The 55,008-nt window shown below is 69.7% G+C and carries 55 protein-coding genes (1 of these 55 only partly in view); 19 read left to right on the top strand and 36 right to left on the bottom strand.

Annotation, left to right across the window (positions count from 1 at the left end; genetic code table 11):
• Positions 1-470: 470 nt before the first annotated feature.
• The 3 genes from rpsI to CK240_RS07695 all read right to left on the bottom strand — a co-directional run bounded on the left by rpsI (position 471) and on the right by CK240_RS07695 (position 2,018).
• Positions 471-992 (bottom strand): 30S ribosomal protein S9, encoded by a 522-nt coding sequence (gene rpsI, locus CK240_RS07685; protein WP_095639767.1) that lies wholly within the window; start codon positions 990-992, stop codon positions 471-473.
• Positions 993-994: 2 nt separating this feature from the next.
• Positions 995-1,459, bottom strand: coding sequence for a 50S ribosomal protein L13 (rplM, locus tag CK240_RS07690; RefSeq protein ID WP_095639768.1), 465 nt, complete (start codon positions 1,457-1,459; stop codon positions 995-997).
• Between the two features lie 142 nt (positions 1,460-1,601).
• Positions 1,602-2,018 carry a PaaI family thioesterase gene (locus CK240_RS07695; protein ID WP_095639987.1) on the bottom strand — a complete coding sequence of 139 codons (417 nt, stop codon included), beginning with the start codon at positions 2,016-2,018 and terminating at the stop codon, positions 1,602-1,604.
• 60 nt (positions 2,019-2,078) lie between these two features.
• On the opposite strand from CK240_RS07695, the gene CK240_RS07700 reads away from it, so the two are divergent.
• Positions 2,079-2,918, top strand: a complete 840-nt coding sequence (locus CK240_RS07700; protein ID WP_095639769.1) for an enoyl-CoA hydratase — start codon at positions 2,079-2,081, stop codon at positions 2,916-2,918.
• On the opposite strand, the gene CK240_RS07705 is transcribed toward CK240_RS07700, so the two are convergent.
• The 5 genes from CK240_RS07705 to purQ form a co-directional block, all read right to left on the bottom strand.
• Positions 2,873-3,610 carry a cytochrome c biogenesis CcdA family protein gene (locus tag CK240_RS07705; protein ID WP_095639770.1) on the bottom strand — a complete coding sequence of 246 codons (738 nt, stop codon included), beginning with the start codon at positions 3,608-3,610 and terminating at the stop codon, positions 2,873-2,875. The two genes, CK240_RS07700 and CK240_RS07705, sit on opposite strands and share 46 nt — an antisense overlap.
• A 74-nt stretch (positions 3,611-3,684) precedes the next feature.
• The gene (locus tag CK240_RS07710; RefSeq protein WP_095639771.1) at positions 3,685-6,663 is read right to left on the bottom strand and encodes an Rne/Rng family ribonuclease; all 2,979 of its coding nucleotides are present in this window, start codon (positions 6,661-6,663) and stop codon (positions 3,685-3,687) included.
• A 500-nt stretch (positions 6,664-7,163) separates the two neighbouring features.
• Positions 7,164-8,492: a sigma-54-dependent transcriptional regulator gene (locus tag CK240_RS07715; RefSeq protein ID WP_095639772.1), complete on the bottom strand. Its 1,329-nt coding sequence runs from the start codon at positions 8,490-8,492 to the stop codon at positions 7,164-7,166.
• Positions 8,493-8,508: 16 nt separating this feature from the next.
• Positions 8,509-10,314 (bottom strand): sensor histidine kinase, encoded by a 1,806-nt coding sequence (locus tag CK240_RS07720; protein ID WP_095639773.1) that lies wholly within the window; start codon positions 10,312-10,314, stop codon positions 8,509-8,511.
• 59 nt (positions 10,315-10,373) lie between these two features.
• Positions 10,374-11,042: a phosphoribosylformylglycinamidine synthase subunit PurQ gene (gene purQ, locus CK240_RS07725; protein WP_095639774.1), complete on the bottom strand. Its 669-nt coding sequence runs from the start codon at positions 11,040-11,042 to the stop codon at positions 10,374-10,376.
• Positions 11,043-11,173: 131 nt separating this feature from the next.
• Between purQ and CK240_RS07730 the strand changes: the two genes are divergently transcribed.
• On the top strand, positions 11,174-11,962 hold the full coding sequence (locus tag CK240_RS07730) for an MBL fold metallo-hydrolase (protein ID WP_095639775.1): 789 nt from the start codon (positions 11,174-11,176) through the stop codon (positions 11,960-11,962).
• Between the two features lie 57 nt (positions 11,963-12,019).
• Here the strand turns inward: CK240_RS07730 and CK240_RS07735 are convergent, their stop codons facing one another.
• Positions 12,020-13,234: an NADP-dependent isocitrate dehydrogenase gene (locus tag CK240_RS07735; protein ID WP_095639776.1), complete on the bottom strand. Its 1,215-nt coding sequence runs from the start codon at positions 13,232-13,234 to the stop codon at positions 12,020-12,022.
• A gap of 249 nt (positions 13,235-13,483) precedes the next feature.
• On the opposite strand from CK240_RS07735, the gene CK240_RS07740 reads away from it, so the two are divergent.
• Positions 13,484-14,620 (top strand): Hint domain-containing protein, encoded by a 1,137-nt coding sequence (locus CK240_RS07740; RefSeq protein ID WP_240517335.1) that lies wholly within the window; start codon positions 13,484-13,486, stop codon positions 14,618-14,620.
• Between the two features lie 71 nt (positions 14,621-14,691).
• Here the strand turns inward: CK240_RS07740 and CK240_RS07745 are convergent, their stop codons facing one another.
• Together CK240_RS07745 and CK240_RS07750 are read right to left on the bottom strand one after the other, a co-directional pair.
• The gene (locus CK240_RS07745; RefSeq protein WP_095639778.1) at positions 14,692-15,411 is read right to left on the bottom strand and encodes a VIT1/CCC1 transporter family protein; all 720 of its coding nucleotides are present in this window, start codon (positions 15,409-15,411) and stop codon (positions 14,692-14,694) included.
• Positions 15,408-16,067 carry an alpha/beta hydrolase gene (locus CK240_RS07750; RefSeq protein WP_095639779.1) on the bottom strand — a complete coding sequence of 220 codons (660 nt, stop codon included), beginning with the start codon at positions 16,065-16,067 and terminating at the stop codon, positions 15,408-15,410. Before CK240_RS07750 ends, CK240_RS07745 begins: the two co-directional genes overlap by 4 nt.
• Before the next feature lie 208 nt (positions 16,068-16,275).
• On the opposite strand from CK240_RS07750, the gene iscR reads away from it, so the two are divergent.
• Both iscR and dalA read left to right on the top strand, forming a co-directional pair.
• Positions 16,276-16,752, top strand: coding sequence for a Fe-S cluster assembly transcriptional regulator IscR (iscR, locus tag CK240_RS07755; RefSeq protein ID WP_095639780.1), 477 nt, complete (start codon positions 16,276-16,278; stop codon positions 16,750-16,752).
• Positions 16,753-16,864: 112 nt separating this feature from the next.
• Positions 16,865-17,377: a divisome-associated lipoprotein DalA gene (gene dalA / locus CK240_RS07760; RefSeq protein ID WP_095639781.1), complete on the top strand. Its 513-nt coding sequence runs from the start codon at positions 16,865-16,867 to the stop codon at positions 17,375-17,377.
• Positions 17,378-17,481: 104 nt separating this feature from the next.
• On the opposite strand, the gene CK240_RS07765 is transcribed toward dalA, so the two are convergent.
• The 6 genes from CK240_RS07765 to CK240_RS07790 form a co-directional block, all read right to left on the bottom strand.
• Positions 17,482-18,264, bottom strand: coding sequence for an SDR family oxidoreductase (locus CK240_RS07765; protein WP_095639782.1), 783 nt, complete (start codon positions 18,262-18,264; stop codon positions 17,482-17,484).
• Positions 18,265-18,331: 67 nt separating this feature from the next.
• Positions 18,332-18,664, bottom strand: coding sequence for a hypothetical protein (locus tag CK240_RS07770; protein ID WP_095639783.1), 333 nt, complete (start codon positions 18,662-18,664; stop codon positions 18,332-18,334).
• Positions 18,661-19,344, bottom strand: coding sequence for a hypothetical protein (locus tag CK240_RS07775; RefSeq protein WP_205957784.1), 684 nt, complete (start codon positions 19,342-19,344; stop codon positions 18,661-18,663). The genes CK240_RS07770 and CK240_RS07775 overlap by 4 nt, the downstream gene beginning before the upstream one ends.
• 64 nt (positions 19,345-19,408) lie before the next feature.
• The gene (locus tag CK240_RS07780; RefSeq protein WP_095639784.1) at positions 19,409-20,743 is read right to left on the bottom strand and encodes an ATP-binding response regulator; all 1,335 of its coding nucleotides are present in this window, start codon (positions 20,741-20,743) and stop codon (positions 19,409-19,411) included.
• A complete protein-coding gene (locus tag CK240_RS07785) occupies positions 20,733-21,875 on the bottom strand; it encodes an FIST N-terminal domain-containing protein (protein ID WP_095639785.1) in 1,143 nt (380 codons plus the stop codon). The genes CK240_RS07780 and CK240_RS07785 overlap by 11 nt, the downstream gene beginning before the upstream one ends.
• Before the next feature lie 3 nt (positions 21,876-21,878).
• On the bottom strand, positions 21,879-22,613 hold the full coding sequence (locus CK240_RS07790) for a response regulator transcription factor (RefSeq protein WP_095639786.1): 735 nt from the start codon (positions 22,611-22,613) through the stop codon (positions 21,879-21,881).
• Positions 22,614-22,775: 162 nt separating this feature from the next.
• Here CK240_RS07790 and CK240_RS07795 point away from each other — a divergent pair, with 162 nt between their 5' ends.
• Genes CK240_RS07795 through CK240_RS07805 form a run of 3 tightly spaced genes read left to right on the top strand, consistent with a single transcriptional unit; the run spans position 22,776 to position 25,111 of the window.
• Positions 22,776-23,750: an ABC transporter substrate-binding protein gene (locus tag CK240_RS07795; protein WP_095639787.1), complete on the top strand. Its 975-nt coding sequence runs from the start codon at positions 22,776-22,778 to the stop codon at positions 23,748-23,750.
• On the top strand, positions 23,743-24,537 hold the full coding sequence (locus CK240_RS07800; RefSeq protein WP_205957785.1) for an ABC transporter permease: 795 nt from the start codon (positions 23,743-23,745) through the stop codon (positions 24,535-24,537). Before CK240_RS07795 ends, CK240_RS07800 begins: the two co-directional genes overlap by 8 nt.
• Entirely contained in the window at positions 24,527-25,111 is a 585-nt protein-coding gene (locus tag CK240_RS07805; RefSeq protein ID WP_095639788.1) for an ABC transporter ATP-binding protein, read from the top strand. Before CK240_RS07800 ends, CK240_RS07805 begins: the two co-directional genes overlap by 11 nt.
• A 2-nt stretch (positions 25,112-25,113) precedes the next feature.
• Here the strand turns inward: CK240_RS07805 and CK240_RS07810 are convergent, their stop codons facing one another.
• Positions 25,114-25,362 (bottom strand): hypothetical protein, encoded by a 249-nt coding sequence (locus tag CK240_RS07810; RefSeq protein WP_095639789.1) that lies wholly within the window; start codon positions 25,360-25,362, stop codon positions 25,114-25,116.
• Between the two features lie 101 nt (positions 25,363-25,463).
• Here CK240_RS07810 and CK240_RS07815 point away from each other — a divergent pair, with 101 nt between their 5' ends.
• On the top strand, positions 25,464-26,360 hold the full coding sequence (locus CK240_RS07815; RefSeq protein WP_095639790.1) for a LysR substrate-binding domain-containing protein: 897 nt from the start codon (positions 25,464-25,466) through the stop codon (positions 26,358-26,360).
• Here the strand turns inward: CK240_RS07815 and CK240_RS07820 are convergent.
• The gene (locus tag CK240_RS07820; protein ID WP_095639791.1) at positions 26,357-27,139 is read right to left on the bottom strand and encodes a 3-hydroxybutyrate dehydrogenase; all 783 of its coding nucleotides are present in this window, start codon (positions 27,137-27,139) and stop codon (positions 26,357-26,359) included. The two genes, CK240_RS07815 and CK240_RS07820, sit on opposite strands and share 4 nt — an antisense overlap.
• A 372-nt stretch (positions 27,140-27,511) precedes the next feature.
• Between CK240_RS07820 and CK240_RS07825 the strand changes: the two genes are divergently transcribed.
• Complete coding sequence (locus CK240_RS07825; RefSeq protein ID WP_240517336.1) at positions 27,512-29,371, top strand: extracellular solute-binding protein; 1,860 nt, start codon at positions 27,512-27,514, stop codon at positions 29,369-29,371.
• On the opposite strand, the gene CK240_RS07830 is transcribed toward CK240_RS07825, so the two are convergent.
• The 11 genes from CK240_RS07830 to bioB all read right to left on the bottom strand — a co-directional run bounded on the left by CK240_RS07830 (position 29,338) and on the right by bioB (position 38,145).
• Positions 29,338-29,688 (bottom strand): hypothetical protein, encoded by a 351-nt coding sequence (locus CK240_RS07830; RefSeq protein WP_095639793.1) that lies wholly within the window; start codon positions 29,686-29,688, stop codon positions 29,338-29,340. The genes CK240_RS07825 and CK240_RS07830 overlap by 34 nt on opposite strands.
• Before the next feature lie 80 nt (positions 29,689-29,768).
• The gene (locus tag CK240_RS07835; RefSeq protein ID WP_095639794.1) at positions 29,769-30,104 is read right to left on the bottom strand and encodes a DUF2794 domain-containing protein; all 336 of its coding nucleotides are present in this window, start codon (positions 30,102-30,104) and stop codon (positions 29,769-29,771) included.
• A 75-nt stretch (positions 30,105-30,179) separates the two neighbouring features.
• Positions 30,180-31,697, bottom strand: coding sequence for a tripartite tricarboxylate transporter permease (locus CK240_RS07840; protein ID WP_095639795.1), 1,518 nt, complete (start codon positions 31,695-31,697; stop codon positions 30,180-30,182).
• On the bottom strand, positions 31,694-32,230 hold the full coding sequence (locus CK240_RS07845; protein WP_095639796.1) for a tripartite tricarboxylate transporter TctB family protein: 537 nt from the start codon (positions 32,228-32,230) through the stop codon (positions 31,694-31,696). Before CK240_RS07845 ends, CK240_RS07840 begins: the two co-directional genes overlap by 4 nt.
• Before the next feature lies 1 nt (position 32,231).
• Positions 32,232-33,176 carry a tripartite tricarboxylate transporter substrate binding protein gene (locus CK240_RS07850; protein ID WP_095639797.1) on the bottom strand — a complete coding sequence of 315 codons (945 nt, stop codon included), beginning with the start codon at positions 33,174-33,176 and terminating at the stop codon, positions 32,232-32,234.
• 157 nt (positions 33,177-33,333) lie between these two features.
• Entirely contained in the window at positions 33,334-33,606 is a 273-nt protein-coding gene (locus CK240_RS07855) for an I78 family peptidase inhibitor (protein WP_095639798.1), read from the bottom strand.
• Between the two features lie 17 nt (positions 33,607-33,623).
• Positions 33,624-33,962, bottom strand: a complete 339-nt coding sequence (locus CK240_RS07860) for a hypothetical protein (protein ID WP_135058809.1) — start codon at positions 33,960-33,962, stop codon at positions 33,624-33,626.
• A 142-nt stretch (positions 33,963-34,104) separates the two neighbouring features.
• Complete coding sequence (locus CK240_RS07865; protein WP_095639799.1) at positions 34,105-35,346, bottom strand: adenosylmethionine--8-amino-7-oxononanoate transaminase; 1,242 nt, start codon at positions 35,344-35,346, stop codon at positions 34,105-34,107.
• The gene (bioD, locus tag CK240_RS07870; protein ID WP_095639800.1) at positions 35,343-35,972 is read right to left on the bottom strand and encodes a dethiobiotin synthase; all 630 of its coding nucleotides are present in this window, start codon (positions 35,970-35,972) and stop codon (positions 35,343-35,345) included. Before bioD ends, CK240_RS07865 begins: the two co-directional genes overlap by 4 nt.
• A complete protein-coding gene (locus CK240_RS07875; protein ID WP_240517337.1) occupies positions 35,957-37,105 on the bottom strand; it encodes an 8-amino-7-oxononanoate synthase in 1,149 nt (382 codons plus the stop codon). Before CK240_RS07875 ends, bioD begins: the two co-directional genes overlap by 16 nt.
• Positions 37,102-38,145, bottom strand: a complete 1,044-nt coding sequence (gene bioB / locus CK240_RS07880) for a biotin synthase BioB (protein WP_095639802.1) — start codon at positions 38,143-38,145, stop codon at positions 37,102-37,104. The genes CK240_RS07875 and bioB overlap by 4 nt, the downstream gene beginning before the upstream one ends.
• Before the next feature lie 150 nt (positions 38,146-38,295).
• On the opposite strand from bioB, the gene CK240_RS07885 reads away from it, so the two are divergent.
• The 6 genes from CK240_RS07885 (at position 38,296) to CK240_RS07910 (ending at position 46,502) form a co-directional block, all read left to right on the top strand.
• Positions 38,296-39,285 (top strand): BMP family lipoprotein, encoded by a 990-nt coding sequence (locus CK240_RS07885; protein WP_095639803.1) that lies wholly within the window; start codon positions 38,296-38,298, stop codon positions 39,283-39,285.
• A gap of 6 nt (positions 39,286-39,291) precedes the next feature.
• Positions 39,292-40,902 carry an ABC transporter ATP-binding protein gene (locus CK240_RS07890; RefSeq protein WP_095639804.1) on the top strand — a complete coding sequence of 537 codons (1,611 nt, stop codon included), beginning with the start codon at positions 39,292-39,294 and terminating at the stop codon, positions 40,900-40,902.
• Entirely contained in the window at positions 40,902-41,981 is a 1,080-nt protein-coding gene (locus tag CK240_RS07895) for an ABC transporter permease (protein WP_095639805.1), read from the top strand. Before CK240_RS07890 ends, CK240_RS07895 begins: the two co-directional genes overlap by 1 nt.
• The gene (locus CK240_RS07900; RefSeq protein WP_095639806.1) at positions 41,981-42,946 is read left to right on the top strand and encodes an ABC transporter permease; all 966 of its coding nucleotides are present in this window, start codon (positions 41,981-41,983) and stop codon (positions 42,944-42,946) included. The genes CK240_RS07895 and CK240_RS07900 overlap by 1 nt, the downstream gene beginning before the upstream one ends.
• 120 nt (positions 42,947-43,066) lie before the next feature.
• On the top strand, positions 43,067-45,505 hold the full coding sequence (gene gyrB / locus CK240_RS07905) for a DNA topoisomerase (ATP-hydrolyzing) subunit B (protein ID WP_095639807.1): 2,439 nt from the start codon (positions 43,067-43,069) through the stop codon (positions 45,503-45,505).
• Positions 45,506-45,806: 301 nt separating this feature from the next.
• Positions 45,807-46,502 carry an outer membrane protein gene (locus tag CK240_RS07910; protein WP_095639989.1) on the top strand — a complete coding sequence of 232 codons (696 nt, stop codon included), beginning with the start codon at positions 45,807-45,809 and terminating at the stop codon, positions 46,500-46,502.
• A 171-nt stretch (positions 46,503-46,673) separates the two neighbouring features.
• Here the strand turns inward: CK240_RS07910 and pdeM are convergent, their stop codons facing one another.
• From pdeM to mobA, 6 genes are all read right to left on the bottom strand, one after another.
• On the bottom strand, positions 46,674-47,306 hold the full coding sequence (gene pdeM, locus CK240_RS07915) for a ligase-associated DNA damage response endonuclease PdeM (protein WP_095639808.1): 633 nt from the start codon (positions 47,304-47,306) through the stop codon (positions 46,674-46,676).
• Positions 47,303-49,789 (bottom strand): ligase-associated DNA damage response DEXH box helicase, encoded by a 2,487-nt coding sequence (locus CK240_RS07920; RefSeq protein ID WP_095639809.1) that lies wholly within the window; start codon positions 49,787-49,789, stop codon positions 47,303-47,305. The genes pdeM and CK240_RS07920 overlap by 4 nt, the downstream gene beginning before the upstream one ends.
• A 39-nt stretch (positions 49,790-49,828) precedes the next feature.
• Positions 49,829-51,448, bottom strand: coding sequence for a cisplatin damage response ATP-dependent DNA ligase (locus tag CK240_RS07925; protein ID WP_095639810.1), 1,620 nt, complete (start codon positions 51,446-51,448; stop codon positions 49,829-49,831).
• 133 nt (positions 51,449-51,581) lie between these two features.
• Positions 51,582-52,577, bottom strand: a complete 996-nt coding sequence (locus CK240_RS07930; RefSeq protein ID WP_095639811.1) for a ligase-associated DNA damage response exonuclease — start codon at positions 52,575-52,577, stop codon at positions 51,582-51,584.
• Between the two features lie 23 nt (positions 52,578-52,600).
• Positions 52,601-53,506, bottom strand: coding sequence for a DMT family transporter (locus CK240_RS07935; RefSeq protein WP_095639812.1), 906 nt, complete (start codon positions 53,504-53,506; stop codon positions 52,601-52,603).
• Entirely contained in the window at positions 53,497-54,084 is a 588-nt protein-coding gene (gene mobA / locus CK240_RS07940; protein ID WP_095639813.1) for a molybdenum cofactor guanylyltransferase MobA, read from the bottom strand. Before mobA ends, CK240_RS07935 begins: the two co-directional genes overlap by 10 nt.
• A gap of 98 nt (positions 54,085-54,182) precedes the next feature.
• Here mobA and CK240_RS07945 point away from each other — a divergent pair, with 98 nt between their 5' ends.
• The 3 genes from CK240_RS07945 to CK240_RS07955 all read left to right on the top strand — a co-directional run.
• Positions 54,183-54,683: a DUF2478 domain-containing protein gene (locus tag CK240_RS07945; protein ID WP_095639814.1), complete on the top strand. Its 501-nt coding sequence runs from the start codon at positions 54,183-54,185 to the stop codon at positions 54,681-54,683.
• The gene (locus CK240_RS07950; protein WP_095639815.1) at positions 54,680-54,910 is read left to right on the top strand and encodes a sulfurtransferase TusA family protein; all 231 of its coding nucleotides are present in this window, start codon (positions 54,680-54,682) and stop codon (positions 54,908-54,910) included. Before CK240_RS07945 ends, CK240_RS07950 begins: the two co-directional genes overlap by 4 nt.
• A 64-nt stretch (positions 54,911-54,974) precedes the next feature.
• Positions 54,975-55,008, top strand: partial view of an AEC family transporter gene (locus tag CK240_RS07955; RefSeq protein WP_095639816.1) — the 5' end (the start) only. Its footprint extends 893 nt past the window's final position; only the first 34 of its 927 coding nucleotides appear in the window; the start codon lies at positions 54,975-54,977; its stop codon lies beyond the right edge, outside the window.

The following is a 55,008-nucleotide window of genomic DNA, read 5'->3' on the forward strand; positions in this document are numbered from 1 at the left end:
GTCGTCCGTCCCGAATTTCCAGTCGCCCCGTCGCCGAGGCAGGAACCCTATCTAGCGATCCCGCAGCCCACCGTCAAGAACCTTCTCGACAATCTTCCGCGGCGCCACCCAGGACCCCCCGGTTCCGCCTCCCGGCTTCCCCGTCCCTCCCAGCGTCCCCGCCGTTCGGTGAAGCGGTATCTAGGGGGAACAATCAGACAGGGCAAGCATAAAAAATCACCCAAACCACAAGTTCAATGCAAGTGGTTGAAAGACTATGATTTCTTGGTTCCGCCAAGGCGGACCGAAGGCTCGCGGCAAGGATTGCGCCCGCTCCCGAGCCCGAATCTCTCACCGTTACGCAACGCGTGGATGACGGAATCGGTTGCCCGCGTGATTCAGCTCATCCGCGACCCGGCGGGACGGACGCAGCGCAAAAGAAAAAGGGCGCGGCTGATGCCGCGCCCCTGGACTTGCTCGATTCGAAACGATCAGCGCTTCGAGAACTGGAACGACCGGCGGGCCTTCGCCTTGCCGTACTTCTTCCGCTCGACCACGCGCGGGTCGCGGGTCAGGAAGCCGGCGGCCTTCAGCGCGGCGCGCAGGCTGGGCTCGTGCAGTTGCAGCGCCTTCGAGATGCCGTGCTTCACGGCACCGGCCTGGCCGGAGAGACCACCACCGGCAACGGTCGCATAAACGTCGTACTGGTTGGCGACGCCTGCGATGTCGAAGGGCTGGCGCAGGATCATCTGCAGCACGGGACGGGCGAAGTACTCTGCCATGTCCTTGCCGTTGACGGTGACCTTGCCCGAGCCGGGCTTCACCCAGACGCGGGCGACCGCGTCCTTGCGCTTGCCGGTGGCATAAGCGCGGCCCTGCGCGTCGCGCTGGGGCTCACGCGCGACGGCGGCCTGCAGGCTGCGCGCTTCTTCCGAGGTCGAGCCCTGGACGGCACCGGCGCTGGCCGTGACCGCGTCCCTCAGCTGGTCCAGCGATTTGATGTCTTGGGCCATGATCAGGCGCTCCGGGTGTTCTTGGGGTTCATCGCTTTGACGTCCAGCACTTCGGGCTGCTGGGCCTCGTGCGGGTGCTGGTCGCCGGCATAGACGCGCAGGTTGGTCATCTGCTGCTTGCCCAGCTTGTTGCGGCTGATCATGCGCTCGACGGCCTTGATCACCACGCGCTCGGGATGCGCGCCTTCCAGCACCTGGCGGGCGGTGCGGTGCTTGATCCCGCCCGGGTGGCCGGTGTGCCAGTAGTATTTCTTGTCGTCGCGCTTGTCGCCGGTCATCTGCACCTTGTCGGCGTTGATGATGATCACGTTGTCGCCCATGTCCATGTGCGGCGTGTAGGTCGGCTTGTGCTTGCCGCGCAGGCGGCTGGCGACGATCGTGGCGAGGCGGCCCAGAACGACGCCCTCGGCGTCGATCAGGATCCACTTCTTCTCGATCTCCGCCGGTTTCGCGGTGTAGGTCTTCATCGGTCGTCCCTTTCGGGGGGTGTGAATTCGGATAGGGGTCTATGCACCAAAGCGTCCCCGAAGGTCAACGCGCGAGCGCCCTGTAAAATCCACTCTTTTCAACATGCTGTAACATTGGTAATATGATACCCGGCGTTAGCGTCTAGTTCCCGCGCGATTTCGGCGGAATCGAATAGGTCAGCGCGGCCCGCGCGACAGGCTCGGCCGCCCCCTCGCTGCGGATCAGCACGTCGCCGACCGCCAGCACGCTGCCCAGCTTCAGCAGACGGCACTCGGCCAGCAGGTCGCGCCCCGCCGCGGGCTTGCGCATGAAGTCGATGTTGGCGCCCGTGGTGACCGTCAGCGCCACCGGCCCGATCCGCGACAGCACGGCCGCATACATCGCCAGGTCCGCCAGTTCGAACATCGTCGGCCCCGAGACCGTCCCGCCAGGCCGCAGGTGCCGGTCCTGGACCGCCAGCTTCATCTCCACCCCCTGCCCGTCCACGCGCATCACGCTGTATCCGCTGACCTGCGGAAACTCGCGATCCAGGAAGGCCTCGATCTCCTGCGGCTGCATCATGCTTTCCACCCTTTCCTTCGCCGCCTAGACTTTGGCGCGAGCGAGAGGGGAGAGACAATGGCGAACACCGGCGAACTGATCCGGCGAGAGGACCACGGCGCGGTCGCGCGCCTGGTGATGACCAGCGGGGCCAATTTCAACGCGCTGTCGAACGAGATGCTGGCCGCGCTGGCCGGGGAACTGGAACGGATCGCCGCCGACGATACGGTGCGCGCCGTGATCCTCGCGGCCGAGGGCAAGGCCTTCTCGGCGGGCCACGACCTCAGGCAGATGCAGGCGGCGCGCGCGGATGCGGATGGCGGCGAGGCGGCCTATCAGGCGCTGTTCGGGGACTGCGCCCGCGTCATGCAGGCCATCGGCGCCCTGCCCCAGCCGGTCATCGCCGAGGTGCAGGGGATCGCCACAGCAGCCGGCTGCCAGCTTGTCGCCAGCTGCGACATGGCGGTGGCGGCCGAAGGCGTCCGGTTCGGCGTCAACGGCATCAACATCGGGCTTTTCTGCGCGACGCCGATGGTGGCGCTGACCCGCGCGATCCCGCCCCGCGCCGCCTTCGAGATGCTGGTGACGGGCGAGTTCATCGACGCCCACCGCGCCCGCGAACTGGGGCTGGTGAACCGCGTCGTCCCGCCCGAACGGCTGGCCGGGGAAACCATGGCGCTGGCGCAGCTTGTCGCGACCAAGCTGCCGGCGGCCGTGCGCCTGGGCAAGCGGGCCTTTCGCGATCAGCTTGGCCTCGGCCTCGCAGACGCCTACCAGCAGACCGGCGCCGTCATGTGCGAGAACCTGATGCTGCCCGATACGGACGAGGGGCTGAACGCCTTCCTCCAAAAGCGCCAGCCCGCCTGGGCGGTTCAGCCGATGGCGGCCAGCGCCGGGAAGGTTTCCAGCAGCCAGTAGCTGATCACCCCCAGCCAGCCGGTCAGCAGCAGCACGCCCACCGCGATCAGCAGCACGCCCGAGGCGCGCTCGATCAGCCCCATGTGCCGCTTCAGGCGGTTCATCAGCCCGATGGACCGCTCGATGAAGATCGCGGACAGCAGGAAGGGAATGCCAAGCCCCAGCGCATAGATCCCCAGCAGGGTCGTGCCGCGGCCGGGCTCGGTCGCGGCCAGCGTCAGGATCATGGAAAGCTGGGGCCCGATGCAGGGGGTCCACCCGAAGGCGAAGGCGAGGCCCAGCAGATAGGCCCCCAGCGCGGTGCCGCCCTTGTCCCCGGCCTCGATCCGCGCCTCGCGGTCCAGCAGGGGAATGCGGAAGACATGCAGGAAATGCAGCCCCAGCAGGATGACGAAGATGCCCGAAACCGTCACCAGCATCGGCTGATACTGCAGAAAGGCCCGCCCGAAGGCCGAGGCCGCATAGCCCATCAGCAGAAAGACGGTGGACAGCCCGAGGACGAAGAACAGCGCCGGCAGCACCGCGCTGCGCTGGCGTTCGCGCAGCGCCGAGACCTTCACCCCGGTCATGTAGGCCAGGTAGGGCGGCACGATCGGCAGGACACAGGGGGACAGGAAGGACAGGAGTCCCGCGACCACCGCAACAAGGGCGGCCGGCAGGATGGCCGCATCGGCGAGTTCGATCCCAAACATGGGCCGCACCTTGGCGAAAAGAACGAGGCCGGGGAAGCCCCGGCCTCACGTCAGAACGTCACGGCTGCGTCAGGTCAGCCCTTGGACCACCAGCCCCGGCGCCGGGGGCGCGCGGACTGCGGCTCGGCGGCAGGCTCGGGCGCCTCGAGGACGGCGACATCGGCCTGCGGCTCGGCGACTGTCCCTTCGGCAGCGGCAGGACTGCTTTCGGACGATGCAGCCGCGGTCTCCTCGTCGCCAGCCACCCGGTCGCCCGCCGTAGCCGCGGCACCCTCGGCCTCATCGGCCGCATCGACCGTTGCGCCTTCATCCGACACGGGCGCCTCGAACGACGGCTCGGCCTCTGCCGCGTTCCCGCTGTCGCCAGCGCCCGCATCGTCCGCCTGCGCGCCATCGGACAGGTCCGGGGTCACCTCCGGCGCCGCCGAAACGTCATCGACCCCGGCAGGCATCATGGCGCCTTCATCACTGTCCCGGAAATGGGCGTGATCCGCCGCAGCCTCGGGCATGTCCGTTGCAGCGGCGTCGGGCGCGTCGTCCTGCGGACCCTCGGCCGCGTCGTCCAGCCCGTCCGCGTTCGCCGGGATGCCGCCGGTTTCCACCGGCGCGCCCTCGCCCGCCGGGACGTCGCGGCTTTCGTCAATGACACCCTGCGCCTGCTCGGCCTCGGCCCGGGCCGCCTCGCGGTCCTCGCCGCGGCGGCGCGAGCGCGAACGCGAGCGGCGGGCGCGGCCCGAGGGCTTGTCCTCCTCGGCGGCTTCACCCTCGGCTTCGGCCTCTGCCTGCACGGGCTCGGCCTCGGACTCCGGCTCGATGGCGTCGTCCGAAAGGGAATGCTCGCTCCCGCTCGCCTCATCGCCATTGCGCCCGCTCCGACGCCGGCGCCGGCGGCGGCGGCGCGAGCCGCTGCCGTTCTCGTCGTCGGTGCCGGCGGTGGCAGGCGCCGCCTCCTCGACCTCGATCTCGACCTCGATCTCTTCCTCGGCCAGATCCTCGCTCTCGTCGATCTCGGCCATCAGGCGCGCATCCACCGACAGCGCGGCCGTGGCGGGCTCGGGCACGACGCGGGTCGCGGTCTTGAACTTCTCCAGCGCGTAGTCGGGCGAGATCAGCGCCGGATCGGCCTCGACCCGCACCGACAGGCCATAGCGCGCCTCGATGGTGCCGATATGCTCGCGCTTCTGGTTCATCAGATAGTTCGCGACGGCGACCGGCGCCCTGACCAGAACCTCGCGGGACCGCTTGCGGGTGCCCTCTTCCTCGATCGCGCGCAGGATCGTCAGCGCCATCGAATCGTCCGACCGGATCAGCCCGGTGCCGTGGCAGTGCGGGCAGGGCTGCGTGGTCGATTCCAGCATCCCCGGCCGCAGGCGCTGGCGGCTCATCTCCAGCAGGCCGAAGCCCGAGATGCGGCCCACCTGGATGCGGGCGCGGTCGTTCTTCAGCGCCTCCTTGAAGCGCTTCTCGACGGCGGCGTTGTTCTTGCGCTCGTCCATGTCGATGAAGTCGATGACGATCAGGCCTGCCAGATCCCGCAGGCGCAGCTGGCGGGCGATCTCGTCGGCGGCCTCGCAGTTCGTCTTGAAGGCCGTTTCCTCGATCGAGCCTTCCTTGGTGGCCCGCCCCGAGTTCACGTCGATGGCGACCAGCGCCTCGGTGATGCCGATGACGATGTACCCGCCCGACTTCAGCTGCACGACCGGGCTGAACATGCCCGACAGGTAGCTTTCGACCTGGTAGCGCGCGAACAGCGGCGTCGGGTCGGTATAGTGCTTCACGGCGCGGACCTGCGTCGGCATGATCATCGCCATGAAGTCGCGGGCGGTGCGGAAGCCGCGCTCGCCCTCGACCAGCACTTCCTCGATGTCCTTGCTGTAAAGGTCGCGGATCGAGCGCTTGATGAGATCGCCTTCCTCGTAGATCGGCGCGGGCGCGACCGACTTGAAGGTCAGTTCGCGGATCTGCTCCCACAGGCGCATGAGGTATTCGTAGTCGCGCTTGATCTCGGTGCGCGTCCGCTGGCTGCCGGCGGTGCGGATGATCAGCCCCGCGCCCTGCGGGACTTCCAGCTCGGCCGCGATCTCTTTCAGCTTCTTGCGGTCGGCGACATTGGTGATCTTGCGGGAAATCCCGCCGCCGCGCGCCGTGTTGGGCATCAGCACGCAATAGCGCCCGGCAAGCGACAGATAGGTGGTCAGCGCCGCGCCCTTGTTGCCGCGCTCTTCCTTGACGACCTGGACCAGCATGATCTGCCGGACCTTGATGACTTCCTGGATCTTGTAACGGCGCGCGCGCGGCTTGCGGGCCGGGCGGATCTCCTCGGCCACGTCCTCCTCGGCGACGGACTCGATCTCGTCGTCGTGGTCGCCGGCGCGGTCCTCGGCCTTGTCCTCATCCGAGGCGTCCTCGGGCGCATCCCCGGACCGGGCGTCCTCGCCCGCCTCCGCTTCTTCGTCGGCATGCGCAGGCTCGTGGGCGGGCTCGTGGACGGGCGCGGGCTCGAGCGCATCGGCGTTCCCGCCCTGCCCCTCGACCGAGGTGTCCACGACATCGCCACCCGCGGCGGCGAAGCCCGACTCGACCGCGGCGTCATCGGCATGGTCGTCCGTGTCCGCGCCGATGACCTCCATCCCCGGCACATGCTCGGAGCGGGTCACGGCGTCACCGCCGGTCGCGCGTTCGGCGCGTTCGTCGCGGCCCCGGCCACGGTTGCGGCTGTTGCGCGGCCGGCGCTCGGAGGCGCCCTCCTCGGCCTCGGCCTCCTCGGCGGCGCGGTCCTCCTCGATCAGCGCGCGGCGGTCGGCCGCGGGGATCTGGTAGTAATCCGGGTGGATCTCGGCGAAGGCCAGGAAGCCGTGACGGTTCCCGCCGTAATCCACGAAGGCCGCCTGCAGCGAGGGCTCGACCCGCGTGACCTTGGCCAGGTAAATGTTTCCGGCGAGCTGCCGCTTGTTCAGTGTCTCGAAATCAAAGTCTTCGACCTTGGTTCCGTCCGCCACGACGACCCGAGTTTCCTCGGGATGCGTGGCGTCGATCAGCATTTTCTTTGCCATGAATCGTTCTTTCGCGCAGCCCGGGCCGTCCGCGCGAAGGCGGGCCGGACATGGGGGTGCGGCTTGATGAGGACGCGCGGAGGGCGCCGGACGGGACTGCGGGGCCGGCGACCACATGGCCCGCGGGGCTCATGCCCCGCCGGCTCCGTGCGTCGTCATCCATCGCGCGATCCATCGCGTCTCTTTTTCCTGTGCCCTCGAACCGCGTCACGCGGGCAAGGGCGGCGAATGTTTCGGCGGGCCGCACGTCCCCAGGGACGGGCCGGTCCGCCGGCTTTTTCCCACGCAGCAGGCCGCCGGAAGAAACCGACAGAACCGCCACGTTGCGAAACCGGGTGCCGGGCAAGCGCGGCCGATGAATGGCCGCAGCCCGCGCATGGGTCCAACATAGGGGGTGAAGCCAAGGAATGACAATGCGAAAGCGTCGCCGCCGCCTTCAGCCCTTGGTTGCATCACCGCCGATGCACGATCCATGCACAGGCAATGCACATTCCCTGTGCCTAAAGATAGTCGCTGCGGCTGAGGCCGTATTTCGCCATCTTCTCGTTCAGGGTCCGGCGCGGCAGGCACAATTCGTCCATGACCGCGCTGATCGAGCCCTTGTGGCGCCGCATGGTGTTGTCGATCAGCATCTTCTCGAAGCTTTCGACATATTCCTTGAGCGGCTTGCCTTCCGTCGTGGTGGCGGCGGTCTGCGCTTCCTCACCGTCGCCCATCAGCAGCGAGGTGATCGACCCCGAGCCGCGCCGGTTCTGCAGCACCGCCCGTTCCGCCACGTTGATGAGCTGGCGGATGTTGCCCGGCCAGGGCGCCTGCAAAAGCTGCGCGGCCTCCTGCGCGGTGATCTGGGGCGGCTCGCAGCCGTATTCGTCGGCGAACTGCTCGGTCATGCGGGTGAACAGCGCAAGGATGTCCTCGCCCCGCTGGCGCAGGGGCGGCAGGGTGATCTTCAGCGCCGACAGCCGGTAGAAGAGGTCCGGGCGCAGGCTGTCCTCGGCCCGGCGGCCCTCGCCGCGGGCATTCGAGATGGCGATGATCCGGGTCTCGGCGGGCGCGCCCTGCCCCGCGATGAAGGCCAGGAGCCGGGCCTGCAAGGGCTCGGACAGCGCCTCGATGTCCTCAAGGCAGAGCGTGCCGCCCCGCGCCTCCTCGACTGCCGGCAGCCCGTCCTCGACCGGGCCGAACAGCCGCGTGGCCAGCGCCTCCTCGTTGTAGGCGGCGCAGGAGATGGGGACGAACTTGCGGGACGCGCGCGGCCCGACCGCGTGCAGGGCGTGGGCCACCAGCGTCTTGCCGGTCCCCGTCTCGCCGTCGATCAGGACATGGCCGTCGGCCTGCCCGAGGTCCAGGATGTCCTCGCGCAGGCGTTCCATCGCCGGGCTGGAGCCGACCAGCTTGGACATGACCTGCTGGCCTTCGGACAGGTCGCGCCGCAGGGCGCGGTTGTCCAGCGTGATGCGGCGGGCTTGCGTCGCCTTCTTGGCCAACTCCGTCATGCGGTCGGGATTGAAGGGCTTTTCCATGAAGTCCATGGCCCCGAGCCGCATCGCCTCGACCGCCATGGGCACGTCGCCATGGCCGGTGATCATGATCACGGGCAGGCCCGAGTCCTGCCCCATCAGGCGCTTGAGAAAGGCCATGCCGTCCATGCCCGGCATGCGGATGTCGGAAATCACCACCCCCGGCCAGTCCGGGCCGATGGCCTTCAGCGCCTCTTCCGCGCTGGCGAAGCTTTCGGTGCGGAAGCCCGACAGGGTCAGCCACTGGCTGATCGATTCGCGCATGTCGGGTTCGTCGTCGACGATCGCCACGGTCATCGTCTGCGTCATCTGCCAAGTCCTTTCGTCATTCCGCGGCCAGCGGCGTGGCGCCGCGCCGGGCGGGTTCATACAGCGGCAGTTCGAGATCGAACACCGCGCCGCCGGTTTCGCGGTTGTGGGCGGTCAGGCGGCCGCCGAAATCGGCCACGATCCCGGACGAGATCGCGAGCCCGAGGCCGGTGCCCTCGCCGGGGCTTTTCGTGGTCCAGAAGGGCTCGAACAGCTTTTCCAGGTCGGCCACGCCGGGGCCGTTGTCGCGCACCGACAGCCGCGCGTGCGAGAACCTGTCCAACACCAGCTCGATCGAGGGGTCGCGGACCTCGCGCGTGGCGTCCATGGCGTTGCGCAAAAGGTTGATGATGACCTGTTCCAGCCGGATGCGGTCGCAGAAGACCATCACCGGCTCGCGCGGGAGGCTGCGCTGCAGGCGGACGCGGCGGTTGCGCAACTGCGGCTCCATCATGGTCAGCGCGCCCGACAGGGCCACGCGCAGGTCCACCGGCTCGAAGGCCTCGCCGCCCTTGCGGGCATAGGACTTGAGCTGGCGGGTGATCGTGCCCATGCGGTCCAGCAGGTCGTCGATGCGCTGGAACGAGGTCAGCGCCTCGTCCCCCCGCCCGCGTTCCAGCAGCAGCCGCGCGCCCGCGAGATAGGTCTTCATGGCGGCAAGCGGCTGGTTCAGCTCGTGGCTGACGCCGGCCGACATCTCGCCCAGGGCGGCCAGCTTGGACGCCTGCTGGACCGTCTGCTCGGCCACGCGCAGCTCGCGCTGCATCCGCTCGCGTTCCGCGATCTCGCGGGTCAGGCGCGCGTTCAGGGCGCGCAGGTCGGCCGATTCCCGGCGATAGCGGGCGGACTTGACGCTGGCGCGGCGCGACAGGACATAGAAGCCCAGCGCCATCAGCAGGGCAAAGCCCATGATTTCCAGCGCAAGAAAGGCATTCACCCGGTCGCGCACGGATTCGAAGGTGGTGAACAGGGTCATCCGCCAGCCCCGGAAGGGAATGCGCGTTTCCGTCTGCATGACCGCGCGGCCGCCCACATAGGCATCGGCGGGGCGGCTGGACCAGTCGGTCGTGACCTGGAAGGCGCGCTCGATCGCCGAAGGGGCGGAACGCACCGCCAGCGCGTCGGCCAGGGTGTGGCTGCGCCAGCGCGGTTCGGTGGACAGGATGATCTGTCCCGAACTGTCGGTGACGACCACCGCGTCCGAGATCCCCGACCACGACCGTTCCAGCCGGGACAGGTCGGCGCCCACGACGATCACGCCCAGCGCGCGCCCGTCGCTGACCACCGCGCGGGAATAGGTGAAGTCGAAGCCCCCCGTGCTGCCGGGCGAGACGGTGAAGACCGTGTCGTTCGTCCGCAGCGCCTCGACATAGAAGGGCGACAGTACGTAGTTCGCGCCCAGGAGCTTGCGGTCCGTGGCCCCGACCGTCCGGCCCGAGTTGTCCAGAAGCCGGATCGAGGCCGCGCCGATGTCCTTCTGCGCCGCGATCAGCCGGGCCGAGACGGTGGCGTAGTCCTTGGTGCTGAGCGCCCCGATCAGCGCGGGGTCGCGCGCCAGCAGCAGCGGCACGACCGAGGTGCGCTGCAGTTCCGACAGCAGGTTCCCGGTATAAAGCGCCGAGCGCAGTTCGGCCCGCACGCGCGTGTTTTCCGAAAAGCGTTCGGTCAGCCAGACGTTGGTCCACCAGATCGCGCCGACGGCGGCGGCCAGCAGCAGGACGATGCCCAGCCGGTTGACCAGCCGGGCACGGGCGGCCAGCCGGGCACGCAGCGCGGCTGGATGGGTCGGGTCGTCCTCGATCTCTTGGCCGCGATCTGCCATGCCGGCCAATCTAGGAAAAGGCGGCCTTCCGCTCAAGCACCTGCTTCCGATCGGCCGTTTTACGCCGCGACGGTCGAATCGATCAGGCCGTGGAACAGCCGCGCGCCGTCCGAGCCGCCATGCGCCGCCTCGGCCGCCCGTTCGGGGTGGGGCATCATCCCCAACACCCGGCGGTTTTCCGACAGCACACCTGCGATGTCCGCGACCGAGCCGTTCAGGCCGCCGCGATAGCTCAGCGCGATGCGCCCCTCGGCCCTGAGACGGGCCAGGCCCTCGGTGTCGATCTGGTAGTTGCCGTCGTGGTGGGCGACGGGAAGGGTGATGTCCTCGTTCTCGGCAAAGGCCGACAGGAAGGCGTTGTCGCGCGCCTCGACGCGCAGGGAGGCGTCCTTGCAGATGAAGGTCAGGCCCGCGTTGCGCATCAGGGCGCCGGGCAGCAGGCCCAGTTCCGTCAGCACCTGGAAGCCGTTGCAGACGCCCAGGACGTAGCCGCCGCGCCCGGCATGGTCGCGGATGGCGCGGGCGACGGGCGAGCGCGCGGCGATGGCCCCGCAGCGCAGGTAGTCGCCGAAGGAGAAGCCGCCCGGCACGGCGACGAGGTCGGTACCCGGAGGCAGCGCGTCGTCCTTGTGCCAGACGCGGGCGACATCCGCGCCTGCGGCCTTCAGCGCGACGGCGAGGTCGCGGTCGCAGTTGGACCCGGGGAAGGTGATGACGGCGGCTTTCATCGGCAGGGGCTCCGAGGCTGGGATGGGGTGCAGATAGCGTGCCGGGGCCGATTGGAAAAGGGCGGCAGGGGCGGGAACCGCGGGCGGTGCGCAGGACTTGATCGTCGTCCCTCATTCTTCGGAGACATGCGATGCGCCTCAACCGACGCCAGACCCTCGCCGCTGCCCTGGCCGCGGGGGCCGCGGCCGGCCTGCCCGCCATGCTGCGGGCGCAGGCCGCCGCCCCCTCCCCCTCCGCCGCGCCCGCGTTCCTGACGCCCTTCGGGCACGCGAGCCTGATGCTGACGCTGGGCGGACAGAAGATCCTGGTGGACCCCGTGGGCGGGGCCGATCGCTACGCCTCGGCCGAGACGCCCGCCGCCGTGCTGGTCACGCATGAGCATGGCGACCACTTCGACCCCGAGGTGCTGGCCGCCGTCGTGACCGAAGGCGTAGCGCTGATCGTGAACCCGGCGGTGGCGGAAAAGCTGCCCGAGGCGCTGCGGTCCCGCGCGACCGTGATGGCCAACGGCGACACGGGCGAGGTCGCGGGGATGCCCATCGAGGCGGTGCCCGCCTACAACCTCACGCCCGAGCGGACGCAGTATCATCCCAAGGGGCGCGACAACGGCTATGTGCTGACGACGCCCGACCACGGCCGCATCTACATCGCGGGCGACACCGAGGCCACGCCCGAGTTCCGCGCCCAGAAGGACATCGCCGTGGCCTTCGTGCCGATGAACCTGCCCTACACGATGGAGGTGGACCAGGCGGTGGAAGGCGTCGCCGAGATGGCGCCGAAGGTGGTCATCCCCTATCACCACCGCGGCAACGACCCGGCCGAGTTCGCCGAAAAGCTGCGCGCCACCGGCGCCGCGACCGCCGTCGCCATCGTGGACTGGTATCCCGAAACCGACGACCCCAAGGGACCGTCGAGCTGACACGAGAACGGCCGGGCGATCGCCCGGCCGTTTCCGTTTCCCGCAAGGGGGCGGCGATCAGCCCGCCAGCGCCTTGTTGAGGTATTCGTCCACCTTTTCCAGGTAGCCCATGGTGGACAGCCACTTCTGGTCGGGGCCGACCAGCAGAGCGAGGTCCTTGGTCATGAAGCCGTCCTCGACCGCCTGCACCGTCACGCGCTCGAGCGTTTCGGCAAAGCGCATCAGCTGCTCGTTGTTGTCCAGCTTGGCGCGGTGCTTCAGGCCGCCCGTCCAGGCGTAGATCGAGGCGATGGAGTTGGTCGAGGTCTCCTTGCCCTTCTGGTGCTCGCGGTAGTGGCGGGTCACGGTGCCGTGGGCGGCCTCAGCCTCGACGGTCTTCCCGTCGGGCGTCATCAGCACCGAGGTCATCAGGCCGAGCGAGCCGAAGCCCTGCGCCACGATGTCGGATTCCACGTCGCCGTCATAGTTCTTGCAGGCCCAGACATAGCCGCCCGACCACTTCAGCGCGGAGGCCACCATGTCGTCGATCAGCCGGTGCTCGTAGGTGATGCCCTTGGCCTTGAACTGGTCGGCGAACTCGGCGTCGAACACCTCCTGGAAGATGTCCTTGAAGCGGCCGTCATAGGCCTTGAGGATCGTGTTCTTGGTCGAAAGATAGACCGGATAGCCGCGCTGCAGGCCATAGTTCAGGCTGGCGCGGGCAAAGTCGCGGATCGAGTCGTCGAGGTTGTACATCCCCATCGCCACCCCGGCGCCGGGCGAGCGGAAGACCTCGTGCTCGATCGTCTCGCCATCCTCGCCGACGAACTTGATCGACAGCGTGCCCTTGCCGGGGAAGCGGAAGTCGGTGGCCTTGTACTGGTCGCCGAAGGCATGGCGGCCGACGACGATGGGCTGGGTCCAGTGGGGCACCAGGCGCGGCACGTTCTGGCAGATGATCGGCTCGCGGAAGATCACGCCGCCCAGGATGTTGCGGATGGTGCCGTTCGGCGACTTCCACATCTTCTTGAGGCCGAACTCCTCGACCCGCGCCTCGTCGGGCGTGATGGTCGCGCATTTGACGCCGACGCCGTACTGCTTGATCGCGTTGGCCGCGTCGATCGTGATCTGGTCCTCGGTGCGGTCGCGCTCCTCGATGCCCAGGTCATAGTATTTCAGGTCGATGTCCAGATAGGGCAGGATCAGCTTCTGCTTGATGAAGTCCCAGATGATCCGGGTCATCTCGTCGCCGTCCAGCTCGACGACGGGGTTGTCTACCTTGATCTTGGTCATGGGGGTCCCCCCTTGGCGTTGGTGTCGCGCGCTCATAGCGCCAATCCCCCCGGATGGGAAGACGGTATGCGATGGTATGCCGCAGGAACGGAAGGCGGCCGGACACCGCCAATTGCCGTTACGTCAACTTCGGAATCCGTCCAAATAGCGGCTTTTTCTAATAAAACTGTCCGGAAAGACAAGTTCATCCAAAGGCGCCAGGGAAGCTAGAGGGAAACTGTTACCAGTTTTCCTGTCAGGATGTTTCCAGTGGCTACGGTCAATTTGCTTTGGTTCGGCAATCAGCCGCAATTCAACTCCACCCCCAATTCCACGGCAACGCAGAGCGAGGCCGGCAAGCTGGCCGGCTACGACGCCTTCGGCCCGTCCGAGATCAAGGCGGTCGCGATCAGCGGCAAGGATTACAACGTCGGCAGCTGGGGAAACGCGGAATGCGGCTTCTCGGCCAGCTACAACCTGCTTCCGGCGTCGAAGATGACCTACGTGTCGCCGCACACGGGAACCAGGGCCACCACCCAGATCACCGGATTCTTCGAGGTGGACTACAGGCTGACCCTGCCGGACGGGTCCACCGTCAATGAATGCGGCGTGCTGATCCAGATGGGCAACGGCGACATGTTCTTCCGCCCCTCGGTCGACACGCTGAAGGACTGGACCTGCATCGACGGGCTGCGCGGCGTCACGATCCTGAAGGCCAAGCCGCTGCCGGCGAACATCTATCCCTCGTCGCGCATTTCCTTCGCCCCCGAGATCTTCGAGCTTCCCATCGTTCCCTGCTTTGCCGCCGGCACCATGATCCGCACCGCGGAAGGCGAGCGCCCGGTCGAGGGCATCGCCGTCGGCGACCTCGTCTGGACCCGCGACAACGGGCTGCAGCCCGTCCGCTGGGCCGGCCGCCGGACGCTGCGCCCGGTTGAGCTTGACGCCCAGCCGAACCTGCGTCCGATCCGCATCAAGGCGGGGGCGCTGGGCGCAGGGCAGCCTGCGCGGGATCTGGTCGTCTCGCCCCAGCACCGCGTGCTGGTGCGGTCGTCCATCGCGGTGCGCATGTTCGGCGCGTCCGAGGTGCTGGTCGCGGCCAAGCAGCTTCTGTCCCTGCCCGGCATCGAGATCGACGCCGAGGCGCGCGACGTCACCTACCTGCACCTGATGTTCGACCACCACGAGGTGCTGGTTTCCAACGGCGCCGAGACCGAGTCGCTTTATCCCGGCCCGATGGCGCTTGCCGCGCTGGGCGAGGCCGCGGCCGCAGAGATCCACGCGCTTTTCCCCGAGTTGCGCGACGAGAACGCCGCCTTCGCCCCGGCCCGCACGCTTGTGCCCGGCCGCCTGGCCCGCAAGCTGGCCGAGCGCCACGGCAAGAACGGGGTCGCGCTGGCGGGCTGAGCCCGGCGCCGCGGCAGGCCCCGGCTCCGCAGGCGCCCGATCACCGCTTGCGGCAGGCGGCGGCTCGCAGCTCAGCCGCCGACCACCGTCCCGACCAGATAGGCCACGACCGCGCAGATGAGGCCGACGGCCAGCGTCTCGCCCATCGCCTGGCGGAAGCGTTCCCCGGTCGCCCGCCAGCGCAGCAGCCCCAGCAGCACAAGGGCCGCGGCGGTCGCGGCGACCGAGGCCCCGAAGGTCGTGGTTGAAGGCTCGGACAGGATGAAGGGCAGGATCGGGATGGACCCGAGCGCGAGAAAGGACAGAAAGGTGACAAGGGCGCGCCCGACCGGGCTGCCGCCGCCGGGATCGCTGACGCCGAGGCCGTAGTGCAGCACCATGTCCGCCATCAGGCGCGGGTTGCGCGCAAGGATGGCGGTCATTTCCTGCGCGTCGGCCCCGGTGACGCCCTGCCGGGACAGCAGGTCCCGCATGGCGGCTTCGGCGGCCTGCGGCTCGCGCTCGATCCGGGACATGGCCGCCTGGCGCTGGCGGAAAAAGACCTCGCGCTGGGAACGGTCCGAAAGATAGGCGCCCAGGCCCATCGCCACCGCGTCGGCGCACAGGTTGGCAAGCCCGAACAACAGGACCGCGAGGGCGCCCACGCGGGCCGCGCCATCCGCCCCCGCCCCCGCCCCCGCGAAGCCCGACACGATGGCGAAGGTCGTCACGATGCCGTCGTTGCCGCCGTAGACGATCTGGCCCAGGTATTCGCGCAGCGGGTCGCGGCGGGAGGCACCCGCCGCGCTCACCGGGTGGACTCGGTCAGCCGCTTGCGGACGTAGGACTGCACGTTGTCGATCATCGGCTTCATGTGCAGCTCGTCGTCGCGGAAGAAGTGGTCCGCGCCCTCGATTTCCTCGTGGGTGATGGTGATGCCCTTCTGCTCGCGCAGCTTTCCGACCAGGGCATTGGTGTCCTTGGGCGGCGCCACGCGGTCGGCCGTGCCGTTGATGATGAGGCCCGAGGACGGGCACGGCGCGAGGAAGCTGAAGTCATACATGTTCGCGGGGGGCGAGACGCTGACGAAGCCCGTGATCTCGGGCCGGCGCATCAGAAGCTGCATCCCGATCCAGGCGCCGAAGCTGAAGCCCGCGACCCAGCAGTGCTTGGAGTTCGGGTTCATGGCCTGCAGGTAGTCCAGCGCCGCGGCGGCGTCCGACAGCTCGCCCACGCCCTGGTCGAACTCGCCCTGGCTGCGGCCCACGCCCCGGAAGTTGAAGCGCAGCACCGTGAAGCCCATGCGGTGAAAGGCATAGTGCAGGTTGTAGACAACCCGGTTGTTCATGGTTCCGCCATATTGCGGATGGGGATGCAGCACGATGGCAATGGGGGCATCGGGCTTGGGCTGGGGGTGATAGCGCCCTTCGAGGCGGCCTTCGGGTCCGGGGAAGATAAGCTCGGGCATGATACTCCTGTTCGGCTGACCGCTGCGGCCCCGCGCGGAGCTCGGCCCCTGGCGGGTTCCTTGACGCAGCGGATGGCAGACCTTAGACGGACATCTGGGACGCGCGGCCTGTTTCTGCAAGAAACGGCAGGGCGGGCTTAGCGCAGGGCGCGAGACGGCGTCAATCTGTCTGGCCCGTCGGGACCGCCCGTCAGGACAGGGGCCGCAGATGAAGCTTTCCACCAAGGGCCGCTATGCGATGGTCGCGCTGGTCGATCTGGCGATCAGCCCCGGACGGTTGACGACCCTGGCGGCGATCTCGAAGCGGCAGAACATCTCGCTGCCCTACCTGGAACAGCTGTTCGTGCGGCTGCGCCGCGCGGGGCTGGTCGAAAGCGTGCGGGGCCCCGGCGGCGGCTACAAGCTGGCGCGGGCCCCCGAGGCCATCCGCGTGGCCGACATCCTGGGCGCCGTGGACGAGACGGTCAGCGCGCTGCATGTCGGCGCCGGCGCATCCGGCGGGCAGAGCGGTACGCGGGCGCAGTCGATGACCAACCGGCTGTGGGAAGGGCTTTCGGCCCATGTCTATGTCTTCCTGCACAACACGACCCTGGGGGACGTGGCGACGAACGGGCTTCTGCCCTGCCCCGCCGTGCCCGCCATCCTGTCGGTCGAGGACGACGAGAGCGAGACGACCCAGGTCTGACACGGCAGGGATGCAACGCCTGCCGAGGCATCGTGGCGCCACACGCATTCTTGGGTTTGAAGGCCCGAATCCGGTCCGGTAATCGGGCGCAAACCCTTGAACGGACCCGATCATGACCAAGCTGACCCTTGCCGCCGTCCTGGCCCTGATGACCCTGTCGGCCTGTGCCGTCCGGCCGGTCCCCCAGATCGGGCCCGACGGGCAGCCGATCCCCGTGGCCTACCGCATCACCCCGCGCGAGGAGGCCGAGATCCCGACCCGCGTGCTGACCCAGATCAACCTGCTGCGGACCCAGCAGGGGATGCAGCCGCTGGTGCTGAGCCCGCAGCTGGCCGCCGCCGCCATGGCCCATTCGCGCGACATGTCGGCCCAGAACCGGGCCTGGCACTTCGGCTCGGACGGGTCCTCGCCGCTGGAGCGGGTGCGGCGGCAGGGCTATGCCGGGCGGCTTCTGGGCGAGGACATCTCGGAAACCTACGAGAACGAGATCGCCACGCTGGGCGCGTGGATGCAGACCCGCGACACCCGCGACATCCTGATGGACCCGGCCGCGCGCGAGCTTGGCATGGGCTGGTTCCAGGAGCAGACCAACAAGATCTGGTGGACGGTGCTGGTCGGGGGCTGATCTTCCGATTGCGCGGCCGGACCGGGGCGCTGCCCCGGACCCCGGGATATTTGAACAAAGAAGAACTGCAGGGCCGCGCCGCAAGACGGCGGCCCTGACGCCCGTCAGACGGTGACGTTCATGGCGCCGCCGTCCAGGACGAGGTTCTGGCCCACGATGAAGCGCGCCTGCTGCGAGCAGAGGAAGGCGCAGGCGGCGCCGAAATCCTCGGCCCGGCCGTAGTTCCGCGTCGGGATGGTGGCCTCGCGCCGGCGGCGGGCCTCGTCGGGGCTGATCCCCTGGGCCTTCGACACGCCCTGGTCCAGCGAGGTGGCGCGGTCGGTGTCGTGGATGCCGGGCAGCAGGTTGTTCACGCAGACGCCCTTTTCCGCCACCTGCCGCGACATGCCCGCGACAAAGCCGGTCAGGCCGTTGCGCGCCGTGTTCGACAGGCCGAGTTGGGGGATGGGCGAACGCACCGCGGCCGAGGTGATGTTGACGACCCGGCCCCAGCCGCGTTCCATCATGCCGGGCACCAGCGCCTGCATCAGCGCGATGGCCGACAGCATGTTGCCGTCGATGGCGCGGATGAAGTCGTCGCGGCTCCAGTCCGTCCACATGCCCGGCGGCGGTCCGCCCGCGTTGGTCACCAAGATGTCGGCCTGCCCGCCCAGCGCGTCCAGCACGCGGGCCCGGCCTTCGGCGGTGGTGATGTCGGCCGCGACCGGCGTGACGGTGACACCGTACGCTTCCGAAAGCTCGCGGGCCGTGCGTTCAAGCGCCTCGGCCCCACGCGCATTGATCACCAGTTCCACGCCCTCGGCGGCCAGCGCCTCGGCGCAGCCGCGCCCCAGCCCCTTGGAGGCCGCGCAGACCAGCCCCTTCCTGCCCCTGATGCCCAGATCCATGTTCGCCCCCGGTTGGATGTCCGGGCAGACCGAACCCTTCCGGGCGGCCGAGGTCAAGGGCGGGCGATCAGAAGCAGAGGATCTCGGCCTCGGCCTCGGCGCGGCGCAGGTCGGCCACCATCGCCTCCATCATCCCGCCGCCCCGGAACATCCCCGAGCGGTCGCCCGTGGTCTGGCGCATCCGCAACACCGTTTCGGCCTCGACGTAATCCTGGTAGGGCAGCACGCCCGCGATGGCGTCGATGGCGCAGGAACAGCGCTGCAGCGCGTCCGCCGACTCGCCGTTGGTGGCCATGCAGGCGACCGCGTATTCCACCCGCGCCTCGGTCGGGTAGTCGTTGACCTGCTGCGCGGCCGCGGGCGCGGCCAGAAGCCCCAGCAGGACCAGGGCGCGTTTCACTGCAGCACCATGGCGTGGCGATAGGGCGCGGGCGCGATGACCTGCCCCGCCATCTCGCGCGGGACGGCGGGCGACACGGGGCCGGCGGTTTCGGCGACCATCTCGCGGATGGGGGCCGCAGGGTCGTCGCCCAGGACGAAGCGCAGTTGCAGCGTCTCGAAGCCGCCCATGCGGGCGCGGTTCGGGTCGCTTTCGAAGGGGCGGGCGACCACGGTGGTGACGCCGCCCTCGCGCGCGACCGAGCCCCCGCGGAACACCGCGTCCTTGATCCGGTTGCGGATATAGTCGGGACTGCCGCCCGTCAGGGTCGCCATGTCGCGGGTGGTGCTTTCCAGGAAGAACACCACGCTGGGATCGCCGCCCGACAGGGGGAAGCGCCCGATCTTGCGGTCGCGCCCCTTGGCCTTCTGTTCCAGTTGCAGCACGGGCTTGCCGTCCGAAGGGTCCGTCACCTCGGACATCGTGATCCGCCCGTCCATGACCTGGACGAAGGCGGGCGAGGCCGGGCCCTCGTGGACCAGCGACCAGGTCAGCGTCCGGTCCCCCAGGGCCCAGGGGCCGCGCTCTGCAAAGATGAGATCGCCCGCCTCGCCGGCCGCCAACATCGCGGGCGCGCCCGCCAGGCATCCCGCCAGCATCGCCGCGGCCAGAAGGCCGCGCAGGCTCTTGTGCTGTCGCATCGTCAGTCCTCCCTCGCGCGCCACGATGTCGCGGCGCGGTCGGCTTGCCAAGCCCCCAGTGCCCTCACGCGCGCGTCCGTGACAGGGTGCGCGACAGGACCGCGCCCAGCTCCTCGGGACAGACCGGCTTTTCCACGAGCACCGCCCCGATGGCGGCGCAGTCACGGGCGATCTGGGGGTTGCGCTGGGCCGTCACCATTACCGCCGGGATGGGCTGGCCCGCTGCCGCGCGCAGCGCCTGGATGGCGGCGATGCCTGTGTCGCCGCCATCCAGGTTGAAGTCGGCCAGGATCACGTCGGGGGGGTCGTCCTGCCCCATCGCGGCCAGGGCCTCGGCCGTGCCGCCGGTCGCGCGGGCGACCATGCCGAAGCGCCCGGCCAGCATCAGCTCGTAGCCCCGCCGCATGGCCGCGTCGTTTTCCACGATCAGCGCCACCCGCGCCCGCAGCCCGTGCGGCGCGGCGCCGTTGCCCTCGCCCAGGGCCGTGCCCGGCTGCACCGGGGGCAGGCCCACCCGGAAGACGGTGCCCCGGCCGGGCTGACTTTCGACCTCGATCGGGTGGCCCAGCTTGCCGCAGGCGCGGCGGACGATCGAAAGGCCGAGCCCCATCCCCTGGGGGCCGCCCTCGCGGACGGCGCGCTGGAACTCGTCGAAGATGCGCGCGCGGTCGGCTTCGGAGATGCCCACGCCGCTGTCGCGCACCTCGAGCCAGACAAAGCCCGCGCGTCGCCGGACGCCCACGACCACGCCGCCCGTCTCGGTATACTTGATCGCGTTGGATACGAGGTTCTGCGCGATGCGGCGCAGGAAGGTCGGATCGCTGTCCACCACAGCCGAGGTGGGCACGAAGCTGAGCCGCAGGCCGCCCGCCTCGGCCATGGGGGCGTATTCGACGGCCAGGCGGCGGAACAGGGCGTCCAGCTCGACCGGCTTGCGGTGGAACTCGATCCGCTGGCTGTCGAGCCGGCTGATGTCGAGAACGGCGTGCATTAGTTCCTCGACCGATTCGAAGGCCCCGGCCAGGCGTCCGGCCAGTTCCTGCTGCAGCGGGTCGAGGTCCGTGTCGCTGAGCGCCGACAGGAACAGCCGGGCCGCGGCCAGCGGTTGCAGCAGGTCGTGGCTGGCCGCGCGCAGGAAACGGGTCTTGGACCGGTTCGCTTCTTCGGCCGCCGCGCGGGCCACGGCGAGGTCGCGGTTCTTTTCCGACAGGTCGGCCAGCGCCCGTTCCAGATCACGGGTGCGGGCCAGGGCTTCCTGTTCCAGCGCAACGGCGGCCTGGAACATGGACCAGGCCGAGCCGCGCGTTTCCTCAAGCCGGTCGACGCGGTCGATCAGCACTTGGGCGATGCGCTCGAACTTGGCCGCGCGGCGTTCGGCATCGTCGGTGTCAGGCAGCATCGGGGGCGCCCGCTTCCGGCTCCATCAGCGCCAGGCCCACAAAGGTCTGGTTGACGTGCATGCCGCTGATCTGCTCGCCATAGGTGTTGAAGCCGCAGACGCGGTAGCGGCCGAAGAGGTCGGTCATCACGTCGGTCATGCCCGCCTGTTCCACGGCGAGGCGGCGCAGGATGCAGTCGAAGCCCAGCACCATCAGCGGCGGGCGCGGCAGGGCGTCCAGCGCCGCGGCGAAGCCCGCCGTCACGTCACCCGCCTGCCCCAGCGTCAGCACGGTGCCCGGCTCGATGGCCGAGAGAAGCCGCAAGCCGCCATCCTCGCCCAGGCCGCGGATCGCGCGGACATGGTGCCGCCGCCCGGTCTTGAGCAGCAGGGGATGGCGCGCGAAATCGGCGCGTTCGAGCCGGTCGGGGTCCAGCCCGGCCAGGCGCGCGTATTCCTGCGCGGCGGGCTCGGCGTTCAGTTCCTGGATCTCGCGGCGGGCGGGGTCGGCGCGGGTGACGACGGCGCGGCGGGCGGTGGGGGTGAAATGGGCAAAGCTCACCTCGGCCACCGCAAGCGCCGTTTCCACCAGCACGAAGACGGCAGCGCCCGGCACCACCGCGCCGCCGAGGATCTGCGAGCTTTCCTCGAAGGCGAGCCCGTCGCCGGCCGATCCTCCTACGACGGGAAGGCCGGGAAGGGCCGCGTCGATGGCGGACACCAGCACATCCTCGTGGCAGGCGGTGCCATCGGCCAGCAGCACGCCGAACTGCGACCAGCCGGGGGTCGGGGGAAAGGCGTCGCGCAGCTGGCGCAGTTCCGACAGCCAGGCCGAAACGGGGATTGCCCCCTGGTCCCGCAGGGCGACGGTGCGGGCATGGAAGGCGCGGCGGGGAAAGCCGATGGCGACCACGGTGCCGCGCTGGTAGCCCTGCGGCCCGATCTCTCCGGCCGACGAGCAGCCGGCGATGCAGGTTTCCGGCAGGGCGGCGGCCAGTTGCCGCGCCAGCGGGTCCAGCGCCGTGCGGGGCGAGCCGAACAGCAGCACCAGGGCCGGGTCGCAGGCGTCCAGCCCGCGCGCAAGCGTCGCGGCCCCCTGCGGGTCGGCCGCCTCGACGCTCAGCGTCACCGGAGAAAGCCCGGCCGCCTCCATGGCTCAGCCCGGATCGAACAGCCGGGCGCTGTTGGCCAGCAGCACGGCCTGGGTGCGGCGGCGGGCGTTGATCTTGGACATGATCGCGGTGATATGCGTCTTGACCGTCGCCTCGGCGATCGACAGCTCGTAGCTGATTTCCTTGTTCGCCTTGCCCTGGCAGATCAGCCGCAGGATCTTCATCTGCTGGGGCGTCAGCGTGGCGAAGCGGCGGGCGAGTTCCGCCCGGGCGTCGTCCTCGGACCCTCCCGCCTCGGGCTCGTAGCCCTCGGGCGTGACGCGCTCACCTTCCCACATGCGGCGCAGGCTGTCGACCAGCGCCTCGCGGCCCAGCGACTTGGCGATATAGCCCTGCGCCCCCGCCGCCATCGCGGCCGAGATCATGGCGTTTTCCAGGTCGGCCGAGATCATGGTGATCGGCACGTCCGGCAGTTGCCGGCGCAGGGTGACGATGCCTTCCGCCCCCCGCGCGTCGGGCAGGTTCAGGTCCAGGATCACCGCGTCGGGCGCGCCATGGGTGCGGATCTGGTCCACCGCCGCGGCCAGGCTGCGGGCGGTGCGGACGGTCTTGCGGCCGAAGCTGATCTTCAGCGTCAGCGCGAGCGCGTCGCACATCAGCGGATGGTCATCGACGATCAGGATGTCCTTGACGCGGTCGGCGGACAATCGTGGCTGCGCGGACGCGACTCCGCTGCCGGAGCCCTGTTCGGGCGCGGCGTTCTGGCTGGCTGTCGTCATGGTCTTCCTCCCCCACGGGGCCGGCCGCTGCCGACAGGCCCGACCTTAGTCTAAGGCGGCGGGTTCCGGGCGCAAGACCGTCCATCCGGCGATTGATCGGCGCGCCCGCCCATGCCAGCCTGCCGCTGTCCCGCCGCCCCCCGGATCATGCGAGTCCCGCCCATGTCGTTCCTTCACCGCATCGCCGCCACCGCCGCCCTCGCGCTGGCGCTGGCCGCGCCCGCCAAGGCCCAGACCTTGCCCGAGATCACCGTGGGCACGCTGGAAAACGGCACCGTCACATGGGAACTGGAGACGATCCGCGACCGGGGCCTCGACACCGCCAACGGCTTCACCCTGAAGATGCTGCCCCTGGCCGGGAACCCCGCCACGCAGGTTGCCATGCAGGGGGGCGAGGTGGACACGATCGTGTCGGACCTGCTGTGGGTGGCGCAGCAGCGCGCGGCGGGGGCGGATTTCGTCTTCCTGCCCTATTCGACCTCGGTGGGCGGCATGATGGTGCGCGGCGACAGCCCGGCGCAGTCGCTGGCTGACCTGAAGGGCAAGAAGATCGGCATCGCGGGCGGCCCGGTGGACAAGAGCTGGCTGATCCTGCGCGCCTGGTCGCGGCGCGACGGGGGCGAGGACATCGCCGCCACGACCGAGCAGGTCTTCGGCGCGCCCCCCATCATCATGAACGCGCTGGACGCGGGCGAGGTCGATGCCGCGATCAACTTCTGGCATTTCCAGGCCAAGATGGAGGCCGGGGGCGCGCGCGAGATCATCGACGTGGGCAGCGCCGCCCGCGACCTCGGGCTCGACCCCGAAACGCCGCTGCTGGGCTATGTCCTGCGCGAAAGCTGGATCGCCGAGAACCCCGCGCTGGCGAAGGGCCTCGCCGCGGCATCGCGGGAGGCCAAGCAGATCCTCGCCACCGACGAGGCCCAATGGGACAAGCTGCGGCCGATCATGAACGCCGCCGACGACGCCGAGTTCGCGGCGCTGCGCGAGGGCTGGCGCGCGGGCATCCCCCGGACGCACGATGTGGACCCGGCGGCGGCGCAGCGGATGTTCTCGGTCATGGCGGAACTCGGCGGGGACGAGCTGACCGGCGGGCTGACGGAACTGCCTGCGGGACTGTTCTGGACCGTTGAATAAGAAGGCCCTCACAGGCAAGGGCCGCCGCCCCGCACGCGGCGGGCCGTTCCCCGGCATCGTCTCGGTCGCCGCGCTGATCGTCCTGTGGGCGGTGGTCGCGGCCATCAGCGACGACCCGCGCCGCCTGCCCTCGCCCCTGCTGGTCCTGCAGCGGCTGGCCGAGATCGCGGCCACGGGCGAGTTGTGGTTCCATGCCGGCATGACGCTGATGCGCGTGGCCATCGCCTTTGTCGCCGCCATGCTGGTCGGGGGCGCGCTGGGGCTGTGGATGGGCCGGGCGGGCGCGGCGGACCGCTGGCTGAACCCCTTGCTGGTGATCCTGCTGAACATCCCCGCGCTGGTGGTGATCGTCCTTTGCTACATCTGGATCGGGCTGAACGAGACGGCCGCGATCCTGGCCGTGGCGCTGAACAAGATCCCGACCGTCGCCGTGATCCTGCGCGAAGCGGCGCGTGCGCTGTCGCCCGCGCTGGACGACATGGCGCGCGTCTTCCGCATGGGGCCGGTCGCGCGGCTGCGCCACGTGATCCTGCCGCAGTTGGCCCCCGCCATCGCGGCGGCGGCGCGGTCGGGCATCGCGCTGATCTGGAAGATCGTGCTGGTGGTCGAGTTCCTGGGCCGCTCGAACGGTGTGGGCTTCAAGATCCACCTGCTGTTCTCAAGCTTCGACGTGGCCCGCGTGCTGGCCTGGGCCCTGGCCTTCGTGGCGATCATGATGCTGATCGACCTCGGGCTGCTGCGCCCCTGGCAGGCCCGCGCGAACCGCTGGAGGCAGGATGCGCCTTGACCTGCGGTCCAGGTCCTTCGGGACCCGCCCCGTGCTGGGCGCGCTGGTGCTGGAGGTGGCGGCGGGCGAGCGGGTCGCCCTGCTGGGGCCCTCCGGCATCGGCAAGACCACGCTGGCCCGCATCGTCGCGGGTCTGGACCGCGACTTCGACGGGACGCTGGAAGTGCCCGAGCGGCTGGCGATGGTCTTCCAGGAACCGACGCTGCTGCCCTGGCGCACGGCGCTGCTGAACGTCACCCTGCCCACGGGCGCGGACCGTGAGACCGCACGGCGGCTGATGGCCGAGGTGGGCCTTGCGGGCCGCGAGGAGGCCTATCCGCGCCAGTTGTCGCTGGGCCAGCAGCGGCGGCTGGGGCTGGCGCGCGCCTTTGCCGCGCAGCCGCAGATCCTGCTGATGGACGAGCCCTTCGCCTCGCTGGACGCAACCACGGCAGGCCGGATGCTGGACCTGACCGCGCGGCTGCTGGACGACAGCGGGGCGGGGCTGATCCTGGTGACACATGACCCGACCGAGGCCGCGCGGCTGGGTGCCCGCCCGCTGATGCTGACGGGCAGCCCGGCACGGCTTGGCTGAGCCTACCAGTGCCAGTCGCTCAGCGTGCGATCGATCACCCCCTGGCTGACAAAGGTCCGCCCGCCATTCTGGAACCCGGACAGCGGCAGCCCGCTGTCCAGCCCGATGTCCTTGCGCAGGTATTCGGGCATCGTTTCCAACCGGGCGACCTCTGCCCGATGCTGCGCCCGCATCCGCCGCCCGGCCCAGAAGCCGCGCAGCCGCCATCCCCGCGTGGCCGGCGCCACGCCGCATTCAGTCGTCGTTGCCATGTCGCTGATCCTTCACGTCCGGCTTGATGCCTGACCTCAAGATGCTAGCTCTGACGCGACTTCGCCAATCATGGCTCGGCATGGGGGCATAAGCCTGACTGATGGACAACCTGCCTTCCCTTGCGGCGCTGCGGGTCTTCGAGTCGGTGGCCCGGCAGCTGTCCTTCACCGCCGCGGCGCGCGACCTCGGCATGACCCAGGCCGGCGTCAGCTACCAGATCCGGCTGCTGGAGGAACGCCTCGGCGGCGCCCTGTTCCTGCGCAAGCCGCGCGGGATCGAACTGACCGCGCTGGGCGGACGCCTCGCCGGGCCGACGCGCGAGGCCTTTGACCTGCTGCGCGCCGCCTATGCGCCGCAGGCGGAAGCCGACTCGCTTTCGATCTCGACCCTGCCCACGATGGCAGGGAACTGGCTTTCACAGCGGCTGGGCCGCTTCCAGGCGGACAATCCCAACCTGTCCGTGCGGATGGAAGCCTCGGACCACCTGGTCGATTTCGCGCGCGAGGACATCGACGTGGCGATCCGCCTGGGCGAGGGCGACTGGCCGGGGCTGACGGCGCAGAAGCTGTTCACCGTCGATTTCACGCCCATGCTGTCGCCCGCGCTGATCGCGCAGCACGGCCCGCTGAGCGATCCGGCGCAGATCGTGCCCCTTCCATGGATCGCGTCGAACGATCCCGGCTGGAACCTCTGGCTTGCAGCGGCCGGGGTCAGCCGCGAATGCTCCTGCCCGCCCCGGCCGGCCCTGCTGCTGGGCACGCAGATCCACGAGGCCCGGCTGGCCATGGCGGGCAACGGGGTCGCGCTGCTGACCCCGCGGTTCTTCCGCTTCGAACTGGCGACCGGGGCGCTGGTCCAGCCGTTCCAGACCACCGCGATGGATGGCAAGGCCTATTGGCTGGTCCATCCGCCTGCCCGCCGCAACCGCCCGGCGATCCGCGCCTTCCGGCGCTTTCTGCTGTCGGAAGTCGCGGCCGACGGCGAGGCGGGCGCCTAGAGCGCCGTCCAGCCCCCGTCGACCGAGATCGTGGTCCCGGTGATCTGCGCCGCCGCGTCCGAGCACAGGAACACCGTCGTGGCCCCGATCTGGTCCACCGTGGCGAACTGCCCCGAGGGCTGGCGCGCCAGCATGACCTTGGCGATCACGTCCTCGCGGCTCATGTTATGGGTCTTCATCTGGTCGGGGATCTGCTTTTCCACGATCGGGGTCAGGACGTAGCCCGGGCAGATGGCGTTGCAGGTGATGTCCTCGGCGGCGGTTTCCAGCGCCGTGACCTTGGTCAGCCCGACGATCCCGTGCTTGGCCGCCACATAGGCCGACTTGAAGGGCGAGGCCGTCAGCCCGTGCGCCGAGGCGATGTTGACGATCCGGCCCCAGCCCGCCGCCTGCATCATCGGCAGCGCCGCGGCGGTGGTGTGGAAGGCGCTGGACAGGTTGATCGCGATGATCGCGTCCCATTTTTCCGCCGGGAACTCGGGGATGGGGGCGACATGCTGGATGCCCGCGTTGTTCACGAGGATGTCGCAGTGGCCGGCCTTCTCGACCAGCGCGCGGCAGTCGGCGGGCTTGCTCATGTCGGCGGGGATGTAACGCACGGCGACGCCATGGTCGCGGGCCAGCCGCTCGGCCAGGGCGTGATCCTCGGGCGTGTCGGTGAAGCTGTTGATGACCACGTCCGCGCCCGCCGCCGCCAGCGCCTCGGCCACCCCGAGGCCGATCCCGCTGTTCGAGCCGGTGACCACGGCCCTCCTGCCCGCCAAAGCCCTGTCCGCCATGTCCTGCCTTCCTCCGCCGGTTCGCCCGCGAGCTTAGCGCCGGGCAAACCCCGTCCGCCAGTGCCTTCCTGCGGGCCGGCGACGCGACGCCCCGCCCGCGGGGCAGATGGCGCCTTCAGGTCCGCGGCGACAAAAAAAGACGCCCGCATGAAGCGGGCGCCAAGTCATGAGGCAGGTTTCATACAGGCAAGAAACCTATCGAGCAGTGATTTCGATATACGCCCAACACCCTGCCACGCCAAGGGCCGAGTTTGCCTCGAACCGGGCAGAGGGTTAATCATCCCCGCAGAACCGGCATCAAAGCCGCGCGAGGCAGGACAGGCGCCCATGAAAATCACTCGATTTCCTGATGTTTTTTGCGGGTTTCGCGTTATGCGTGTGCTTGCCCTGGGGCTGGCGACTGTTGCAGCCATGCCGCTGCCAAGCCGTGCCGAGCCCTCTCATGCCCTTGCAATGTTTGGAAAACCTGTTCTTGCTGACAATGCTGCCTTTCTGCCATATGCGAACCCCGAGGCGCCCAAGGGCGGAACGATTCGCTTTGCCGAGCCGGGCAGCTTCGATTCCCTCAAGCCCTGGGTCCTGAAAGGCAGTCCGGCCTGGTCCGTGGGCGTCCATGTCGCCGAGCCGCTGATGCTGCGGTCGCTGGACGAGCCTTTCACGCTGTATTGTCTTTTGTGCGAAACGGTGGAAACGAATCACCAGCGGAGCTGGGTGGCCTTCACCCTGCGGCCCGAGGCGCGGTTTTCCGACGGCTCTCCGGTCACGGTCGAGGACGTGATCTGGTCCTTCCGGACGCTGGGGACCGAGGGCCATCCCCGCTATGCCGGGGCCTGGGCCAAGGTTTCCTCCATCACCCGGACCGGGGAACGCTCGCTGCGGATCGAGTTCTCGGAACCCGACCGGGAACTGCCGCTGCTGATGGGGCTGCGGCCCGTGCTGAAGAAGGCGCAATGGCAGGGCAAGGACTTCGCCGCCTCGTCGCTGGAGGTGCCGGTCGGCTCGGGTCCCTATGTCGTGGACCGGGTGGACCCCGGCCGGTCGATCAGCTACCGCCGCAATCCCGACTACTGGGGCCGCGACCTGCCCCTGACGCGGGGCATGTATAACTTCGACGGGATCCGCTACGACTATTTCGCCGACAGCAACGCCATGTTCGAGGCCTTCAAGGCGGGCGCCGTCGATGTCTGGCGCGAGTTGGGCGCAGTCAAATGGGCCACGGAATACAGCTTCCCGGCCGTGACCAGCGGCCGCGTCGTCAAGTCCGAGATCCCGCACCGCCGCCCTTCGGGCATCATGGGGCTGGCGATGAACACGCGATCCCCCCTGTTCGCCGACTGGCGGGTGCGGCAGGCGATGATCCTGGCCTTCAACCACCGCTTCATCAACCAGACCCTGACCGGCGGCATCGACCCCCGGATTTCCAGCTATTTCGCCAACTCCGAGCTTGCCATGCGCCCCGGCCCGCCCGACCCGGCCGAGGCCGCGCTGCTGGCCCCCTTTGCGGCCGAGGTCCCGCCCGGCACCTTCGAGGGCTATGCCCTGCCCGAGGGCTCGGACCGGCTGCTCGACCGCGCATCCCTGCGCGAGGCGGTGCGACTGCTGGCCGAGGCCGGCTGGACCGTGCAGGAAGGCGTGCTGAAGAACGCCGAGGGCGCCCCCTTCGCCCCCGAGATCGTCCTGAACCAGTCGGGCAGCGCCATGCGCGCGGGGTCCGAGGTCCAGCAGATCGTGGACATCTATGTCGAGGCGCTGCGGCCCTTGGGCATCCAGCCGCGCGTCACGGTGCTGGACAGCGCCCAATACGTGGAACGCACCAACCGCTTCGCCTTCGACATGGCCTGGTACGAACGCGGCCTGTCGCTGTCGCCCGGCAACGAGCAGGCGCTGTACTGGGGATCGGCCAGCGCGGACCAGCAGGGCTCGCGCAACTGGATGGGGGTCCGGTCTGCCGCGGTGGACGCGATGATCGGGCGGGCGGTGAATGCCGAAACCGAGGCCGAGCATGTCGCCGCCATCCGCGCGCTGGACCGGCTGCTGACGACAGGGCGCTACGTGATCCCGGTCAGCTATTCGCCGGTCAGCCGGATCGCCCATGCGGCCTGGCTGCGCTATCCGGCGCAGCCCACGGCTTATGGCGACTGGCCCGGCTTCCTGCCGGACCTGTGGTGGTCCGAGCAGGCGGGGACGCAGGACCCGGCTCAGCGGCCGTCGTCGTCGCCGTCGTCGGGGTAATCGTCGTCGTCGCCGAAGCGGGCGTCGTCGGCATATTCGTCCTCGCCCTCGGCCACATACTTGCCCGACAGGGCGATCGAGTGGTTGTCGTGCAGCGGGTCCATCACGATGTCGGACGGGATTTCCCCCGCCAGCCACTGCTTGATCTCGTCGCGCGCTTCTTCGGGCTCCTGTTCGGTGATCTCGGCGATGTAGCGGACAAAGGCGCGCTGGTCGCCGTCGATCTCGTCCAGCATCGATTCGTCCGCATCCTCCCATTTTTCGAGGATGGCCTCGTAGAACGCGGGCCAGTTCGCCTGCACATGGGTCCATTTCATCGCGCAATCTCCATCCGTTCGGGGGCAAGCCGCCTTGTCTGCCCCAAACCGCAGGGACGGCGCGCGGTTCCCCGATGCGGTCAGACGGGGCGGATCAGCTTGCGTTCCAGCACGCGCAGGACGGTGGGCAGGTCATGGCCGCGCCGCAGGATCTGCCCGTCCATGCCGACCACGGCATACATGCCCTGGGCATTGCGCAGCTTGGGCCGCTTCTCGATGCGGTACAGCGGGTTTTCCGCCGCGCGGCGGAAGACGGAAAAGACCGCCATCTCGCGCAGGAAGGACATGCCGTAGTCGCGCCATTCCCCGGCCGCGACCATGCGGCCGTAAAGGGACAGGATCACCCCCAGTTCCTGCCGGTCGAAGGACACGACCTCGGGCGCGGGACTGGGCGGGATCAGGGGCTGGACCGTCATGCCCCCAAGGTGGCACCCCGCCCCCGTCCGATCAACGGGCAAATCGCGCAGGTCATGCGGACGTGAGGGCGCGCCTCAGTCCTCGTCGGCGGCGACCGCCTGCAGCACCTCGCCCTTGCCCAGGGCGCGCAGGACCAGCGGCACGATCAGCCCCAGGGCGGCCAGCGTCAGCAGGACGGCGGCGACGGGGGACTGGACCAGCACGCTCCAGTCGCCCTGGCTGATGGACAGCGCGCGGCGAAGCTGCTGTTCGGCCATCGGTCCCAGGATCAGGCCCACGACGATGGGCGCCACGGGATAATGGAACATCCGCATCAGGTAGCCGATCAGGCCGAAGCCCATCAGCATTCCCAGTTCGAAGCTGGACGGGTTGGTGCCGATGGTGCCGAGCGTGGCGAACATCAGGATGCCCGCGTAAAGCCAGGGCTTGGGGATGGTCAGCAGTTTCACCCACAGCCCGATCAGCGGCAGGTTCAGCACGACCAGCATCAGGTTGGCGATCAGCAGCGAGGCGATCAGGCTCCACACCAGCGTCGGGTTGGTGGCGAACAGCAGCGGCCCCGGCTGCAGGCCGAACTGCTGGAAGCCCGCCAGCATGATCGCGGCGGTGGCCGTGGTCGGCAGGCCCAGCGTCAGCAGCGGCACCAGCGTGCCTGCGGCCGAGGCGTTGTTGGCGGCCTCGGGGCCCGCGACGCCCTCGATCGCGCCGTTGCCGAATTCCTCGGGGTGCTTGGTCAGCCGCTTTTCGGCGGAATAGGACAGGAAGGTCCCGATCTCGGCCCCGCCCGCGGGCATGGCGCCGATGGGGAAGCCGATGGCGGTGCCGCGCAGCCAAGGCTTCCAGGACCGCGCCCAGTCGCGGCGGCTCATCCAGATGGACCCCTTCACCGGCAGCACCTGGTCGCGGTCGAGCGCATGCTGCCCCGCGACGAACAGCGCCTCGCCCACGGCGAACATGCCGACGGCCAGCGTGGTCACGTCCACCCCGTCCAGCAGGTCGGGCAGCCCGAAGGACAGCCGCGCCTGCCCCGTCAGCTGGTCGATGCCGATGCAGCCGAGCGCGAGCCCCAGGAACAGCGAGGTCAGCCCCCGCAGGGTCGAATCCCCGAAGGCCGACGAGACGGTGACAAAGGCCAGCACCATCAGCGCGAAATATTCGCGCGGGCCGAAGACCAGCGCCAGCCGCACGATATGGGGCGCAAGAAAGGCCAGCAGCAGCGTGGCGATCAGGCCGGCGATGAAGGAGCCGATGGCGGCGGTGGCCAGCGCCGGGCCTCCGCGCCCGTTCCGGGCCATCTTGTTGCCTTCCAGCGCCGTGATGATCGAGGCGCTTTCACCCGGCGTGTTCAGCAGGATCGAGGTGGTCGAACCGCCGTACATCCCGCCGTAATAGATGCCCGCGAACATGATCAGCGAGCCTGCGGGGTCCAGCCCGTAGGTCACGGGCAGCAGCAGCGCCACCGTCAGCGCGGGCCCGATCCCCGGCAGGACGCCCACCATCGTGCCCAGCAGAACGCCGATGAAGGCGTAAAGCAGCAGCATCGGCTGGGCGGCGGCGGCCAGCCCCTGCAGCAGGAAATCGAAGGAGTTCATGGCGTGGTCCCGAAGAACAGCCGCTCGAGCGGCCCGGCCGGAAGGTTCAGCATCAGCACCTGCGAGAAGACGGCCCAGATGACGAAGGCCATGGCGATGCCAAGCGGAATCGTGACGGCGAGGTTGCGCTTGCCGAAGCCGCGCGCGGTCAGGGCGAACAGCAGGCCCGTGGCGATGGAGAAGCCCGCCACCTTCAGCAGCAGGAGCTGGGCCGTCAGGCCGGCCAGCACCCACAGGATCGGCCCCTTGGCCGAAGGATGCGGGTCGGGAAAGTCACGGCGCAGCGTCGAGATGGCGGTCCAGACCGCCAGCCCGATCAGCACGCCCCCGATGATGCGGGGGAACATCGCCGGGCCGACGTTGGAATAGCCCGCCGCCCCGCTGAGCCGGGCCGAATCCCACAGCATGACCGCGCCGATGACCGCAAGTCCCGCCGCCACCGCGAACAGCGAGGGATGGACGACATGCGGCTCGGGCGGGCGCTCGGCGGGACCGGGGACCGGATCGGTGTGGGGCGGCAGGCGGTCGCTCATCTTACTTCACCAGGCCGATGGACTTCAGCACCTGTTCGGTCGCGGCGGTGTCCTTGGCCAGCTGCGCGTCGAAGTCGGCGCCTGCCATCCAGGTGTCGGACCAGCCCTTGGCGGCCAGCTGTTCCTGCCAGCCTGCCGACTTGGCCATCTTCTCGATGTCGGCGGTGATGGCGGCCTTCTGTTCGGCGGTGATGCCGGGGGCCGCGGCGACCATGCGCCAGTTCTGAAGCTCGACGTCCAGGCCCGCTTCCTTCAGCGTGGGCGCGTCCACGCCCTCGATCCGCTCGGGCGCGCTGACGGCCAGCAGACGCATGGTGCCCGCCTCGATCTGGCTCTGGAACTCGCCCAGCGAGGACACGCCCGCGGTGACCTGGTTGCCCAGGATCGCGGCCAGGGCCTCGCCGCCGCCGGAATAGGCGATGTAGTTGATCTTGGTCGGGTCCACGCCCGCCGCCTGGGCGATCAGGCCCACGGCGATGTGGTCCGTGCCGCCGGCCGAGCCGCCGGCCCAGCTGACCGCGCCCGGGTCGGCCTTGAGCGCCGCGACCAGGTCCGCCATCGTCTGGTGGGGGGAGGCGGCGGGAACCACGACCGCCTCGTATTCGCCGGTCAGGCGCGCGATGGGGGTCACGTCGGCCAGGCTGACGGGCGAGTTGTTGGTCAGGACGGCGCCGACCATGACATAGCCGCCGATGATCAGCGCGTTCGGGTCACCCTTGTGCTGCTCAGCGAACTGCGCGAGCCCGATGGTGCCGCCGGCGCCGGGGACGTTCTGCACCTGGACGGATCTCGAGATGCCTTCCTTCTGCAGCACGTCCTGCATGGTGCGCGCGGTCTGGTCCCAGCCGCCGCCCGGATTGGCGGGCGCGATGATGGAATAGTCCGCCGCCAGCGCGGGCACCGCCAGAACGGCCGCGAAAAGCGCGCCGAGGGTGAAATGTCGCATGTGTTCCTCCGTTGCCGCGCCGACCGTCTGTCGCGGCGGGTCGCATCCCGGAATCCAATAGCGCACAGGAGCTTTCCAAGGAAGTGGCCGCGAGGACGGCGATGAAGAAAGGGCGGACCCGCAGGTCCGCCCCTTGTTCGCCCCGAACGCCGCGGGGTCAGTAGCAGGCGATCTTCTCGATGCGCCCGTTTGCGCCGATCTCGACGTTCATGCGGTCGGCCCGGAAGTCCATCGTGACCGCATCGCCGGGGTTGATGACCCGCGTGCCCGCGCGCAGCATCATGTCCTGCAGCACCGAGGCGGGTTGGCCCACCAGCCCCTGCATCGAGGCGGCGTTGCACAGGTCGGGGGCGGGCTCGGGCTCGGCCGGAGGGGTCGGTTCGACGCAGGCGGCCAGCGCCAGCAGTGGAAGAAGCGCAAGGGTGCGCATGGCGGTTTCCTTTCCCATCAGCCGCAATCGACGGCCTGGATGTTGCCCGCGGCGTCCAGCCGGAACACGATCCGCAGCGGATCGTATTCCTGCGGCTCGATGCCACGGTATTCGACGATGCGATACTGCCGGGTGACGCCCAGGGTCGGGATCACCGAGCCGGGCTGGCCTATCGACGAACGATAGGTCGCGGCCTTGCAGCCATCGGGTTCGCGCGACTGCAGGCCCGCGACGCCGGTGACGGGCGGCGGCGCCACGACGACCGGGGCGGGGTCCACAACGACCGCGGGCGGCGGAGGGGCCACCACGCAGCCGGCCAGCAGCGCGGAAAGGGCAAGGGCAGTCAGTCTTTTCATCGGGTGAGCCGTTTCTGGGTCCTGTTGGTCGGGCAGCCGTTGTCCCGGCGCCTCGGGTCGGGACACTATAGGGTTGAGCCGGAAGGCCGGAAAGCGGCGGCGCAGCGGCGGCACCGCCCCTGTCACCGCCGCGCATCAGTGGTCAGGCGGGGAAACCCGAGATCGCCCCCCACACGCGGTCCATCTGGTCGCCCGTGATGCAGTAAGGCGGCATGACATAGACCGTGTTCCCCAGCGGCCGCAGCAGGACGCCCCGCTCCAGCGCATGGGCGCGCAACCGCTGCCCCACGGCGGCAAGGTAGCCCGCCGCCTCGACCTTCAGGTCGATCGCCGCGATAGTGCCGGTCTGGCGCGCATCCGCGAAGCGGTCGTCACGCGCCAGCGCGGCCAGCCGTTCCGACTGCATCGCCGCGACCGCCTTCAGCCGCGCCTGCATTCCGCCCGCGGCCCAGATGCGGGCGTTCGCCAGGCCAGCGGCGCAGGCCAGGGGGTTGGCGGTGTAGCTGGACGAATGGAAGAAGGTGCGGCTGCGGTCCTCGGACCAGTGGGCCTGGAAGATCTCCTCGGTCGCCAGCGTCGCGGCCAGCGGGATCGCGCCCCCGGTCAGGCCCTTGGAGGTGCAGAGGATGTCCGGCGCGATCCCCGCATGGTCGCAGGCCCACATTTCGCCGGTCCGGCCCCAGCCGGTCATCACCTCGTCGGCGATCATCAGGACGCCGTGGCGGTCGCAGATGCGGCGGATGCCCTCGAGCACCTGCGGCCCGTACATCCGCATTCCGCCCGAGCCGAGGATCAGCGGCTCCAGGATGATCGCCGCCATGTCGCCGCCCGCGGCCAGCGCCTCGAAGGCGGAAAGCATTTCCGTGCCGCCTTCCGCGGGGAAGGGCAGCCGGTCCACGGCGAACATCAGGGGCTCGTAGGCCACGTTGAAGACGCCGCGCTCGCCCACGCTCATGGTGCCGATGGTGTCGCCGTGATAGCCGCCCTCGATCACGGCGATGCGGTGGCGCGCGCGGCCCGTGTTGCGCCAGAAGCCCAGCGCCATCTTCAGCGCGACCTCGACGCTGGTGGACCCGCTGTCGGAATAGAAGACGCGGGTCAGTCCCCTGGGCGCCAGCGCCACCAGTTCGCGGGCCAGGGATTCCGCGGGCTCATGGGTCAGCCCGGCGAAGATCACCTGGTCCAGCCGCTCCGAAGCCTCGCGGATCGCGGCCATGATCGGCGGGTGGCTGTGGCCGTGGGTGATGACCCACCAACTGGAGATCGCGTCGATCAGGGGGCCGCGGTCGGTCTCGATCACCGCGCCATGGGTCCGCCGCGCGACCGGAGGCTCTGCTTCCGTCGCGTGCTGGGTGAAGGGGCGCCAGACGGGCGAAGGGGTCATGCGAAGTCCCGGGGGTCGAAGGCGGCCCGCATCGCGGCCCGCAGGGCATCGGGCGTCAGCGGGTCGAGGCGCGGCAGGCGGCCCAGCACCCGCGCGCCGGTCAGTTCCGCGATGGTGGCGATGTTGTCGGGGTTGTCCTCGCCCACAAAGGCGATGCCGTGCAGGATCACGCCCCGCCCGCGCAGGGATTCGACAGCCGTGGCGGTGTGGCTGATCGTGCCCAGGCCCGTCGCGGCCACCAGCACCACGGGGATGCCCCAGCGCGCGAACAGGTCGGCCGACAGGATCTTCCGGGTCATGGGCACCAGCACGCCCCCTGCCCCCTCGATCACCAGCGGGTCGGCCTGGGGGATGGTCCAGGTCTCCGGCTCCAGCGTCACGCCCGCGAGTTCCGCCGCACGGTGGGGCGACAGCGGCTCGGGCAGGACGGCAAGCGAGTCGTGGATGCGCGCGCCGGTCATCGCGCGGACAAAGGCCGCGTCGCTGCCCTGGGGCGCGGGGCCATCGCCCGTCACGCCGGTCTGGACCGGCTTCCAGTAGTCCGCGCCGATCAGGCCGGTCAGCCCGGCGGCAAAGACCGTCTTGCCGATGTCGGTCCCGGTGCCCGTGATCACGAATTGGGCCATGCGTCCTCCAGCACCTCGGCCAGCCGCGTGACGTCGGCTGGCGAGGCATTCAGCGTCAGGGAAACCCGCAGGCGGCAGGTGCCGGCGGGAACGGTGGGGGGGCGGATGCCGCGCACGTCCAGCCCCTCGGCCTGAAGGCGGGCGGCAAGGCGCATCGTCGGCGCCTCGGCCCCGACGATCAGCGGCACGATCTGGCTGCCCGAGGGCGGCAGATGCGGCAGGCGCCGTGCCAGTTCCGCCGCGAACAGGTCGATCAGGTCCTGCAGGCGGTCGCGCCGCTCGGGTTCGTCCTTCAGGATGGCCAGCGCCTCGGTGGCGGCCACGGCCATCAAGGGCGAGGGGGCGGTCGCGAAGATGAAGGGCCGCCCGCGGTTCACGATGAAGTCGCGCAGCACCTGCGGCAGCGTCAGCACCGCGCCCGAGCCACCCAGCGCCTTGCCCAGCGTGTGCAGGGTGACGACGTTCCCGCGGCCTTCCAGCGCGTAGGACAGCCCGCGTCCGTCAGGGCCCCAGACGCCGGTCGCGTGAGCCTCGTCCACCACGAGGAAGCCCTCGCGGTCCGCCAGGGGCGCAAGGTCGTCCAGCGGCGCGCGGTCGCCGTCCATGCTGTAAAGGCTTTCGACGCAGATCCAGACGGCGCCCCTGCCGCCCCCGGCGCGCCAGCCGCGGATCACGTCCCCAGCGTGCCCGGCGTCGTTGTGGCGGAACTCGGCCACCTCGGCGCGGGTCAGGCGCGCGCCTTCGCGGGTCGAGGCATGGGACAGGTCGTCCATCAGCAGCAGGTCGCCGCGCTGGGGCAGCGTCGCCAGCACGGCGACGTTCGCCTGGTAGCCGCCGCCCAGCATCAGCGCGGATTCCGCGCCGAAGAAACGCGCGGCCGCCTCCTCGAAGCCCTCGTGCCACTCGGTATTGCCGCGCAGCAGGCGCGAGCCGGCGGCGCCCACCGGCACCCCTTCCTCGAGCGCGCGGCGCACGGCATTGGCCAGCCGCAGCGAGCCCGCGAGGCCGATGTAGTCGTTCGAGGCGAAATCCACCCCCGCGCGGGGGATCAGCCGCCGCGTCCGCCCGCCCGCCGCGATGGCGTCGAGGTCCGCGCGGAAGGGCGCGAGACGGTCCTTCGAAGGCACGCTCACCGCAGGATCGGCACCGGCATCTCGTCGCGCGAAAGGGCGCGCGGCTCGGCGTCCTCGGGCGCGTGCTCCCAGGCGACCATCGGCTGCATCCCGAGCTTGGCCAGCAGCCTCATGTCGTGGTCGTCGCCCGGATTCGCCGCCGTCAGCAGCGTGTCGCCCATGAAGATCGAGTTCGCGCCCGCGAAGAAGCACAGCGCCTGCATCTCGTCCGACATCTCGGTCCGGCCCGCAGACAGGCGGACATGGCTTTCCGGCATCATGATCCGCGCCAGCGCGACCGCGCGGACGAAGTCGATCGGATCGACGGGGGCCGCGTTTTCCATCGGCGTGCCAGGAATGGCGATCAGCAGGTTGATCGGCACCGAATCCGGCGGCTCGGGCAGGTTCGCCAGCGTCACCAGCATCTCGACGCGGTCGCCCTGCCCCTCGCCCAGGCCCAGGATGCCCCCCGAGCAGACCTTGATGCCGCTGTCGCGCACCACCGCCAGCGTTTCCAGCCGGTCGGCATAGGTGCGGGTCGTCACCACGTTGGCATAGTGCGACTCGGACGTGTCCACGTTGTGGTTGTAGTAATCCAGCCCCGCGTCCTTCAGGCGGCGGGCCTGGCCCGCGTCCAGCATCCCCAGCGTCATGCAGGTTTCCATGCCCAGGGCCTTCACGCCTTCCACCATGGCGACGACCTGCGCCATGTCGCGTTCCTTGGGGCTGCGCCAGGCCGCCCCCATGCAATAGCGCGTGGCGCCCGCGGCTTTCGCTTTCTTCGCCTCGGCGATGACGCGCTGGACCTCCAGCAGCTTCGAGGCGGTCAGCTCGGACCCGTGGCGCGCGGACTGGCTGCAATAGCCGCAATCCTCGGGGCAGCCGCCGGTCTTGATCGACAGAAGGCGGCTCAGCTGGATGCGGTTGGGGTCGAAATGCTGCCGGTGGACGGTCTGGGCCTGGAACAGCAGGTCCATGAAGGGCTGGTCGATGATCGCCCGCGCTTCGGCCGCAGTCCAGTGCTTGCGTCCGGTGACGGGGGCAACAGTGGGAGCGTTCATGGCGGCCTCTCGGCAGGTGCATCGATTGGCACGGGGGTTAACAGCATTGCCGGCGGCTGTCCAACGGACGCTGCGCCCATTGCCGCGTTTCCGATTGACGCCGCACGGGGGTTTTCCTGTAATCCGCCCGAACCCAACGGGAGAGCCGAGATGACCCTGACCTTCCGCCTTGCCGCGAGCGTGGTCGCGCTGGCGCTGTCCACCGCCGCAGCCCTGGCCGAGCCCGCGCTGGTCTTCGACCTGGGCGGCAAGTTCGACAAGTCCTTCAACGAGGCCGCCTATACGGGCGCCGAGCGCTGGAAGGCCGAGACGGGCGGCACCTACAAGGAACTCGAGATGCAGTCCGAGGCCCAGCGCGAGCAGGCGCTGCGCCGGCTGGCCGAATCCGGGCTGAACCCCATCGTGACCACGGGCTTCGCCTTCGGCGAGGTGCTGAACAAGGTCGCCCCCGACTATCCCGACACCCGCTTCGTCATCATCGACACGGTGGTCGATCAGCCGAACGTCCAGTCCAACGTTTATGCCGAGCCCGAGGGGTCCTATCTTGCGGGCGTGCTGGCGGGCATGGCGTCCAAGACCGGCACCGTGGGCTTCATCGGCGGCATGGACATCCCGCTGATCCACAAGTTCCGCTGCGGCTATGCCGAGGGCTTCAAGGCCGCGCGACCCGACGGCAAGGTCATCACCAACTTCACCGGGACGACGCCTGCGGCCTGGAACGACCCCGTCAAGGGGGGCGAGCTGGCCCGCGCGCAGAAGGCGCAAGGGGCGGACGTGATCTATGCCGCGGCGGGCGGCACCGGGATCGGCGTCCTTCAGGCGGCGGCCGACGAGGGCATCCTGTCGATCGGCGTCGATTCGAACCAGAACCACCTGCATCCGGGCAAGGTGCTGACCTCGATGGTCAAGCGCGTGGACAACTCGGTCTACGAGGCCTTCAAGGCGGGCGAGGCGGTCGAGCCGGGCATCAAGCTGATGGACCTCAAGGCCGAGGGCGTGGGGCTGGCGATGGATGAACACAACGCGCCCCTGATCACGCCCGAGATGACCGCGGCCGTGGATCAGGCGAAGGCCAAGATCATCGCGGGCGAGATCGTGCCCCACGACTACATGTCCGACAACTCCTGCCCGGCGGACTGACGGCAGATGGCCCTGCCCGGCACCCGAGGCGACGCCGCGCCGCCCGCGATCGAGCTGCGCGGCATTTCCAAGGCCTTCGGGCCGGTGCAGGCCAACCGCGACATCAGCCTGGTCGTGCCCCCGGGCACGATCCACGGCATCGTGGGGGAAAACGGCGCGGGCAAGTCCACGCTCATGTCGATCCTCTACGGCTTCTACCGGCCGGACGCGGGGCAGATCCTCGTGGGCGGGCGCGACGCCGGGATCACCGACAGCCAGTCGGCGATCCGCGCGGGCATCGGCATGGTCTTCCAGCATTTCAAGCTGGTGCCGAACTTCACGGTGGTCGAGAACGTCATCCTCGGGGCCGAGGACGGCGCGCTGCTGGCGCCCTCGGTGTCGCGCGCGCGCAAGGAACTGCGGCGGCTCGCGGCCGAATACCAGCTCGAGGTGAACCCCGACGCGGTGGTGGAAACGCTGTCGGTCGGCCACCAGCAGCGGGTCGAGATCCTCAAGGCGCTGTACCGCCAAGCCGACATCCTGATCCTGGACGAGCCCACGGGCGTGCTGACCCCGGCCGAGGCGGACCACCTGTTCCGCATCCTCAAGGGCCTGCGCGAGCGGGGCAAGACGGTGATCCTGATCACCCACAAGCTGCGCGAGATCATGGAGATCACCGACAACGTCAGCGTCATGCGGCGCGGCGAGATGGTGGCCACCGTGCCCACGCGCGAAACCTCTCCCGAGGCGCTGGCCGAGCTGATGGTCGGCCGCAAGGTCCTGCTCCGGGTGGACAAGGCGCAGGCCGCGCCGGGCGCCCCGGTGCTGGAACTGGCGGGCGTGAGGATGGTGGACCGCGCGGGCGTGGAACGGCTGCGCGGCATCGACCTGGCGGTGCGCGGAGGCGAGATCCTGGGGATCGCGGGTGTCAGCGGCAACGGGCAGACGCAGCTTCTGGACATCCTCGGCGGCTACCCCGAGGCGGGCGCGCAGGTCAGCGGGACCGCGCGGCTGGCGGGGCGGCCCCTGCCGCTGGACGGCACGGACGCGCGGGCACGCAGACAGGCGGGCGTCGGCAACATCCCCGAGGACCGGCAGGCCGAGGGGCTGGTGATGGACTTCTCGGCCTGGGAGAACACGGTCCTCGGCCGCCACCGGGACGCGGGCGGCGCGCTGATGGACCACGACGCGATCCGCCGCGAGGCCGCCGCCAAGATGGAGCGTTTCGACGTCCGCCCCCGCGACCCCGAGCTTGCGGCCAAGAACTTTTCCGGCGGCAACCAGCAGAAGATCGTCGTCGCGCGGGAAATCGAAAGCCGACCCGTGCTGCTGCTGGTGGGCCAGCCCACGCGGGGCGTGGACATCGGCGCCATCGAGTTCATCCACCGCCGCCTGATCGAGCTGCGCGACGCGGGCGCCGCGATCCTGCTGGTGTCGGTCGAACTGGACGAGATCATGGCGCTGTCGGACCGCATCGCCGTCATGTTCGACGGCCGCATCATGGGCGAAAGGCTGTCGGGGGAAACCTCGGCCGCCGAACTGGGGTTGCTGATGGCGGGGGCCTCGCCCTCGGGCATCCCGCCCGAGCAGGGCCAGCCCGACACGCCGGACCACGAACCCAGCAAAGGGGTGATCTGATGACCCGCCTGCCCCGCTGGGCCGACCTCGTGCTGGTGCCGCTGATCTCGCTGGCGCTGGCCTTCGCCATCTCGGCGCTGGTGATCCTGTCCATCGGCCAGAACCCGGTCGAGGCGCTGAAGGTGATGGTCACCGGCGCGCTCGGGTCGTCCTACGGCTGGGGCTACACGCTCTACTACGCGACGAACTTCATCTTCACCGGGCTTGCGGTGGCGGTGGCCGCGCACGCGGGGCTGTTCAACATCGGGGCCGAGGGACAGGCGAGCCTGGGCGGCCTGGGCGTCGCGCTGGTGGCGCTGGCGCTGCCCTGGCCGCATTGGGGCGTGGCGCTGCCCGTCGCGATGGTGGGGGCGGCGCTGTTCGGGGCGATGTGGGCCTTCATCCCCGCGATCCTCCAGGCCAAGCGGGGCAGCCACATCGTCATCACGACGATCATGTTCAACTTCCTCGCCGCCGCCCTTCTGAACTGGCTGCTGGTGAACGTCCTGCGCCCGCCGGGCAGCATGGACCCCGCCTCGGCGCGTTTCCCCGAGAGCACGCAGCTGCCGCGCCTGACCGACATGGCGGCGGCGGTGGGCATCGAGTGGGGCAAGTCCACGCCCGCCAACATCAGCTTCCTGATCGCGCTGGCGGCCTGCGTGCTGGTCTGGCTGCTGATCTGGCGCACGCCGCTCGGCTACGAGATCCGCGCCTTCGGCCGCTCGGAACGGGCCGCGCTTTATGCGGGCATCCGGCCCGCGCGGATCATCGTGATCGCCATGATGATCTCGGGCGGGCTGGCGGGCCTCATGGCCATCAACAACGTCATGGGCGAGGCCGGGCGGCTGCTTCTGAACAGCGCCGAGGGCGCGGGCTTCATCGGCATCGCCGTCGCGCTGATGGGCCGCAACCATCCCGTCGGGATCGTGCTGGCGGCGCTGCTGTTCGGGTTCCTGTACCAGGGCGGTGCCGAACTCGCGCTCTGGACCTCGATCCCGCGCGAGCTGATCGTGGTGATCCAGGCGCTGGTGATCCTGTTCACGGGGGCGCTGGACAACATGGTCAGGATGCCGCTGGGCCGGCTGTTCGGGGCGCGCTGATGGATTACGCGACGATCCTGCAGATCCTCGACAGCGCGGTGCGGCTGATGACGCCCTTGCTGCTGGCCTGCCTCGCGGGGCTTTACTCGGAACGCGCGGGCGTCTTCGACATTGGGCTGGAAGGCAAGATGCTGATGGCGGCCTTCTCGGCGGCGGCCACGGCGGCAGTCACCGGCAGCGTGTGGCTGGGGCTTGTGGCCGGGGTTCTTTCTGCCGTGGCCATGTCGCTGATCCACGGGCTGGCCGCGATCACCTTCCGCGGCAACCAGCTGATCTCGGGCGTGGCGATCAACTTCCTCGCCTCGGGCCTGACGATGCTGCTGGGGCAGAGCTGGTTCGGCCTCGGCGGCCGCACGCCCTCATTGGAGGGCGCGGCGCGCTTTTCCCCCGTCACCCTGCCGGGGACCGAGGCGCTGAGCGGCATCCCCGTGCTGGGCCCCTTCTATGCCGAGGTCGTGTCGGGCCATACGGCGCTGGTTTATGTGGCCGCGCTGCTGGTGCCCGGGACCTGGTGGCTGCTCTACCGCACCCGCTTCGGGCTGCGGCTGCGGGCGGTGGGGGAAAACCCCGCCTCGGTCGATACGGCGGGCGTGTCGGTGCCGCGCCTGCGCTGGGCGGCGGTGGCGATCTGCGGGGTGCTGACGGGACTGGCGGGGGCTTACCTCGCCACGGGCCTCTCGGCGGGCTTCGTCAAGGAAATGACGGCGGGCCGGGGCTATATCGCGCTCGCCGCGCTGATCTTCGCCAACTGGCGGCCCTGGCGGGCGCTGGGCGCGACCTTCCTTTTCGGCCTGATGGAGGCGGTGGCGAACCGCTATCCCGAACTGGACCTGGGCTTCGTCACGATCCCCTCGATGGTCATGAGCGCCCTTCCCTACCTGCTGACGGTGATCATCCTTGCGGGCTTCATCGGCCGCGCCACCCCGCCCCGCGCGGGGGGCGAGCCCTATGTCAAGGAACGCTGACGAGGCTTGGGCAAGACCCTGCCGGAATGCCCCGAAAACGGCAAAATCTTGTGTGTTTCCCGTGACATTTGCCTGCGCGAGCCTTATATCATGGGCAACAATCGCAGGATAATGTCAGCAATGAGCGCAGCCACCGCGCAGCCGGTCGAATACGGCGCCGATTCCATCAAGGTTCTGAAGGGTCTGGAAGCCGTCCGCAAGCGGCCGGGCATGTATATCGGCGACACCGATGACGGGTCCGGCCTCCATCACATGGTTTACGAAGTCGTGGACAACGGCATCGACGAGGCGCTTGCCGGTCATGCCGACTATGTCCGCGTGAAGATCCACGCCGACAGCAGCGTCAGCGTCCGCGACAACGGGCGCGGCATCCCCGTGGACATGCATCCGACCGAAGGCGTCAGCGCGGCCGAGGTCATCATGACCCAGCTGCATGCCGGGGGTAAGTTCGACAGCAACAGCTACAAGGTCTCGGGCGGCCTGCACGGCGTGGGCGTTTCGGTCGTCAACGCCCTGTCCGACTGGCTGGAGCTGCGCGTCTGGCGCAACGGCAAGGAGCATTTCGCCCGCTTCGAGAACGGCGACACGGTCGAGCACCTGCGCGTCGTGGGCGATGCCGCGCCCGGCGAGAAGGGGACCGAGGTCCGCTTCCTCGCAAGCTCCCGGGAAAACGCGCAGGGCGGGACCTTCTCGAACCTCGACTACCAGTTCAAGACGCTGGAAAACCGGCTGCGGGAACTGGCCTTCCTGAACTCGGGCGTCCGCATCCTGCTGGAGGACGAGCGCCCGGCCGAGCCCCTGCGGACCGAACTGTTCTACGAGGGCGGCGTCCGCGAGTTCGTCAAATACCTCGACCGGTCCAAGACCCCGGTCATGCCCGAGCCGATCTTCATCACCGGCGAGCGTGGCGGCATCGGCGTCGAGATCGCGATGTGGTGGAACGACAGCTATCACGAAACGGTGCTGCCCTTCACCAACAACATCCCCCAGCGGGACGGCGGCACGCACCTGGCGGGCTTCCGGGGCGCGCTGACGCGGGTGATCGGCAAATACGCCCAGGACAGCGGCATCGCGCGCAAGGAAAAGGTGGATTTCACCGGCGACGACGCGCGCGAAGGGCTGACCTGCGTGCTGTCGGTCAAGGTGCCTGACCCCAAGTTCTCCAGCCAGACCAAGGACAAGCTGGTGTCCTCCGAGGTGCGTCCCGCGGTCGAGAACCTGGTCGGCGAAAAGCTGGCCGAGTGGTTCGAGGAGCATCCCGGCGAGGCCCGGCAGATCGTCGGCAAGATCATCGAGGCGGCGCTTGCGCGCGAGGCCGCGCGCAAGGCCCGCGAACTGACGCGCCGCAAGACCGCGATGGACGTGGCCTCGCTGCCCGGCAAGCTGGCCGACTGCCAGGAAAAGGACCCCTCGCTGGCCGAGCTGTTCATCGTCGAGGGTGACTCGGCCGGCGGGTCGGCCAAGCAGGGCCGGTCGCGCCAGAACCAGGCGGTGCTGCCCCTGCGCGGCAAGATCCTGAACGTGGAACGCGCCCGCTTCGACCGGATGCTGTCCTCGGACATGATCGGCACGCTGATCACGGCGCTGGGCACCGGCATCGGGCGGGACGAGTTCAACCTGTCCAAGCTGCGCTACCACAAGATCGTCATCATGACGGATGCCGACGTGGACGGCGCGCATATCCGCACGCTGCTGCTGACCTTCTTCTTCCGGCAGATGCCGGAACTGATCGAGGCCGGGCACCTGTATATCGCGCAGCCGCCGCTGTACAAAGTCGCGCGGGGCCGGTCCGAGGTCTACCTGAAGGACCAGGCCGCGCTGGAGGACTACCTGATCCAGCAGGGGATCGAGGGCACGGCGCTGCGCCTCGGCTCGGGCGAGGAGATCACGGGCGCGGACCTGGCCCGCGTCGTGGACGAGGCCCGGACGGCGCGCCGCGTCATCCGCAGCTATCCGACGCATTACCCGCCCCACATCACCGAACAGGCGGCGATCGCCGGGGCGATGGTGCCCGGCGCCATCGACGCCGATGCGGCTGCGGTCGGGTCGGCAGTGGCTGCGCGGCTGGACCTCATCGCCGAGGAATACGAGCGCGGCTGGGCCGCCCGGCCGACTCAGGACGGCGGCATCCGCCTGACGCGCCTGCTGCGGGGGGTCGAGGAATCGCGGCTGCTGGACGGGCCGATGCTGCGCTCGGGCGAAAGCCGCCGCCTGGGCGCCATGACCGACGCCCTGCGCGAGGTTTACGGCAGCGGCGCCACGCTGGTCCGCAAGGATCGCCTGCTGCCCATCCACGGCCCCCTGTCGCTGCTGGAGGCGATCTTCGCCGAAGGCGAGAAGGGCCTGAGCCTTCAGCGCTACAAGGGCCTGGGCGAGATGAACCCGGAACAGCTTTGGGAAACCACGCTGGACCCGACGGCGCGCACCATGCTGCAGGTGCGGGTCGAGGACGTGGCAGAAGCCGACGACATCTTCACCAAGCTGATGGGCGACGTGGTCGAGCCCCGCCGGGACTTCATCCAGACCAACGCGCTGAGCGTCGAGAACCTGGACGCGTGACAATTCTGCAACGCGCAGGACCGGCCGCCTGCGCGTCACGTCACACCGGGAAGGCGGCAGATTCTTCCGGGGCTATCCGCGACCAACTTTCTGTTCTGTCAGGGCAAAGTTCGTCGCGGAGCTTGTCAGACGCGACCTTTCCACCTCGGGTTGAAGAGGGTGGCAGGACCGCATCATTCCGGCAGAAAATCTGGAAATTGGCGGGTTCCCCCTTGGGAACAGCCGCCCTTCATGCCAGTTATCATTTCAGCAAGAGCCGCGATGGGATCGTGGCCGTCATCTCTACTGCTTGAGGTTCAAGGTGCGCAACAACCTGATCGCCGCGTCCGTCGCAGCCCTGCTTTCGGTTTCCGCCGCTCATGCCGGCGGCTTCACCGCGCCAGTCGTGGAAATCGAGCCCCCGCTGGTCGTCACGCCCGCCCCCTCCGACTGGCAGGGCGCCTATGCCGGCATCACGCTGGGCTATGCCTTCGGCGGCGACGACGACATCGGCGTGCGTCCGCCGGGCGTGGACATCGGCAGCGCCGAGCTGTCGGGCTGGAACGCCGGGCTGCGCCTGGGCTATCGCTGGCAGCGCGACCGCTGGGTGGTCGGCCCCGAGATCGCCTATGTCGGCGGCGACATCAGCGACGACTTCGAGTTCGACTCGGCCCCCCTCGGGCTCGCTGACTCCGAGTTCGAGTCCGAAGTGGACAGTCTGCTCGGCATCCGCCTGAAGACCGGCTACCTGGTCCGCCCCGACACGCTGGTCTACGGCATCGCCGGCTGGCAGCAGGGCGATTTCACCTACAGCGTCGATGGCGAGGAAGAAGGCTATGACGCCGACGGCTATGTCCTTGGCCTGGGCGTCGAACGGAAGCTGACCGACCGGATGTCCGTGACCGGCGAATACGAATACGCCAACTTCGGCTCGACGGATATCGAATACCTGGGCCGCACCACGGTCGCCACGCCCGAGCATTCGAACGTCAAGCTGGGCCTGAACTTCAGCTTCTGAGCTGCGGGTTCAATAGGAATGCGGGCCGCCGGTTCTTCCGGCGGCCTTTTTGCATGAAGGCGCCCGTTCCCCTCGCCTTCCGGTTCAAGGGCAGCCCTGCCGCAGGGTCGCGATTCAAGGGCCGGGGCGCAGCCCGATCCGGGAGGACGCCCGGCCCTGCGCCGCCCTTGTTCAGGCCGCCGGCAGCGGCACCGGCAAGGCCTTATGCAGGCAGGCGACGGCGAGTCCGTGGGGCACCCAGCGCGTGATGGCCTCGGCCCCCGCGTCCAGCCCGCCCGTGTAATGACCGAAGGCCGGCAGGATCATGTGCGAGGGCCCGATCAGCAGGGCCCTTCGCCGCGCGCCCGCCAGCCGCACGACCGGATGGAAATGCCCGCTGATGTCCGGCCCCTCGCCGTCCGGCTGGTGGCGCAAAATCACAGGGCCCATCCGCAGCGTCGTCTCTCCGCCCGCCTGCGAATCGTGGTTGCCCGCGATCCATCGAAGCTCGTGCGCAGCGCCCAGACAGGTCAGCGCCTCGGCCACCTGGGGGTCCAGCGCCTCGGCCGCCGCATCGTCGTCAAAGCCGTCGCCCAGACTGACGATCACGGCCGGGTCCAGCGCCTCGGCCTCGGTCTGAAGGCGGCGCAGGGTCTCAATTCCCTCGTAGGGTGGCAGCAGGGCGCCGCCGCGCCGGGCCATGCGCTCGGACTTGCCCAGGTGCAGGTCGGCCACGATCAGCCAGCGTTCCGCGGGCCACCACAGGGCACCGGAACAGCGCGCCTCGAGCCTGAGCCCATGCCAGGTGAAGGCAAAGCCCGTCATCGGGCCGGGCCGGCCTTGCGCCGGCGGGGCGGCTCGGCCGGAACAACAGGCGCGGGGGCGTCGAAGCCCGTGGGATCGTCGGTCAGTTGCAATCCAGCCGCCTGCATCATCGCTTCCGCCTCCTGCTCGGCCAGGCGCATCCGGCCCTGCCCCTCGATCCTGACGCGGCCCATTTCCAGCATGAGGGGCGCGGCCAAGGGCGATACGCGGTCCAGTTGCCGGTGGTCAAGAACGGAGGATCGGTCCAGCATCTCCTCGATGCGGCCGAAATCGACAAGGCCGCGCCCCGCCTCGGCGGCCGTGATCCGCATCAGCAGGTGGTCCGGGTCGTGGCGGCGCAGCGTGTCGTAAAGGATGTCGGTGGAAAAGGTCGCCTGCTTCCCCGTCCGCCGTCCCCCCGGCATGTTGCGGTGGATCAGGCCCGAGATGATGGCGACGTTCTTGAAGGTCCGCTTCATCACCGCGTTGCCCGCAAGCCAGTCCCCCAGTCCCGCCCGCAGCTTGTCGCGGTCCAGAAGCGGGGCGAGGTCCGTCACCGGGTCCAGCGACCAGATGAGCAGGGCGTAATCGGTCGAGGAAAAGCCTAGGGGGCCCAGCCCCGCCTCCTCCATTGCCCGCGTCAGCAGCAGGCCCAGCGTCTGCATCGCGTTGTGCCCGGCAAAGCCGTAGACGGCGAGGTGCCAGCGGCCCATGTGCGGGAAGGTTTCCGCCAGCAGGGTGCCGGGCCGGGGCACGGCCGAGACCTCGGCCTGCAGGGACAGCCAGTCGCGGGTGGGCTGGGGCAGCACCTCCCACCGCGAAGGATCGCCGATCAGGGACAGGACGCGGTGGCTGAGTTCGGCCGACATGGGCATCCGCACGCCCGAGAAGACGGCGATCTTCGGTTCCTTGCGGGGGCTGGGGCTGACCTCGACCACCAGTTCGCGGAGGGCTTCGTAGCGCACGATCTGGCCGCCGGTCAGGAAGGTGTCGCCCGGCACGAGGCTGGCTGCAAAGGATTCCTCGACCTCGCCCAGCAGCCCGCCGCCGCGCTTCCAGCGGACCTTGGTCATCTCGGCCTCGACGATGGTGCCGACGTTCATCCGCAGGTCGCGGGCGGCGCGGGGGTCGCGCAATCCCCAGAGGCCCCCACGCTGCATCAGCCGCTGCCAGCGGTCATAGGCCCGCAGGGCATAGCCGCCCGTCGCCGTGAAGTTCAGGCAGTCGTCGAAATCGGCGCGCGACAGGTCGCGGTAGGGGCCGGCGGTGCGGATCTCGGCATAAAGCGCATCCGCGTCGAAGGGCCCGGCGCAGGCGGTCAGCAGGATGTGCTGGCAGAGGACATCCAGCGGCCCCGGCCCCCGCGCATCGCCGTCAAGGTCACGTTCGCGCACGGCTTCCAGCGCGGCGATGCATTCGATCACCTCGAAGCGGTTGGCGGGGACAATGCGGGCGCGCGAGGGTGCGTTGTAGCGGTGGTTCGCCCGCCCGATCCGCTGGACCAGCCGTTTGACGTTCTTGGGCGCGCCCACCTGGATCACCAGGTCCACGTTGCCCCAGTCGATCCCGAGGTCGAGCGACCCCGTTGCCACCACCGCCCGCAGCTCGCCCGCGGCCATCGCCGCCTCGACCCGCGCGCGGGCCTCTCGCGCGAGGCTGCCGTGGTGCAGGCCGATGGGCAGGTTTGCGTCGTTCTCGGCCCACAGCGCCTGGAAGAACAGCTCGGCCTGGGCGCGGGTGTTGATGAAGATGATGGTCGTGCGCGCCTCGGCCACGGCCTTCAGCACGTCGCGGACGGCATAGCGCCCCCCTGCCCCCGCCCAGGGCGGCGGGCGGCTGGTCGGCAGCATGGCGATGTCCGGCTCGGGGCCGGGGTCGGCATGGACGACCTGCGCGCCACCCATGAAACCCGCCAGCGCCTGCGGGTCCTCGACCGTGGCCGACAGGCCCGTGGCGATCAGGCCGGGCGCAAGGCTGCGCAGCCGCGCGAGCCCCAGCATCAACTGGTCGCCGCGCTTGGATTCCGCCAGCGCGTGCAGTTCGTCCAGCACCACGCGGCGCAGGCTGCTGAAGATCTTCGGGGCTTCGGGGTAGGACAGCATCAGCGCAAGGCTTTCGGGCGTTGTCAGCAGGATCTGCGGTGGATCGGTGCGCTGGCGCTGGCGGGCGCTGGTCTTCGTGTCGCCGGTGCGGTCCTCGACCCGGATCGGCAGCTCCAAGTCGGCCACGGGCCGGGCGAGGTTGCGGCTTATGTCCGCCGTCAGCGCCTTCAGCGGCGAGACATAGAGCGTGTGCAACCCCTTCCAGCCGTCGGCCAGTTCCACCAGCGATGGCAGGAACCCGGCCAGCGTCTTGCCGCCCCCCGTGGGCGCGATCAGCAGGCTGTCGCCCTGCGCCCCCAGCAGCGCAAGCTGGTGCGGGTGCGGGGTCCATCCCTGCCGCGCGAACCAGTCGGCGAAGGCGGGCGGCAAGGTGGCGCGGGACAGGGGGGAACCTTCGTTCATGGCCTGCAGGTAGGGTGCGTGGTCCCCACGCGCCACCCCTCACTCCCGCCGCTTGGTGCGTCCATGCCGCACGCCGGCCCGCGCGGCCTCGGCGTCGAAGACATTGGGCGCGTCGATCATCGCCTCCAGCGTGTCCAGCCGGTCGGCCTCGACCGCCGGCTTGTCCCAGCGGATGCGGCTGATGCGGGGAAAGCGCAGTGCCACGCCGGAGCGGTGGCGGGCGGATCGGTTCACGCCCTCGAAGGCGACCTCGACCACCAGCTTGGGCGCGACGGCGCGGACGGGACCGAAGCGTTCGGTCGTGTTGTTCCTCACGAAGCGGTCAAGCTCGCGCAGCTCCTCGTCGGTGAAGCCGAAATAGGCCTTGCCGACGGGGACCAGCGTGTCGCCCGACCAGAGGCCGAAGGTGAAGTCCGAGTAGTAGCCCGAGCGTTTCCCGTGCCCGCGCTGGGCATACATCAGCACCGCATCCACCACGCGGGGATCGCGCTTCCACTTGAACCAGGGGCCGCGCGGGCGGCCGCCGGTGTAAGGCGCATCGCGGCGCTTGATCATCACGCCCTCGATCACCGGGTCGGGCGGATCGGCGCGCAAGGCAGCGAGGTCGTCCCACGTGCTGAATGACAGGAGGGGCGAGATGTCGATGCGGTCCGACCGAAAATCCGCGGCCTCCAGCACGGCGCGGCGGTCCATCAGGGGTCGCGGGCGCAGGTCCTCGCCGTTCCAGATCAGCAGGTCATAGACCCGCAGGCCCGCCGGGTGGCTTTGCAGCAGGGCGCGGCTGACCGTCTTGCGGTTCAGGCGTTGCTGGAGGTCGTTGAAACTGGCGACGCCTCCTTCGCTGCGGACCAGAAGCTCGCCATCGACCGCGCCCTCCCAGGTGATCTCGGCGATCAGGTCGGGAAAGGCGCCCGAGATGTCCTCTCCGGTCCGGGAATACAGGCGGCGCACGCCCCCTTCGCTGACGGCCTGCACGCGGATGCCGTCCCATTTCCATTCGGCGACATGGTCGGCGGGGTCCAGCGCGCGCAGCTCGTCAAGGTCGATGGGGGTGGACAGCATTACCGGCCGGAAGGGCGCCAGCGCGGCGCGGTCGGGGCGCGGGCCGCCCTCGACCCAGGCGAAGACCTCGGGGTACGGGGGCTTGAGGCCGTGCCAGACCTCCTCGATCTCGTCGAGCGTCGGCGCCCCCATCTGCGCCAGCGCCGTGCGGGCGAGCCGCGCCGACAGGCCGATCCGCAGGTTGCCGGTGGCAAGCTTGAGGAAGGCCAGACGTTCGGACGGGCCCAGCCGGTCCAGCACGCCCGCGATGGCGGCCGGCAGGCCCGCCTTGCCGGTGGTTTCCAGCAGGTGGACGGCCTCGGTGATGGACAGCTCGCCCTGCGGCTCGCCCTCCCAGATCAGCGCAATGGTTTCGGCGAGGTCGCCCACGAAGTCGTAGCTGAGCGCGAACAGCACCTCGTCGAAGCGCTCGACGGCAAGGCCGCGCAGCAGGCCGGGCGTGACCGTGCGCAGCTTGAGGTCGCCCGTCAGCGCGGCAAAGGCATAGCCCCGGTCGGGATCGGGCGTGCGTTCCAGGTAGTGCTGCAGGATCTGCAGCTTGGCATTGCGGGCGGGCGTGAAGGCCAGCCGTTCCAGAAGGGCGGCAAAGGCTTTCATGGGCGACCCTCGCACGGGGGGCTGCCCGCCCCCCGGTTCGGGGCTGCCGCCCCCTGCCTCGCTGACAACAGTCCCCCGGGCTGCTGTCCGGGCGCCCGGCAGCCCGGGGGATATTTCGGCGAAGAAGAACGGGTCATTCTTCCTCGTCCTCGTAGCCGACCAGCCGCAGGGGACGGGCGCGAAGCTGGTTCAGTTCGCACCAGCGGACCAGCGCCTCCTCGGCGCCATGCGTGACCCAGACTTCCTGCGGGCGCAGTTCGGACAGCGTCTGCGTCAGTTGCGGCCAGTCCACGTGGTCGCTGATGATCAGGGGCAGTTCGACGCCCCTCTGGCGGGCGCGGGCGCGGACGGCCATCCAGCCCGAGGCGAAAGAGATCACCGGATCGCGGAAGCGCTGGACCCAGGGGCTGGCGAAGGCCGAGGGGGGCGCGATGACCACCTGCCCCTCGATCTGCTTGGGCGTGGTCGCGGGGCGCAGGTCGCCCAGGGGGATGCCCTCGGCCAGGTGATAGTCGCTGAGCCGCTGCGCGCTGCCGTGCAGGTGGATCGGCGCGTCGTAGCCTGCCTGCCGCAGCAGCGCGATCACCCGCTGCGCCTTGCCCAGCGCGTAGGCGCCCACAAGGTGCGGGCGGCCGGGAAACTCGGCCATGCTGGCCAGCAGCTTCCGCGTTTCCGCCGCAGGATCGGGGTGCTTGAAGACGGGCAGGCCAAAGGTCGCCTCGGTCACGAAGATGTCGCAGGGCACCGGCTCCCACGGAGCGCAGACGGGGTTGGGGGTGCGGCAATAGTCGCCCGAAACGGTGATCACCGGGCCGCCCTGGCAGGCCAGCCGGATCTGGGCCGAGCCGAGGATATGGCCGGCCGGGTGGAAGCTGACGGCAACGCCGCCCACCCGCACCGGCCCGTCGGCCACCTGGCGCGCAGCGGTGAAGTCCTCGCCGTAGCGGATCGCCATGATGTCCAGCGTCTCGCGCGTGGCCATGACCGCGCCATGGCCGGCGCGGGCATGGTCGCCGTGGCCGTGGGTGATCAGCGCGCGGGGCACGGGGCGCACAGGGTCGATGAAGAAATCGCCCGGTGGGCAGTAAAGCCCCGCATCGGTCGGATAAAGGAAGTCGTCGGCGCGCATCGCCGCTCAACCTCGGCGGGGGGTCAAGCGTTCCGCGGCTCTGCCACCAGCGACGGCGTGGCGGGCGCCACGCGGGCCAGTTGCACCATCAGGATGCCGATGGCGACAACGATGGACCCGATCACGTCCGACCAGCCGAAGCTTTCGCCCAGCCAGAGCGCCGCGATGGCGACGCCCAGGGGGGGTGACAGGAAGTGGAAGGCCGCTGCCCTGACCGCGCCGATGCGGGTGACCAGCCGGAACCAGATGAATGTCGCAAGGATGCCCGGCACGAGGATCGAATAGGCCAGCGCACCGACCAGCCGCCCGCTCCACTCGAAGGGGCGGCCCCATTCGAGGACCGCCGAGGGCAGCACCAGCGCCACCGCGCCCACCGCCATCTGCAACCCGACGATCATCATGACGTTCGGACCGCCCCCTGCCCCCCGCACGGCCAGCGTGGCCACGGTCAGCGCCACCACGGCGGCAAGGCACAGGCCGAGTCCCAGCAGGTTCATCCCCTGCGACAGCCGCACGCTCATGATGATGACCACGCCGACGATGCCCACGACCAGCCCCGCGACGGCCTGCGGGCGCAGCGGCTGGCGCAGGAAGGCCCAGCCCGCGAAGGCCACCAGCAGCGGCATCATCGAGGCGATGATCGAGGCGGCGGACGCCTCGACCCACTGCATCCCGACCCAGTTCAGGCCAAGGTAAAGCGCGTTCTGGCAAAGGCCGAAGACGATCACCGTGCGCCATTCGGCCCGGCTGAGCCGCATCGACTGGCCCATGGCCCAGGCCAGCCCGATGGCGATCACGGCCGAGATGCCGAAACGGATCACCAGCGCCAGCAGCGGCGGCATTTCGACCACCGCGATGCGCGTCGAGGTGAAGGCCGAGGCCCAGATCGCCGCGAAGCTCAGGCCCATGAGGACGGATTTCAGGTCCATTGCGGTCCTTCGGCAAGCCTGCGCCGGGCTGCATCCAGATCGGCGGGCGTGTTGATGTTGAAAAAGGGGTCCTCGCCGGGGATCTCGACCCGCAGGGCGCCCCGCGCGTCCATCCAGTTGCGCATCCGGCGCGTGCCGGAATGCAGCGCCGCCCTCAGGTCGTCGCGCAGCGCAACGTCCCACATGGCGAAGGCCGGATGATCGCCGCCGCCGGTGGCCATGACCACGGGCGCCTTGGCCGCCGCAAGCCGCGTGCCAAGGTCGCGGGGGAAGAAGGGCGTGTCGGCGGCGGCGGTGAGGATGCGGGCGATGCCCTGCCCCGCCGCCCAGTCCATCCCCGCCAGCACGCCCGCCAGCGGCCCCGGCCAGTCCGGCACGCTGTCGGGCAGCACCGGCAGTCCGAAGCGGGCGAAGCGCGCCGGATCGCCGTTGGCGCTGATGGCGCGGGCGCAGCCCAGGCGCTCGATCACATGGGCGATGACGGGACGGCCGCCGAGGTCCAGCAGCCCCTTGTCGCCGCCGCCCATGCGACGCGACTGCCCCCCGGCCAGCACGATTCCCGCGATCTCTCCGCCCATCGGGCGGCACTCTGCGCCGCCGCCACCGGACCCGCAACCCGGCACGCGCGACAGCCTGTCGCTTGCGGCTGCCCCGGCCTGTCCCTAGGATCGCGGCCATGCTGGCCTACGTGATCCATGACAAGGACGACGGCAACGGCCGAATGGCCGCGCTTGCCCGCAGGCTGGCGGCGCAGGGGCTGCGGCTGGCGGGCGCGGTGCAGACCAACCTGAACCGCAGCGCCGACTGCGCCTGCGACATGGAGCTGACGGTGCTGGGCACGGACGCCGCCCCGATCCGCATCTCGCAATCCCTGGGCGAGGGCTCGCAGGGCTGCCGGCTGGACGCGGACGGGCTTGAGCGGGCGGCGGCGCTGGCGGCATCGGGTCTGGACGGCGCGGACATCGCGCTGGTCAACAAGTTCGGCAAGCAGGAGGCCGCGGGCCGGGGCTTCCGCGATTTCATCGCCGCAGCCATGGCCGAGGAGATCCCCGTCCTGATCGCCGTCGCGCCCGAACTGGTTGCCGCCTTCACCGCTTTCGCGGGCGATTACGCCACGCCCCTGACCTGGGCCGAGGCGGAAGCCTGGTGCCGGGCCACCCGCCGCGTCCCCGCATGACCGCCACGCCAGAGATCGACGCGCGGCATCTCCTCTGTCCCCTGCCGGTCCTGAGGCTGCGCCGGGTGCTGGCGTCCCTGCCGCAAGGCGCAACCGTCGCGCTGGTCGCGACGGACCCGGCCGCCGTCCTCGACGTTCCGCATTTCTGTGCCGAGGGCGGGCACGAGCTGCTGTCCTCGGAGCCCCTGCCCGACGGCGCGCGCCGCTACCTGGTCCGGCGCGGCTGACCTTGCGTCCCGCGCGCGGTGATGCTTCTGTCCTGCCCGGAAGGCGGTCGAGGGAGGAACGCCCGTGCTGGCGATCTTTCTCAAGACGCTGCCGTTCT

Source organism: Paracoccus salipaludis (assembly GCF_002287065.1).
Lineage (GTDB): Bacteria > Pseudomonadota > Alphaproteobacteria > Rhodobacterales > Rhodobacteraceae > Paracoccus > Paracoccus salipaludis.

Coding starts and splice junctions, on each gene's coding strand:
- rpsI (WP_095639767.1), bottom strand. CDS start 992: ATGGCCCAAGACATCAAATCGCTGGACCAGCTGAGGGACGCGGTCACG.
- rplM (WP_095639768.1), bottom strand. CDS start 1,459: ATGAAGACCTACACCGCGAAACCGGCGGAGATCGAGAAGAAGTGGATC.
- CK240_RS07695 (WP_095639987.1), bottom strand. CDS start 2,018: ATGCAGCCGCAGGAGATCGAGGCCTTCCTGGATCGCGAGTTTCCGCAG.
- CK240_RS07700 (WP_095639769.1), top strand. CDS start 2,079: ATGGCGAACACCGGCGAACTGATCCGGCGAGAGGACCACGGCGCGGTC.
- CK240_RS07705 (WP_095639770.1), bottom strand. CDS start 3,610: ATGTTTGGGATCGAACTCGCCGATGCGGCCATCCTGCCGGCCGCCCTT.
- CK240_RS07710 (WP_095639771.1), bottom strand. CDS start 6,663: ATGGCAAAGAAAATGCTGATCGACGCCACGCATCCCGAGGAAACTCGG.
- CK240_RS07715 (WP_095639772.1), bottom strand. CDS start 8,492: ATGACGCAGACGATGACCGTGGCGATCGTCGACGACGAACCCGACATG.
- CK240_RS07720 (WP_095639773.1), bottom strand. CDS start 10,314: ATGGCAGATCGCGGCCAAGAGATCGAGGACGACCCGACCCATCCAGCC.
- purQ (WP_095639774.1), bottom strand. CDS start 11,042: ATGAAAGCCGCCGTCATCACCTTCCCCGGGTCCAACTGCGACCGCGAC.
- CK240_RS07730 (WP_095639775.1), top strand. CDS start 11,174: ATGCGCCTCAACCGACGCCAGACCCTCGCCGCTGCCCTGGCCGCGGGG.
- CK240_RS07735 (WP_095639776.1), bottom strand. CDS start 13,234: ATGACCAAGATCAAGGTAGACAACCCCGTCGTCGAGCTGGACGGCGAC.
- CK240_RS07750 (WP_095639779.1), bottom strand. CDS start 16,067: ATGCCCGAGCTTATCTTCCCCGGACCCGAAGGCCGCCTCGAAGGGCGC.
- iscR (WP_095639780.1), top strand. CDS start 16,276: ATGAAGCTTTCCACCAAGGGCCGCTATGCGATGGTCGCGCTGGTCGAT.
- dalA (WP_095639781.1), top strand. CDS start 16,865: ATGACCAAGCTGACCCTTGCCGCCGTCCTGGCCCTGATGACCCTGTCG.
- CK240_RS07765 (WP_095639782.1), bottom strand. CDS start 18,264: ATGGATCTGGGCATCAGGGGCAGGAAGGGGCTGGTCTGCGCGGCCTCC.
- CK240_RS07775 (WP_205957784.1), bottom strand. CDS start 19,344: ATGCGACAGCACAAGAGCCTGCGCGGCCTTCTGGCCGCGGCGATGCTG.
- CK240_RS07780 (WP_095639784.1), bottom strand. CDS start 20,743: ATGCTGCCTGACACCGACGATGCCGAACGCCGCGCGGCCAAGTTCGAG.
- CK240_RS07785 (WP_095639785.1), bottom strand. CDS start 21,875: ATGGAGGCGGCCGGGCTTTCTCCGGTGACGCTGAGCGTCGAGGCGGCC.
- CK240_RS07790 (WP_095639786.1), bottom strand. CDS start 22,613: ATGACGACAGCCAGCCAGAACGCCGCGCCCGAACAGGGCTCCGGCAGC.
- CK240_RS07795 (WP_095639787.1), top strand. CDS start 22,776: ATGTCGTTCCTTCACCGCATCGCCGCCACCGCCGCCCTCGCGCTGGCG.
- CK240_RS07805 (WP_095639788.1), top strand. CDS start 24,527: ATGCGCCTTGACCTGCGGTCCAGGTCCTTCGGGACCCGCCCCGTGCTG.
- CK240_RS07810 (WP_095639789.1), bottom strand. CDS start 25,362: ATGGCAACGACGACTGAATGCGGCGTGGCGCCGGCCACGCGGGGATGG.
- CK240_RS07815 (WP_095639790.1), top strand. CDS start 25,464: ATGGACAACCTGCCTTCCCTTGCGGCGCTGCGGGTCTTCGAGTCGGTG.
- CK240_RS07820 (WP_095639791.1), bottom strand. CDS start 27,139: ATGGCGGACAGGGCTTTGGCGGGCAGGAGGGCCGTGGTCACCGGCTCG.
- CK240_RS07825 (WP_240517336.1), top strand. CDS start 27,512: ATGCGTGTGCTTGCCCTGGGGCTGGCGACTGTTGCAGCCATGCCGCTG.
- CK240_RS07830 (WP_095639793.1), bottom strand. CDS start 29,688: ATGAAATGGACCCATGTGCAGGCGAACTGGCCCGCGTTCTACGAGGCC.
- CK240_RS07835 (WP_095639794.1), bottom strand. CDS start 30,104: ATGACGGTCCAGCCCCTGATCCCGCCCAGTCCCGCGCCCGAGGTCGTG.
- CK240_RS07840 (WP_095639795.1), bottom strand. CDS start 31,697: ATGAACTCCTTCGATTTCCTGCTGCAGGGGCTGGCCGCCGCCGCCCAG.
- CK240_RS07845 (WP_095639796.1), bottom strand. CDS start 32,230: ATGAGCGACCGCCTGCCGCCCCACACCGATCCGGTCCCCGGTCCCGCC.
- CK240_RS07850 (WP_095639797.1), bottom strand. CDS start 33,176: ATGCGACATTTCACCCTCGGCGCGCTTTTCGCGGCCGTTCTGGCGGTG.
- CK240_RS07855 (WP_095639798.1), bottom strand. CDS start 33,606: ATGCGCACCCTTGCGCTTCTTCCACTGCTGGCGCTGGCCGCCTGCGTC.
- CK240_RS07860 (WP_135058809.1), bottom strand. CDS start 33,962: ATGAAAAGACTGACTGCCCTTGCCCTTTCCGCGCTGCTGGCCGGCTGC.
- CK240_RS07865 (WP_095639799.1), bottom strand. CDS start 35,346: ATGACCCCTTCGCCCGTCTGGCGCCCCTTCACCCAGCACGCGACGGAA.
- bioD (WP_095639800.1), bottom strand. CDS start 35,972: ATGGCCCAATTCGTGATCACGGGCACCGGGACCGACATCGGCAAGACG.
- bioB (WP_095639802.1), bottom strand. CDS start 38,145: ATGAACGCTCCCACTGTTGCCCCCGTCACCGGACGCAAGCACTGGACT.
- CK240_RS07885 (WP_095639803.1), top strand. CDS start 38,296: ATGACCCTGACCTTCCGCCTTGCCGCGAGCGTGGTCGCGCTGGCGCTG.
- CK240_RS07890 (WP_095639804.1), top strand. CDS start 39,292: ATGGCCCTGCCCGGCACCCGAGGCGACGCCGCGCCGCCCGCGATCGAG.
- CK240_RS07895 (WP_095639805.1), top strand. CDS start 40,902: ATGACCCGCCTGCCCCGCTGGGCCGACCTCGTGCTGGTGCCGCTGATC.
- CK240_RS07900 (WP_095639806.1), top strand. CDS start 41,981: ATGGATTACGCGACGATCCTGCAGATCCTCGACAGCGCGGTGCGGCTG.
- gyrB (WP_095639807.1), top strand. CDS start 43,067: ATGAGCGCAGCCACCGCGCAGCCGGTCGAATACGGCGCCGATTCCATC.
- pdeM (WP_095639808.1), bottom strand. CDS start 47,306: ATGACGGGCTTTGCCTTCACCTGGCATGGGCTCAGGCTCGAGGCGCGC.
- CK240_RS07920 (WP_095639809.1), bottom strand. CDS start 49,789: ATGAACGAAGGTTCCCCCCTGTCCCGCGCCACCTTGCCGCCCGCCTTC.
- CK240_RS07925 (WP_095639810.1), bottom strand. CDS start 51,448: ATGAAAGCCTTTGCCGCCCTTCTGGAACGGCTGGCCTTCACGCCCGCC.
- CK240_RS07930 (WP_095639811.1), bottom strand. CDS start 52,577: ATGCGCGCCGACGACTTCCTTTATCCGACCGATGCGGGGCTTTACTGC.
- CK240_RS07935 (WP_095639812.1), bottom strand. CDS start 53,506: ATGGACCTGAAATCCGTCCTCATGGGCCTGAGCTTCGCGGCGATCTGG.
- mobA (WP_095639813.1), bottom strand. CDS start 54,084: ATGGGCGGAGAGATCGCGGGAATCGTGCTGGCCGGGGGGCAGTCGCGT.
- CK240_RS07945 (WP_095639814.1), top strand. CDS start 54,183: ATGCTGGCCTACGTGATCCATGACAAGGACGACGGCAACGGCCGAATG.
- CK240_RS07950 (WP_095639815.1), top strand. CDS start 54,680: ATGACCGCCACGCCAGAGATCGACGCGCGGCATCTCCTCTGTCCCCTG.